Genomic DNA, 54,414 nt, shown 5'->3' with positions numbered 1-54,414 from the left:
AAAAAGGCCATGAGATCGGGCGCAAGCGTGTTCATGTACCCGGTCTCTCCATCGGTGCGCAGGTCGAAGGCGGCGATGGTGCCCAACGTGCGGCGGTTGTCGACCGGCGCTGCGCGGCAGAGCGCGTCCAGCCGGGCGGACTGGTCGAAGGCCAGGCTTCCGATCCGGTCGCGCACCGGCTCCTCGCGCCAGATACGCAGGTTGGCCGCAGCCGCCGCACAGGCGATCGGGTTCGCCGTGTAGCTGGAGGAGTGGAAGAACATCCGGGCGCGGTCACTCGACCAGTGAGCGGCGAAGATGGGCTCCGTCGCCATCGTCACCGCCAGCGGCAGCGCGCCCCCGGTCAGCCCCTTCGAGAGGCAGAGGACGTCAGGCACGATGCCCGCCTGTTCGCAGGCGAGAAGCGTCCCGGTGCGGCCCCAGCCGGTCATGACCTCGTCGGCGATGAACAGGACGCCGTGCTTCGCGCAGATCGCGTGCATCGCCCGGAGCGTCTCTGGGCTGTAGACCAGCATGCCGCCGGCGCCCAGGATGAGAGGCTCGATGATGAGGGCCGCCACGTCGCCGGCTGCGCAGAGCGCGTCGAGGGCATCGAGCGTGTCCTGTTCGGCGCCCTCGGCCGGGAAGGGGATGCGGCCCACATCGAACAGCAGCGGTTCGTAGGCGCGGTTGAACACGCCGCGTGCGCCGATGGACATCGCCCCGATGGTGTCCCCGTGGTAGGAATGCTCCATCACCACGATCCGGTGCCGCGCCTCTCCCCGTGCATGCCAGTAGCCCAGCGCCATCTTCAGCGCGACTTCCACCGCGGTTGAGCCGGAGTCAGAGAAGAACACGCGCGTCAGTTCGGGCGGCATGATAGCTGTCAGTTCGCGCGCTACGGTTTCGGCAGGCTCGTGCGTCCAGCCCGCGAAGATAAGCTGATCAAGGCGCTTCGCCTGCTCGGCGACGGCCGCCATGATGGGCGGATGGCAATGCCCATGCGTGGTTACCCACCAGGACGAGATCGCGTCGATGACGCTGCGGCCTTCAGCCGTATGGAGAAGCGCCCCCTCTGCGTGCGTGACGAGGGGGATCTGTTCGCGAAGGCCGTGCTGGGTGAAGGGATGCCAGACGGGGGAGGATGAGGTCGGGGATCCGGGCGGAATCATGCGAAGTCCGCCACGCGGAAGCGGGCGGCAAAGGCATCGCGCAGGGTCGCGGGCGTGAGCGGATCCAGGTGAGGCAAGCGGCCGAGGCGCCGCACTGCGCCCATCGTGCAGATCGTCGCCTCGCTGTCCTCCATGGCATCCCCTACGAACGCGACGCCGAGGATGGCCACACCGCGCGCGCGCAGCGCCTCGATCGACAGCAGGCTGTGGTTGATCGTGCCCAGCGACGTGCGCGCCACCAGCACCACCCGGGCGCCCCAGCGGGCGAACTGGTCGGCGTAGGTTTCCTGCCGGGAGATCGGCACGAGAACGCCGCCGGCGCCCTCCACGATAAGTGGCCCACCGACGTCCGGAAGCGCAAGGCGTGCGGGATCGATGGAAACCCCGTCGATCTCTGCGGCGCGGTGCGGGGAGCAGGGCGTGGCGAGGCTGTAGGCCTCCGGGAGCACGCGGTCGCGCGGGATGCCGGCCAGATGAGCCACGCGCTCGGCGTCGGAGCCTTCCTCCTCGATACCGGCCTGAACCGGCTTCCAGTAGTGCGATCCGAGGGCGCCCGTCAGGGCGGCGGCGAAGATGGTCTTGCCGATACCAGTGTCGGTGCCGGTGACGATGATCGGGCGGGTAGTCATGGCGCCATCACCTAGCGCGGTGCAGATGACAGGTCACCACCTCGTACGTCACTTCGCACCCGCTGCGGGCGAAACGGTCCATCACGCGGCGTAGTTGCGCGGGCGAGAGCGGCCGGTGGGACGGCGCTGCCGTTCCTGCGCCTATGGCCTTCACCGCGCGCAGAAAGGCGCGCGGGTCGGCGTGGCGCTCCCGGTGTTCCTCCACGATCAGCATTGCCGGGTCGAGGGCGGCAAAACGCTCCACCGGCAGGAAGGCGGGCGTTCCGGGCAGGGCGCCTTCCGCTTCATGGGCGGCGCGCCATTCGCGAAAGCTCCCGCTGCCCAGCGTCGCCACCACGAGGTGGCCGCCCGGCGCCAGCCAGCCGGTCATGCGGCACAGCGCGGCCGGGGGATCGTCAAACCACTGCGCGGCAAGGCTGGAACAGATGAGGTCGAAGGGGCCACCCTTCGGCGTACCGTGTTCGCCGTCAAGCGTCGCGAAGCGCAGCGTGCGCCGACCGTCGCCATCCTCCATCCGGGCCCGGCAGCGCGCGACCATCTCGTCAGCGATGTCGGTGACCAGCCATTCGCCCCCGATGCCTTCGGCCGCAAGGGCGCCGGTGAGGAAGCCGGTGCCGCAACCTACCTCAAGGACACGCGGACAGGAGGGCAGGTCGAGAGTGGCGATCCGCTTTGCCAGGGCTTGCGCGATGTCGCGCTGCACACGAGCCTTGCCGTCGTAGTCGGGAGCGGCGGCGAAGGCGTTGCGGATCTGGTCGCGCCGGCTCACGCCCCGATCATCCCGCGTATGGCGGTAGCGCAGAGCTGGGGGAACTGGAGCGGCAGGAGGTGGCCGGCTGCCCCATACTCGATGCGGCTGAGCTCGGCCCCGGCGAAGCCGGTCGCACGCGCTGCCGGGGGCAGGAGCGGGTCCTGTCCGCCGTGAAGCAGCAGCACCGGCACTTCCGGAAGCGGCGGCGCGGCATCCCGCAGGCGCAGCAGGTCGCCGTGGAGCGCTTGCGTGTCGAGCGTGGCCGCGTCCCCTTCGGTGAACCGCCGGGCGCTGCCGCAGTTGGCGTGGAAGTCGTTCAGCACGCCTATGGGATCGTTCTCGAAGCGCCGCAGCATCCGGTCCAGCACGCGGGTCGGGACACCCGCGCGTCCCGGCAGCGCCGTAAAGCGCTCGAAGCCGTTGATGGCGACAATCCCCACCAATCCCGCCGGGAGCGCGGCCAGAACGCGCATGGTTCCGAAGGAGTGCGTCACCGCAAGGCACGGCCCCTCGAGGAGAGGTTCGCACGGCTCGCCGAAGTACCCGCGGTCGTCGATGGCGTGGTCCCATTCCGGCAGCAGAGCGGCAAGCGGTGCCCAGAAGTGCCGATCGAAACCCCAGCCATGCGCAAAGAGCAGCTTCACGAATGCGCCTCGATCGCCGCGAGAAGGGCGTCCACGTCCTCTACCGAATGGCCGGCCCGCAAGGCGAGGCGCAGCCGGCTGGTTCCGGGTGGAACCGTCGGCGGCCGGATCGCCGCTGCCAGGAATCCGGCCTCCTCCAGCCGCGTGGACAGGGCCATGGCCTTCTCTTCGGGGCCGATCATGATCGGCACGATCTGGGTCGAGGAGGCGCCATGGTCATACCCCAGCCGCGAGAGCCCCGCGCGGAGGCGATTCGCCAGCCCGGCAAGGTGCGCGCGCTGCGCGTCCATGGCCGGCATCAGGTCCAGGGCGGCATCGATGGCCCCCAGCACGGCCGGCGGGGGCGCAGTGGTGAAGATGAAGCCGCTTGCCGCATTGACGAGGTAGTCGATCAGCACCTGCGATCCCGCGACGTAGGCGCCGAAGCCGCCCAGCGCCTTGCTGAAGGTGCCCATCACGATGTCGACCCGCCCAGGGACCAGCGCCGAGAGGCCGCGGCCCTGCGGGCCCAGCACGCCTGTTGCATGCGCCTCGTCGATGAAGAGAGCGGCGTCGTGCCGCTCGGCGATCGCGGCGAGGCGGGCGACATCGGCACGATCACCGTCCATTGAGAAGACGCTCTCTGTCAGGATCAGCCGTGACGACGCCCCGGCTCCTTTCTCCGCAAGCAGGGCTTCGAGGTGATCGAGATCGTTGTGCCGGAAGCGGTGCTGGCGGATGCCGGCCATGGCGACACCCGCGTGCATGCTGGCATGGATCAGGCGATCGGTGAAGACAGCCGCGCCGGGAAGGGCCGCCAGCAGGGCCGGGATGACGGCGGCGTTGGCCTGCCATCCGCTCGCGAAGAGGAGTGCGGCCTCGCAGTGCTTGAAGGCCGCGATGCGCCGTTCGAGCGCCAGGTGCCCTTCGCTCGTGCCGGTCACGAGGCGGGATGCGCCGGAGCCCGAACCATCCCGCGCCGCCCAATGCGCGGCGCGGTCGGCCAGCAGCGGGTGCCGCGCAAGGCCGAGATAGTCATTGCTGGAGAAGTCGAGCATGGTGCGCGCGCCCCGCTGCACACGGCCGCCGGGCAGCAGCGCGGTGGGCCGCAGGACGCGGCGCTGCCCGGCACGCTCTACACGCGCCAGTGCCGCCTCCAGGTGGGAATCGATCCTGCTCATGCCGGCCCGGTATGGCAAGCGGGCGCCCGGCACAATGGCGGGCAGCGCCCAACGCACGGCGTCGGGCGCAACTCAGCCGTGCCGCACGCAAGGCGCTCGACCCGCAGCGGCCGCAGCGGTAAGGCGGGCGCATGGACTTTGACATCGACATCGAGGAACCCTGGAACGGGCTGGGCACGGCAGGGACCGACTGGGCCGATCTGGCTGAAGCCGCGCTGGAGGCGCTGGGCCAGGTTGCGCCGGAACTGGACAATCCGCGCCTGACCGCAAGCCTGCTGTTCACCAGCGACGCCGAAGTCCACGTCCTGAACCGCGAATGGCGGGCGAAGGACAAGCCGACCAATGTGCTGTCCTTCCCCATGCTGCAGCGCGAGGACCTGCTGTCGCTGGCGCCGGACGGACCGCCGGAGATGCTCGGCGACCTGGCGCTCGCGGGGGAAACCTGCGCGCGCGAAGCCACGGAAAAGGGCGTGCCGGTGGAGCATCACGCCAGCCACCTCATCATTCATGGCCTGCTTCATCTGGCGGGGCATGACCATGAGATTTCGGATGACGATGCCGAGGCAATGGAGGCAATCGAAACGAAAGCCCTTGCGATTCTCGGCATTCCCGACCCATATGGGGACCGCACGTAGGCAGCAGGGATAACACCGAACGATGGCCGACAATGGCCGGCACGCCGACTCCGGGTCCGGAGAAGGGGACAGTACAAACACGCTTTGGCGTGCTTTCAAGCGGCTTTTTCATGCAGAGGGCGACCAGTCCCTGCGCGCCCAGCTTGAGGAAGTCATCAACGAACACGAGGGCGATGCCGAGGAAGGATCCGCGGCTAAGGGCGATCTCTCGCCGATAGAGCGGCAGATGCTGCGCAACCTCCTTCACTTCAGCGAGCATGATGCGGACGATGTCGCCATCCCGCGCAGCGAGATCGTGGCCATCCCGGCCTCGGCCAGCTGGGCGGAAGTGGTGGAGGCTTTCGCCGAGCATGGGCACAGCCGCATGCCCGTCTATGGCGAGACGCTGGACGCGATCAAGGGCATGATCCACATCAAGGACGTGTTCCCGCTGCTGGCGCGCGGCATGCCCGCTCCCGAGGACTGGACCGCGCTGCTGCGCCAGCCGCTCTACGTGCCGCAATCGCGCGGCGCGCTTGACGTGCTGGCGGACATGCGGGCACAGCGTACGCACCTCGCGGTCGTGATAGACGAATACACCGGCACCGATGGCATCATCACCATCGAGGATCTCGTCGAGGAAATCGTCGGCAGCATCGAGGACGAACACGACGATGCGCCGGAGGAATTGCTGGTTGCAATCGAAGAGGGGATGTGGGACGCCGATGCTCGAGCGGAACTCGACGAGGTGGCCGAGCGGATCGATCCGCGGCTTGCCGAGGTGGAGGAATCGGTCGACACTCTGGGCGGCCTCGCCTTCGTGCTGGCTGGGCAGGTGCCGGAAGTCGGCACGGTTCTGGATCACGGCAGCGGCTGGCGCATCGAGGTGACGGACGGCGATGAGCGGCGCGTGACCCGGTTGCGCCTGCATCCGCCGGTGGAAGAGTTGGAGGGAGAGGCGGAGTAATCCTCACCGCCGTTTCTCCGCAGCATCATTAGTGAGCGAAAAGAACGTCAATTGCCAGTACGCCGATTACCCCCCCTTCGTGCGCTCGAAGCGTTTGTGCGTGTCGTGCGCCTTGGTTCGGCCAAGGCGGCCGCGAACGAACTCGCCCTGAGCCCGTCAGCGCTGTCGCGCCGCGTTGCCGCGCTGGAGGACTTCACGGGCAAGCGGCTCTTCACCCGCCAGCACCAGGCCATGAAGCTGACGGAAGAGGGACAGGCGTTCTACACCGCGATCGCGCCCAAGTTGGAGGATCTCGCCGAAGCGGTGGAGGCGCAGATCGATCGCGGGCAGGTGCTGCGCCTGCATCTGGGCGTTCCTTCGCTGTTCGGTGGCCAGCGCCTGTTTCCGCGCTTGCCCGAACTGCGCAAGCTGCACCCGCGCCTGCACATCGACATCGACACGGGAACGCACCTGGAGGACCGGGTCGGGGACACGCTCGACGCGGCTATCATCCTCGCCAAGGAACCGGACCCGCAGTACTATCGCATCCAGCTTGACCACAACAAGGTCTACGCGATCACCTCCGTCGAGCTTGCGGAGGAACTGGGGCCGGTGCCTGACGAGGCGAAGCTTTCGCGGCAGACGTTCCTGATTCACCAGGACCTGCCGGACAGCCTCGATGCATGGAAAAAGGCGATCGATCTGCCCGATCTCGATCCCGCGTCGGTCGACCGGTTCGATTCCGGCCAGATTATCCTGGAAGCTGCCGCGCAGGGGCTGGGCATCGCCATCATGCACGATGACCACTTCCGCCGCGCGCACGACCCGCGGCTGGCGCGTCTCTACGACATCGATGTGGAAAGCCCGTACCGCTACTGGTTCGTCTGCCGCCCGAAGTCGCTGGAATCACGCCCGGTGCGCATCTTCCACGAGTGGCTTCTGCAAGCCGGGCTTTGACGGCCCGCTGCCCGTGTTGAGAACTTCGCGTAGCCGGTGATTGCCTGACGGGCCGCGACCAACCGTCATTTTCGTTTTTCCCATGCGGCGAACGGGATATGCCCCGTGGCGTCCCGCTCGTGCGACCCATGGGAGAATCCTGAAATGCGTTTCGTCCTCACCGCCTGCGCCGCTTTGCTGGCGTCCGCTTCGCCTGTCCTCGCGGCCGATCCTGCCCCCGCCAACGATCCGGCGCGCCTTGCTGCTGCGAAGCAGACGGTCGACTACGTGTTCCCGCTCGGCACTTACGGGCGGATCATGAACGGCACCATGGACAAGATGATGGATTCCGTCATGGATTCGATGATGCAGATGCCGCTCAAGGACCTTGCGGGGATCGGGGGCGTCGATACCTCCAAGCTGGGCAGCGGCACCATGGCGCAGATCATGGACATCTACGACCCCGCCTTCAAGCAGCGCATGCAACTTACCAACCGCACCATGATGACGGACATGATGGATCTGATGACCCAATTCGAGCCCGACATCCGCGAGGGTCTGGCCAGCGCCTATGCGGGACGGTTCGACACGAAGCAGCTGCAGGAGATGAACGCTTTCTTTGCTACGCCCACCGGCAGGGCCTATGCGGCGGATTCCTACATCGTCATGATGTCGCCCGAAGTCATGAGCAAGATGCAGGGGCTGGTGCCCCGGCTGATGAAGGAAATGCCCGCCGTCATCGAGAAGGTGAAGGCCGCCACCGCCAGTCTCCCGGAGCCGCGCAAGTACGCGGACCTGACGAACGCCGAGAGGGATAAGCTGGCCGCCCTGCTCGGCATTTCGCGCAAGGATCTGGAGGAGGGCGAGGCGAAGAAGGCGGCGGAGTAACGCTGGGCAGGGCGCGCCATCATCCTTCGACACGCAGGATGAGCGGGGAAGGCGTGATGTCGCCCGGTTTCCCGGAGGCCTTCGATCCGCTCACCCTGAGCGTGTCGAAGGCCCGGCGGCCGGGATCTTACTCTGTCGGCCCTTCGTAAGCCTCGACGATGCGTCCGACGATGGGGTGGCGCACCACGTCCGCCGCCGTGAAGCGGGTGACCGCTATGCCTTCCACGCCCTCCAGCCGCGAGACCGCGTCGGCGAGGCCTGAGTGGCGGTCGCCGCCGGGGATGTCCACCTGACGCGGGTCACCACAGACGACCATCCGGCTGTTCTGGCCAAAGCGAGTGAGGAACATCTTCATCTGTTCGCGCGTGGTGTTCTGCGCTTCGTCGAGGATGACGAAGGCGTCGGCCAGCGTGCGCCCTCGCATGAAGGCGATCGGCGCAATCTCGATTTCACCGTTCGCCAGCCTGCGCTCCACCTGCTCGGGCGGCATGCAATCGTACAGCGCGTCGTAGAGCGGGCGCAGGTAGGGATCGACCTTGTCCTTCATGTCGCCCGGCAGGAAGCCCAGCTTCTCCCCGGCTTCGACCGCCGGACGCGAGAGGATCAGGCGCTGGACGGACCCGGTCATGAGCTGGCTGACGGCCTGCGCCACCGCCACGTAGGTCTTGCCGGTGCCTGCAGGACCCAGCGCGAAGATCACGTCGGACTTCGCCAGTTGGCGCATGTAATCGATCTGCGTCGCGGAGCGCGGCACGATGGTCTTGCGGCGGGTGCGGATCATGATGGGGGGCGCGCCTGCATCCCCGGTGATGATGCCTTCCAGCGTGGGTTCGGAAGACATCGCGATCAGCGATTCGATGACGCCGGAGTCGAGATCCTGTCCCATTTCCAGGCGGTGATACATGCCTTTCAGCGTGTCGCGGGCGCGTGCCACGGCTTCATCCGGGCCTTCGATCTGGATCTTGTTGCCGCGTGCCGAGATGTAGACGCCCAGCCGGTTCTCGATCTGCACGAGATTGGCGTCGAACTGGCCGAAGACGGCCCCCAGCAGCACGGGTTCATCGAAATCCAGTTCGACACGCGCCCGACGTTGGTGTTCGGGGCGGAATTGCGCCGGATCTCCGGCACGGGCTGCTTTTCGGGCCATGCGCTCCTTTCGTGCGAGATGCTTTCTCGTCCTGATCCGAAGATGGCTCCGCGCGGGTGCGGCTGCAAGATGCCGAACGAAAGATTTCATGCGCTTCGCCGGGGATAAGCCGCCGATTTTGCTCTTGGTTCTTTCCTTGTCGGCAACTGTAACGGTGCCGCGACACTTATGACCGCTCCCTGCAAGCTATGTTCCTCACGCATTCAGGAGCGGGCGGGCAGTTTCAATTCAGAAGGCCCCAGTGGCTTTGCAACACGAAAGACAAGGAGAATGACGATGCGCAAGGTGTTTATGATTGCTCTGGCAGCAAGCGTCGCACTGCCCACGATCGCCGTTCCGACCATGGCCTCTGCCCAGAGCGCCCGCGAGGTGCGCGAAAGCTCGCGGGACGTGCGCCGCGACCAGCGCGATCTGCGTGAGGCACAGCGCTATGGCGATCGCCGCGACGTGCGCGACGCGCGCCGGGACCTGCGTGACTCCCGCCAGGAGCTGCGCGAGGACTGGCGCGACTACCGGCGTAGCAACCGCCAGGCGTTCAAGCGCTCGGCCTATGTAGGCCCGCGTGGCTATGCCTATCGTCCGGTCTCGGCCGGTTACCGCTTCGAGCCCGCTTACTATGGCGACCGCTACTGGGTGCGTGATTATGCGCGCTACAGGCTGCCCGCACCCCGCGCCGGCCACCGCTGGGTGCGCTACAACAACGACGTGGTGATGGTGAACCCGCGCAACGGCCGTGTGGTTCAGGTCTACAACGGCTTCTTCTGGTAAGAGATCGCCTTCCTTCCCGAACGGCCGATCGGCCCCGGAGCCCAGCGCTTCGGGGCCGTCTGGTGCTCAGGCAGCCAGCCAGTGGCGCAGCGCGGCGTTCACTTCCCCGGCGCGTTCCATCGTGGACATGTGGCCGCAGCAGGGGATGCATCGCAGGTCCGCGCCCGGTATCGCCGCCGCCAGGGCCTGGGCGTGGCGCGGCGGAGTGGTGCGGTCCTCGTCGCCGACAAGGACGAGCGTGGGAACGGTAATCGCGCACAGCGCCGGGCGCGGATCGCTCCTGCCGATGATGGCCGATTGCTGCCTCTCGAAGGCCTGAAGACCTACCCGCAGCGCCATCGCCACGACCGCTTCGCCGATCGCCGGATCCGCCTGCGGGTGGACCAGAAGCGGAAGGCTGCCGCGCAGCACCTTTTCAAAACCGCGCTCCCTTGCGGTGCTGACCGCAGCGCGGCGTACGGCGGCCTGCCCGGTATCGTCCACCGTCCCGCTCGTGCTCAGGAGGGCGAGCCGCGCGACCCGATGGGGCGCCCGCCTGACGGCCTCCATCGCCACGTAGCCCCCCATGGAAAACCCTGCCAGCGCGAAGCGATCGGGCGCCTCGTCAAGCAGTCGCTCGGCCATGGCGGCGATGGTGTCGTCCTCCAGCGTGTCGGCGACGGTCATGTCCGCCACGTCCGACAGCCCGGCGACCTGCCCGCGCCAGACTTCGGCGTCGCAGGTCAGGCCGGGGACGAGAACAAACGGCTGGCGGCGGCTCAAGAGACCAGGGCGTCGAGCGGAACGGCGCCGAGGCTGTTGGGACCGGCGCTGGTGATTTCGACCCGCACCAGTTGGCCGACCTGCGCGTCTCCCGTGAAGTGGACGGATTGCAGCCACGGTGACTTGCCCAGCCACTGGCCCGGGTGCTTGCCCTTGCGTTCGACCAGGACGTCGCAGACCTTGCCGACCGACGCCGTGTTGAACGCGTACTGATCGCGGTTGAGAGCCGCCTGCAGGCGCTGCAGCCGCTCGTCCATCACGGCGGCGGGAACCTGCCCATCCATCGTCGCGGCGGGGGTGCCGGGACGCGGCGAATACTTGAAGCTGAAGCACTGCGCGTAGCCGACCGCGTCGACCAGCTTCAGGGTGTCCTCGAACTCGGCGTCGGTTTCGCCCGGGAAGCCGACGATGAAATCTCCGGACAAAGCGATGTCGGGGCGGACCGCGCGCACGCTATCGAGAATGGCAAGGTAGCTTTCCACGGTGTGACTGCGGTTCATCGCCTTCAGCACGCGGTCGTTGCCGGCCTGCACGGGCAAGTGCAGGAAGGGCATGAGCTTCCCGATCTCGCCGTGGGCCTCGATCAGCGCCTGAGTCATGTCGTTGGGATGGCTGGTGGTGTAGCGGATCCGCGCCAGTTCAGGGATCGCGGCCAGTTCGCGCGCGAGCCCTTCAAGGCCGACGGTCTGTCCGCGGGCGTTCTCACCGGTCCAGGCGTTCACGTTCTGGCCCAGCAGCGTGATCTCCCGCGCACCCGCTTCGACGAGGCGCAGCGCCTCGTCGACAAGGGCGGCGTAAGGACGGGAAACCTCTGCACCGCGCGTATAGGGCACCACGCAGTAGGTGCAGAACTTGTCGCAGCCTTCCTGCACCGTCAGGAACGCGGTCGGGCCTGAACGCTTGCGGCGGGGAAGGGCGTCGAACTTGGTTTCGGCGGGCATGTCCGTGTCGGTGACGCGCTGGCCTGCGCTGGCAGCACGAACCATCTCGGGCAGCCGATGATAAGCCTGTGGTCCGACGACCATCTTCACGGCGGGCGCGCGGGCCATGATTTCCTCGCCCTCGGCCTGCGCGACGCAGCCGGCGACGGCGATCAGGGGCGACGATCCATCCTCGCGCTTGAGACGGCCGATATCGGAATAGACCTTCTCGGCGGCCTTTTCGCGGATGTGGCAGGTGTTGAGCACGACGAGATCGGCGTCCTCGCCTTCGGGTGCCGGGACGATGCCCTGCTCGTTGAGCAGTTCGGCCATGCGATCGCCATCGTAGACGTTCATCTGGCAGCCGAAGCTCTTGACCCGGTAGGTCTTCGGATTCGCGGAAGTTTGCATGCGCGCGCCGTTACCGGAAAAGGGCGCGCTTGGACAGGGGTGGCATGCGGGCCCGGCGCGTCGTTGACGCGTTTGCCCTCGGAGCAGCATCGGCGCCGCACCGGCGCTTTGTTACAGCGGTCGTCGTAGTCTTGTGCTTGCGTATTCGCCCCGCTTCGATCAGCATCCTGGAATACAGAGGCGGCTTGTACTCCCTGAGCAGAAGGTGACGGAATGATCGGACTTCTTCTTGTTGCGCTGGTCTCCGCGCAGAGCCACGACCTCCCGCCTGCCGGGCAGGCCCATGTTTCACAAGCGTCCGTAAAGGCCGAAGGCGCCCCGTCCAAACCGTCGGAGCGGGCGCGGGTGGATCCGGCCTCGGCGGCCCAGATGCAGGCCTTCGGCCGGTGCGTCGCGCAGCGCCAACCCGCGAGGGCTGCGGCCCTGCTGCAGATGGATTTCACCACCCCGCAGTTCAATGGCGCGCTGAAGAAGCTTGCCCTTTCGGAGGCAGGCTGTCTTGGCCTCAGTTCGAAAGCCCGGTTTGCGGGCGTGCTGTTCGCAGGCGCCCTCGCAGAACAGTTGCTGGCTGGGACGGAGGACCTGGCCGCCGCGCTCGCCTACGATCCGGCCGGGGTGCCGGTGAGGACCTTCAGCCTGAGCGACTACATCGCGGCCTGCGTGGCCCGCACCGCACCGGACGGGGTTGCCGGCCTTCTGGCAACATCCCCCGCAAGCGGCGCCGAAGAGACGGCGATGCGCCAACTCCTGCCTGTGGTGCAGCAATGCGTGCCCAAGGACCAGCAGGCGCAGTTCAACCGGGCAGGCCTGCGCGCGATCCTCGCGACGGCGTCGTACCGCATGGTCGAGGCGGCCAGGAACACGGGTGGGCGCGGGTAAAGCCGCGTTCCGACTTTGGCAGTGTCGCACCGCCCTTTGTGCCGCGCTGGCGATCTTTCAGAGGTGGCTGGCGGGGGCATTAGCTAAGCCGCCCGCGGGACTTTCCATCGCCGCTATGGCTGAGGCGGCTCTTGCCGCGCCTGCATCATCGCGATCGCGACCATGGCAAGTAATCCGATTGGAAACCACAGTCCCGGTTTGCCGAAGACAATACCGATGAACCAGCACAGAGCCAGTGCGCCAATAGGTGCGGGCTTCAGGGGATTGAATGTCTCCATGCTGAACACACTATGCCAGGCATGGTAAAGCTGCAATCCCACTCACACGAATCCGCAGTCTGCCGCGACCGTCTCCAAGTATTTCAGTAAAAAGGGCCGGTGAGTAGACGGTCTACCCTACCCCGATCGGAATGAAGGACGTGGTCAGCGGTTGCCATGCAACTGGACTGAAATGGGTGGCTTGGCGGACCGTCCACTTAGACCGGGCTAGACGGGCTAGATACGGCGCGCGACCCTCGCCGCCTCGGTAGAAGCCTTGTATTTTGGAGTGTGCTGAGGGAACGAGGAGCATGTTCCGCGTTTCTTGCCAACGGCGATTCAGCCGCGAAGGAGAGATAGCATGACAAAGGCATCAGCCATCTTCGACACCCATGCTGAGGCAGAGCGCGCAGTGTCCGAGCTGAGATCGTTGGGACTGAACGACAACGACCTTTCCGTTATCGCTCATCACGGGGGCACCACGACGGCTCGCTCCGGCGACGGCGAGATCACGGACGAGCACCACCGCAACGTCCTTCGAGGAATTCTGGGAGGAGGTGCGCTTGGGGCGGGCCTCGGCGTCGCTGCCCTTGCAATTCCGGGAGTGGGGCCGCTTGCCGCCGCCGGAGCTATCGCGGCCTCTGCAGTTCCAGAGGCGATTGGCATCGGCGCTGTGATAGGCGCTATCGGCGGGACGCTCAATGAAGCCCTTACCAAACATGGCGTCAGCGACGAAGATGCGACATACTACAGCGATCGCATCAAGAATGGCGGTGTCGTGGTCACGGTCGAGGACGCCGGCGTTGACGCTGGCAGAGTACGCGAAGTGCTTTATCGCAACGGCGGCCATAACTCCTCACAGGCGCGCAGTCTCTGAGTTGAGCAGAACCACATCGGTCCTGCGAGGGCGATAAAGCCTTCCATGGTAACAGATCGATGAAGAGGCAGCCGTTGGACAAGGCAGCGGCTGCCTTTTACCGATGTGCGCAACTCAGCCCGGTCCTGTACATTTCACCGATGGCTCTTTGTCCCCCTTCAAGCACCGCGAGATCTCTCGCAAGGTCAAACCTCTGCCCGACGAGGCGGGCCTGTCCTCTCTGGACCCTGTAAACCGTGTAAACCTGCCCCCGTTCGAGGACCTGTTCCCCTTTGCCCGGACTTCCGCTATCCGCGCGCGTCATGAGCACTACGCAGACCCTTTACGCCGCCTTCGCAGGCCACCTTTCCGCCGCGCTCGATGCGCTGGAAGCCGCGGGAACGCTGCCCGGCGGACTCAAGCGAGGCGCGATCACGGTTGAGCCGCCGCGCGATGCGTCGCACGGGGATCTTTCCACCAACGCCGCGATGGTGCTTGCCAAGCCCGCCGGCCTGAAGCCGCGCGATCTGGCCGAGGCGCTGGTGGCGGAACTGTCGAAGCTCGATTCGGTTACTTCGGCGGAGATCGCCGGACCCGGCTTCATCAACCTGCGTCTCTCGTCCGCGACCTGGCTTGCCGAACTGCGCGCCATCGCCGAACTGGGTGCGGACTATGGCCGGTCGAGCATGGGCGGCGGCACGACGGTGAACGTCGAGTACGTTTCCGCCAACCCGACCGGACCGATGCACATGGGCCACTGCCGCGGCGCGGTCGTGGGGGATGCACTGGCGACGCTGCTGGAATTCGCCGGGCACAAGGTCATCAAGGAATACTACGTCAACGACGCCGGCGCGCAGGTGCAGGTCCTCGCCCGCTCGGCGCACGTGCGCTATCGCGAGGCGCTGGGCGAGGACGTGGGCGCGATCCCCGAGGGGCTATACCCGGGCGACTACCTGATCCCGGTAGGCCAGCAGCTGGCGGCGGAATTCGGGGACAGGTACGCCGCCGCGCCTGAAGCGGAATGGCTGACGCTGTTCCGCGAAAAGGCCGTCGCCGCCATGCTGGTGATGATCAAGGAAGACCTCGCGCTCCTGGGCATCCACCACGACATCTTCTCGTCGGAGGCCGAGCTGCAGGCCAGCGGCAAACCTGACGAGGCGGAGGCCTGGCTGCGGTCGAAGGGTCTGGTCTACGACGGCGTTCTGGAGGCGCCCAAGGGCAAGACGCCGGAAGACTGGGAGCCGGTCGAGCTGCCGCTGTTCAAGTCCACCGCGTTCGGGGACGACCAGGATCGCCCGATCAAGAAGTCCGATGGCACCTGGACCTACTTCGGCGCGGATCTCGCCTACCATTTCCAGAAGGCACAGGGCGCCGACGCCCTCGTTGATATCTGGGGTGCGGATCATGCGGGCACCGTCAAGCGCATCAAGGCCGCTGTTGCCGCGATGACGGGCGCCGATGGAGAGCCTACGCCATTCGAGATCAAGCTGGTTCAGATGGTCCAGCTGCTGCGGGACGGCGAACCGGTGAAGATGTCCAAGCGCTCGGGCAATTTCGTGACCCTCGCCGAGGTCGTCACCGAAGTGGGCAAGGACGTGGTGCGCTTCACCATGCTGACCCGCAAGCCCGAGGCGCAGATGGACTTCGACTTCGCCAAGGTGGTGGAGGCGTCGAAGGACAACCCGGTGTTCTACGTGCAGTACGCCAATGCCCGCGTCCACTCGACGCTGCGCAAGGGCCTTGCCGAAGGCGGTTTCACGCCGTCGGGCGAGCATGTCGAGCTGCTGGGCGAAGAGGAGCTGGAGCTGGTCAAGCTGGCCGCGCAGTTCCCCCGCATCGTCGAGGCCGCCGCCGCCGCGCGTGAGCCGCACCGCATCGCCTTCTTCCTCGGCGACATGGCCGCCGCGTTCCACGGCTACTGGAATCTGGGCAACGACAGGGTAGAAAAGCGGTTTGTTAACGCTCAGGATGCCAAGTTGACCGGTGCCCGCCTTTTCCTGGCGGCGCAGATAGGGCAACTTGTCCGCAATGGCCTTGCTCTGCTGGGGGTTGAGGCGGTGGAGGAAATGTAAGGCATGGCAGGCGCGGACGACGGTTATTTCCCGAAGGCGGAGACGCGGAAGAACCCCGTCTTCGGTAACGGATCCCGTAGCAGCCCGTATTTCGAGGATGATGGTCCGGTTGCCGGCGGTTCCGGTGTGGACGCATCGCGTCAGCTGGACCTCGACGACGACGTGCGTCTCCCCTGGCTTGAGGGCAACGATGAGGATTTTCCCCCTCGCCGCTCAGGGGTGAGTCAGGGGCTCCTGCTCGGCGGGCTGGGGCTGGCCGCGCTGGCGGTGATCGGCGGCGGGGTGGCCTGGGCCCTTATGAGCCGGCCGGAGCAGCCGCTCGTCGCGGACGGCGGCGTTATCACCGCGCCCAAGGAGCCTTACAAGGTGCGCCCCGAGAACCCGGGTGGAGAGTTCGTCGCCGGGACCGGGGATACCAGCTTTGCCGTCGCGGAAGGCCAGTCCCGGCCGGTCCAGATCGACAAGAGCCATGAGGCCCTCGCCGCCGTGCAACCGGCCGCCCCAGCGGACGCCGCACAGGCCGAAGCCGGTGCGGCGGGCGCCGTCGCGGGCGTTGGCGTTCAGGTCGGCGCCTACGCCACGCGTGAACTCGCGGAAGCGGGCTGGAACACGCTCAAGACCCAGTACGAGCCGCTGGCGGCGATAAGCCACCGCATCGTGCAGGGCCGCGCCGATATCGGCACGGTTTACCGGCTCCAGGCCGTGCCGGGGGACCGGGCGGCGGCGCGCGCACTCTGCCAGGGCATGAAGGCGGCCGGGATGAGCTGCCAGGTCAAAGGCTGAGGGCGGCCGCCCCGAACCGCCTAGACGCCCTCGGAGGCGTCGGCCTGGGGCACCGCTTCGGCAGCGGGCTGCGTGTCCGGCGTGGGGGCGCTGCCCGGGGCGAGCGGGCTCGGCTGGTCCACCGTGTGACCGGCCGCGTCCTGCAGCTTGCGCGGCTCCAGCATAGCCGTCGTCTCCAGGAGATCGAGCGCCTTCTGCACCTCCTGGTAGCGGCGCGCGTCGGCGATCCACCTCTCCGCCGCTTCCGCCCCCGGCAGGCGTTCTACCTCGCCGATGGCCGATTCCATCCGCCGCGCCGTCAGCATCAGTCGGGCCCGCTCGATACGGGCGACAGGGCTGGCGAGAGCCGCCGAATCGCGCCGGACGACAAAGAGCGATCTGAATTCCCGCCGCGCCCGCTCCCACAGGCTCATGTCGATGTCGGTCACCGTAAGCTCGGGCGACAGCGCCTCAAGCCGGGCGCTCAGCCCGTCGATGGTCACGGGATTTGCGGCAAAATCGAGGACCGTCTGCACCGCACGCGGCTGCGCGTTCATGAACCGCAGCCTCAGCTGGTCCGCGACGTAGCCGAGCGGCTCCCCGCGATCCACCATCCGGCGGGCCGCGAAGGCGATCAGCAGCCCTTCCGCACGGCCGGCATTCCCGGCCGCCGCGTGCGTCTGGAAGTCAATGCGCGAGATCCGATCCTCGATCATGGCGAGGCGGCCTTCGACCGTCGCGAACTGCGAGAGTTGCGGCGGTGTCGGTGCGGTGGCTTCGGCGCCGCGGGACGGTGCCTCCACCTGCGCGGGTGCTTCGGGCGTGGGAAGGACGGAGGGTAGATAGCCGCGCGTGGCAAGCCATGCGACCAGGCCCGCGCCGATGACGAAGGCGAGCAGGGCGACGAGCAGGGTCACGCCTGCGGAACGCTTGCGAGGCACGGCTCCGGGTATGGCGGATGGGGCCGGCGGCGGGGTGTCCTGCATCAAGTCCTTGTCGTCACGCTTACTGTCCGGGACGGGCTTCTTGGCACATCTGCACGGTCAAGGCCAGTAATGCGGAATCTTCGGGATGCGCCGCGCTCCGGACCGATGCCCAACCGTCACCGGCACGGGCGGCCACACGCGGACCGATGGCCGCCAGGTGAATGCGCGAGCGATCGATCCGGTGCCCGGCGCAGATCTGAAGGAGCCGCGCGGCCGCTTCGCCGGAGTGGAGCAGGGCAAGGGCGGGGCGTTCCAGCGCCCGGAGGAGCGGGCCCGGCGGCGGCAGGGGCTCGCTTGCGTAGACTTCGCGTGTGACGATGGCGACGCCTTCGGGCGCGTTCAGCACCGTGCGCTCCCGTCCCGCTAGCCTGAGCAGGCGGTGGTGCTCGGCACGGCGTGCATCGAGCAAGGCCTGCAAACCGCCACGGCCGGCCGCAGCAACGTGGAGGCCGGCCTGAACAGCGGCGCGCGCGGTGGTCTCCCCGACGCAGTAGGCCGGCAACCCGCAGTATGCCTCAAGTTGAGAGCCACCATGACGCAGGGCATTGGCGCTGCCCAGCAGCAGGGCGTCCACCTCCGTTCGGGCGACGGGATCCCAGGCGAGCGGGCGCACCTCGAAGAGAGGGAAGGCGCTGGCGGTCAGCCCCTTGTCCCGAGCGAGGGCCAGAGTGGCCGATGCGCCCGGTTCGGGCCGGAGGACGAGTACCGGGAGAGCCACGTCAGGCCCCCGCGAAATGCACCGTGATGGCAGGAACGGCGCGGGAGAGGAGGTCGGCCGCCAAGCCGGCGGGACCGCGCTTGTCATCGGCGGCGAACCGGGCCACGCCGGTGACGTGTTCGGCTCCGTCCGGGCTGTAGATCGCCGCGCGCATGACGAGTTCATCGCCTTCCGTCTGTGTGAGCACCGCGATGGGCGAGTGGCAGCTGCCGCCGAGCCCGGCGAGCAGGGCGCGTTCGGCAAGGACCTGCGCGCGGCTCGGCGAATGGTCGACGGCGGCGAGGAAGTCGCGGGTGCGCTCGTCACCGGCCCGGCATTCCAGCATGATCGCGGCCTGCGCCGGTGCGGGGAGCCAGTCCTCCGCCGCAAGCGGATGGCCGGTGCCGCTCTCTCCCAGGCGCTTCAGGCCGGCAGCGGCAAGGAACGTGGCATTCGCTTCCCCCGCCGCAAGTTTGGCCAGGCGGGTGGCGACGTTGCCCCGGAATGTGATGACCGTGCAGTCCGGACGCGCATGGAGCAGCTGCGCGGCACGGCGCGGCGCGCTCGTCCCGACGATTGCACCCTGCGGCAGGGCGGCGATACTATCGGCCCCGATCAGGACGTCGCGCACGTCTTCACGGGGCAGAATGGCCCCGATGGTGAAGAGCTCCGGGCGCTGAGTCTCAACGTCCTTGGCCGAATGGACGGCGAAGTCGATCTCGCCGGCTTCAAGCCAGGCGTCGAGTTCCTTGGTCCACAGCGCCTTCCCGCCGATTTCCGCCAGCGCGCGGTCCTGGATGCGATCGCCGCTGGCGGTGACGGGAACGATCTCTATATGCGCGGGATCGATTCCATGCGCCTGGGCCAGCCGGTCGCGTGCTTCCTCGGCCTGCGCCATCGCCAGGGGCGAGCGGCGGGTTCCGAGGCGGAAGGTGTGAAGTTGTTTATCGTTGGTCATCGGCGGCTTGTGCTACCCCGCAATGTCGTTCAGGGGAAGGTCGGCCAGAAATTATGAAGACACGGACAGTTCTCGGCATTGAATCTTCCTGCGACGAGACTGCCGCGGCGCTGGTCACCGACGGCAGGGTGATCCTTGCCCAGCGCATCGCCTCGCAGGACGACGCCCACCGCCCCTACGGCGGCGTCGTGCCTGAGATTGCGGCCCGTGCGCATGCGGAACGCCTTGCCCCGATGATCGAAGCGACGCTTGCCGATGCGGGCATGACCCTGGACGAAGTCGACGCCATTGCCGCCACGGCGGGACCTGGGCTCATCGGCGGCGTCATGGTCGGGCTGGTGACGGCCAAGGCGCTGGCGATGGCGACGGGCAAGCCGCTCATCGCTGTCAATCACCTCGAAGGGCACGCGCTTTCGCCAAGGCTGGCGGATGCGAGCCTCGAATATCCTTACCTGCTGCTGCTGGTCTCCGGCGGGCACTGCCAGATCCTGCTGGTGGAAGGTGTCGGCCGCTTTCGCCGGCTCGGCACCACGATCGATGACGCATTGGGCGAGGCGTTCGACAAGTCGGCGAAGGTCCTGGGGCTCGGATATCCGGGCGGCCCGGCGCTGGAGCGGCTGGCGCTTGAGGGCGACGCGCGCAAGGTGCCCCTGCCGCGCCCGCTCAAGGGGTCGCAAGAGCCGCATTTCTCGTTTGCCGGTCTCAAGAGCGCAGTTCTGCGGGCCAAGCAATCGGGCGAGTATACCGATGCCGATATCGCCGCATCGTTCCAGCAGGCAGCGATCGACTGCCTGATCGACCGCATGCGCAGGGCTCTGGCAGGGGTGGGCCCTGTCAACGCGCTGGTCGTGGCGGGCGGCGTGGCCGCCAACAAGTCTATTCGCGGCGCGCTGGAGACGCTGGCGGCAGACCATTCCCTGCCGTTCATCGCTCCGCCGCTCGCATTGTGCACGGACAATGCGGCCATGATCGCCTGGGCGGGGCTGGAGAGACTGGCGGACGGGCAGTCCGACCCTCTCGATGTGGCGGCCCGGCCGCGCTGGCCTCTTGATCCGGAGGCCGAGGCAGTGCGTGGGGCAGGAGTGAAGGCATGAGTGCGAAACTGGGGGTCATCGGTGCCGGGGCATGGGGCACGGCGCTGGCGCAGGCGCTTGCGGGCGACGGCAGCGAGGTTCTGGTCTGGGCGCGTGAGCCGGAGCTGGTCGAGCAGATCAACCGGGACCATCGCAACGAACTCTACCTGCCGGACGCGCCGCTGGCCGCAGGCATTCGCGCGACTGGCGAACTTGCCGAGCTTGCAGGCCTGCCTGTGCTCCTGGTGGTTGTTCCCGCGCAGTTTCTGGCGGGGGTGATCGCCCAGCTGCCGGCGGGCCAGCGGGATCTGGTGCTTTGCGCCAAGGGCATCGAGGCGGGCACCGGCCGCTTGATGGCCGATGTTGCGGCAATCGTCTGCGCACCGGAGCAGCTCGCGGTGCTTTCCGGGCCGACCTTCGCGCATGAAGTGGCCGCCGGTCTGCCGACCGCTGTGACGCTGGCATGCGGCGGCGCGCAGGCGCAGTGGGACCGGCTGGCGCCGCTGCTCGCGCGGCCGGCGCTGCGGCCCTACTTCTCGGACGACGTCATCGGCGCGGAGATCGGCGGTGCCGTGAAAAACGTGCTCGCCATCGCCTGCGGCGTGGTTGAAGGACTGGACCTGGGACAGAACGCCCGGGCGGCCCTGATCGCGCGCGGCTATGCGGAGATGCTGCGCTTCGGCATCGCGCGCGGCGCCCGCGCCGAAACCCTTGCGGGCCTCTGCGGGCTGGGCGATCTCGTGCTGACCTGCTCGTCCACGTCGAGCCGCAACTTTTCGCTCGGGCTTGCGCTGGGCAGGGGCATGACCGCCGCTGAGGCGCTGTCAGGCAAGAACAGCGTAGCCGAGGGCGCGGCGACCGCCCCCGTGCTGGCGGAGCTTGCCCGACGCGAAGGCATCCAGATGCCCATCGTCGAGGCCGTGCATCGGCTTCTGATCGGCGAGATACCGGCGGACGCCGCGGTGAGCGACCTTCTTGCTCGTCCATTGCGCGCCGAGCAGGAGCTGGCTCTTTGAGCGCTGTCATAGCCGGGCCGCAGGGCGAGAAGGAGCGCGACGACATCGCCGCGCTTGCCAAGGGTGGGCGCACGAACCTTTTCGGATTCTTCCTGCGGCTGGCGGCGCGCATCCCCTTCCTGTTCATAGCTGGCCGCGCCTCCGTCTACGGACCGGCGGCGCTGGGCCGCTTCGCATCGGCCCTGGTGCTGATCGAACTGACGTCGATGCTCTGCACGATGGGCGAGAAACGGGGGCTGGCGCAACGTCTTTCAGAGTCCGAAGGGCAGGTCCATCCGGCCAACGTGATCGCCGACGGCACCATTCTTGCCGTGATCTCAAGCTGCCTTGCGGCGCTGTTCTTCTGGTGCGTGCCGGGGCTGCTGTTCCCGGGCGGGCATTATACCCAGATCGACCGCCTGATGGTCCTGGCCCTGCCCGCCATGACCATGACCGAGATATGGCTCGCCGCGCTGGCCTACCGCCTGCGGGTGGCGCCTACGGTATGGTCGCGCGCCATCGTCGAGCCATGGACGATTTCGATCATGGCCGGTGCGATGATCTGGATTGCACCGGCAAGCGGCCTTGCGATCGCCTACATAACCTCGGTCCTGGCAGCGGCGCTGACCGCGTTCATCCCCTTCTTCCGGGAGTATGGTGTGCCGCGCGGCTGGCGCCCACGCCCCAACGCGATGCGCAAGCTGGCCCTGCGGTCGCTGCCGATCGCCCTTGCCGACGCGATCGAGTGGGGCACGCGCCGCGTCGACATCTTCCTTCTGGGCTTTCTCGCGCCGCCATCGGCGGTGGGCATCTATTACGCCGCGCAGCAGGTGGCCAGTCTGCCGCAGAAGCTCAAGACCAGCTTCGAGCCGGTGCTTGGCCCTGTCATCACGCGCAATCTCAAGGAGCGGGACTACGCCGCAATCGCCCGGCAGGTCTGCCAGGTCGGATTCTGGATCACCGCCTCGCAGGCCGGTATCGCGCTCGCGCTCGGCATTCCGGGCACGGGAGTCATGGGCCTGGTCGGTCGGGAGTTCGTGGGTGGAACGGGCGCACTTGCGTTTCTCCTCGCGGCAGAAGTGGTGGCGGCGACCGCCGTGGTCAGCGAGGCGGCGCTCATCTACGTCGCACGGCTGCGCAACCTCTGGGTCTCGATCGGGACGATCGCGGTGCAGGCCCTGCTGACGCTGGGCGGCATTCTGCTGATGCAGAAGCTCGGCTTCAACACGCTGTACCAGGCCGCCGCCGCGGCGGCCGCGCTGATGATCGCGCTTGGTCTGTCGTCCATAGTGAAGTCGAGGATGCTCTCGCGCATCCTGCGTGAACCGGTAAACAACTGGCGCTGGGCCCTGGTCTGGGCGGCGGCGCCGGCGGTGGTCATCGGATTTCTGGCCGTACGCCTCCTGCCTGAGTGGGCGGCGATGGCCTTCGGCATCCCCGCGATCCTCGGCGCCTACTTCCTCGTCATCTGGAAGAAGGCCTTCGGGCCCGAGGACCGTCGCCTGTTCCAGACCGCCAAAAAGGTCGAAAGCGAAGTGCCCGGCTGACAGCCGGGCGCCTTTTCAATAGGCTGCCTGTCATGAATCCACGCAGCGCATCGATGATCGCAGCCGGCGCCGCGCTGTGCCTGGTCATGTCTTTCGGCGTGAACCGGGCGCGCGGCGACGCGTTCATCAACGATCTTCACACGAAGGCATCCGCCGCCCGTGACGCAGCGGGCGGGAAGGGTGTGGCCATCGCGTTTCGCGACCGCTACGGCTGGCTCACCCGTCATCCCGAGCTGTCCGGCGGCAAGGCTCTCTCGCCGGAAACCCGCAAGAGCGTAGCCGCCGCCGTGGCTGCCGTGCCGGGAATTGCGGGGGTCACATGGGCCCGCGAAGGGGATGCCCGGGCGGCCTCGATGCATTGCCAGGACGATGTGGAGCGCATTCTCGAAACCCGCACAATTCGCTTCGGTGAGGCGAGCACGCGGCTTGAACCTTCAAGCGAGCGATTGCTGGATGAGGTGGCGCGGGCGTTGCGGCCATGCGTGGGCAGCATCATCGCGGTGACAGGCCATACGGACGCGGGAGGCAACCGGCAGGTGAACGTCGCTCTTTCGCAGGCGCGGGCCGAGGCCGTCCGCTCGGCGCTCGTCCGTCGCGGCATCCCTTCTACCAATCTGCGCGCGGCAGGGGTCGGCTCGGCTCGCCCGGTGGAGGGACTGGATCCGCTCGATCCCGCCAATCGGCGCATCGAGTTTTCCGTGATCTACACGGCGCCGGCCAAGCCGACTCCGATCGACACGCCAGGTCCCGAATGAGCTTTACTCGGGCAAGAGACTAGGAAAGGACGAACCCTTGCCGCTATGGCTTGAAATGGCCGTCTCCGTGCTGCTGTCCTACGGGATCGGGTTCGGCATCGGCTGGCTCATATGGAACCCGAGGAAGGTGAACTGACGTGCTGGAAATGGTTCAGGCGAACTGGCTGGTCTTCATTGTCGCGCTGCTGGTGGGCATCGCGGTGGCTTACTGGGTGTTCGTGCATGGCTCGAAGCCTGTGCGTCGCCAGCATCGGCCCGATGTGCTGGATGAGGGCGCCGCGCCCGCCCAGCGCAACCAGGCCCTCATAGACGCACCACCGGCGGCGAAATTCGATGCGCCTGTCCACATCGATCCGCCGGCCATGGCCGGCACGATGGCCGGCATCGGCGAAGTCATCGCCGTAGCCGCGCAGGAAGAGGCTGAGGAAGCGATCGCCGCAAAGGAACCGCCGCAGACCATCGCGGCCGAGCCGGATCCTACGCCGGCGCCCGCGGCTCCGCCGATTGCGGAAACGGCCGGCGGTTCGGTAGCAGCTGACGATCTGCGCAGGATCAAGGGCCTCGGCCCCAAGATGCTGACGCTGCTGCACGCGCTGGGCATCACCAGCTATGCGCAGATCGCTGCCCTGACGGACGCCGACCTGGACGAGCTGGACACGAAGCTGGGTGCCTTCGCCGGGCGCCCGCGCCGCGACAACTGGGTCGAGCAGGCCCGCCTCCTCGCAGCGGGGGAAACCGCGGCGTACGAGGCGCAGTTTGGCAAGCTGTAACGCCGCGTCCCACGCAAGTCCCGCAGCCTATCAGCTGGAAAATCATCTACGATAATGATGGTGTGAAACGAATTGCCGGCTCAGGCATTCTTGCGAGGCGACCCGAAGGATCGGTTGAGTGCGATCCTTTTCGAACTTGCCCGGGATCCGCCTCGCCGGTCCCGGGCATCTTTTCCAGGCATCATGTGAAGCGCCGTCCCGCCCGCATCGGACGGCGGGACACCATCACGCAGCCGCTCCTCGACAGCATCCAAAAGCGGGGAATTGCGGCGGCGGCACGCCGCCTGAACCCCTGCCAGGTCAAGCCGTCGGCTGAGAAGCACGCCGAACGCATCCTCTCCCGCCCAGCGCACTTCCGCGTCCAGTTCGTGTTGTCCGGGCAGCCGGATCCGCAGCATTTCGCCGGTTCGGGGCCGCAGCACCCGCGAGGCGATGCCCATGCCGTTGAGAGAGATGTTGCGCACTATCACAGCCTGCGCCTCGAAGCCGTCCCGGATGACGAGAGCCTTTATCAGCGTGCGGATCCGCGCTGCCCGCTCAGGGTAGGAGGGCAGGGGAGATCCCTTTGTAGAGGATCGAGTGCCCCGGCGGGCAAGCGCCTCAAGCCAGTCAGGCCGCTCCACCACGGCAAAGTCCTGTTGATCTGTCATCTGGTTGTTCCCCCCGCCAGCCCTTTCCAAGCACCATGGCGCAAGCCGACGGTGCTCATAGCGCAAGGTCTCCCTCGCCCGTGCCACTGCCCCCGCCCTCGCTCCATCCGGCCAATGTGAGGCAGCAGGGTTCACGAAGCCTCACGAACGGCTTATGTATTTTGCCCTTGGCCTGTACGAAGGTGATCGTTGCAAAATCTGCATTTTGGCGATCGCCCCCTTGCCGCAGCGCAATAAAACCTGACATGACGCACTAACATGCTCCGCCAGTACGAACTCGTCGAACGCGTCAAGGAATACGCGCCAGAGGCCGATGAGGCCCTGCTCAACCGTGCCTACGTCTATACCGTGCAGAAGCACGGCACTCAGAAGCGGGCCAGCGGTGACCCTTATTTCAGCCACCCGGTCGAGGTGGCAGGCCTGATGACCGAGCTGAAGCTCGATCAGGAAACCATCATCACCGCGCTGCTCCACGACACAGTGGAAGACACGCTCGCCACCATCGACGAGGTGGAGAAGCTGTTCGGGCCGGAGGTCGCGCGGCTGGTCGACGGAGTGACGAAGCTCTCCAAGATCGAGGTCATGACCGAGAGCGAACGCGCGGCGGAAAACCTGCGCAAGTTCCTGCTCGCCATGAGCGAGGACCTGCGCGTGCTCCTCGTCAAACTGGCCGATCGCCTGCACAACATGCGCACTCTGCACTTCATCAAGAAGGAGGAGAAGCGCAGGCGCATCGCGCGCGAAACCATGGATATCTACGCCCCGCTTGCCGAACGGGTGGGGATGTATGAGTACATGCGCGAGATGCAACTTCTCGCTTTCGAGCAACTGGAGCCTGAAGCCTACGCCACGATCACCGGCCGCTTGGCGCAAATTCGCAGTGAGGAAGGCGGGCAGGTCGATGAGATCGCGCTGTCAATCAAGCAGGTGCTGGCGGAGGCGGGCCTCAACGTGGAGGTGTCCGGGCGGGAAAAGCACCCGTATTCGATCTGGCGCAAGATGGCCGAACGCCATGTGAACTTCGAGCAGATAACCGATATCATGGCCTTCCGCGTCCTGACGGACAATGTGGACGACTGCTATCGTGCGCTGGGCGTGCTGCATCAGGGATGGCAGATGATTCCCGGCCGCTTCAAGGATTATATCTCGACGCCGAAGTCGAACGGCTATCAGTCCTTGCACACCGCATTGATATTCCAGCGTTCGATGCGCATCGAAGTGCAGATCCGCACGCGTGAGATGCACCGCCTGAACGAATTCGGCCTTGCCGCTCACTGGGCCTACAAGCAGGGTGGATCGCGACCCGACGGTCAGGTCGGCTGGCTGCGCGACCTCATCGAGATCGTCGATGCCAGCCATGACGCCGAGGAACTGCTCGAGAATACCAAGATGGCGATCTATCAGGATCGCATCTTCGCCTTCACTCCAAAGGGCGCTTTGTTCCAGTTGCCCAAGGGGTCGACGGCGGTGGACTTCGCCTTCGCGGTTCACACCAAGCTCGGCAATGCGGCGGTCGGTGTGAAGATCAACGGCCGCCACGTGCCGTTGCGCACCCAGCTGGCCAACGGCGACGTGGTGGAAATCATCAAGAGCACCACTTCCGAGCCGCAGCTTTCGTGGCTCGGCTTCGTCGTCACCGGCAAGGCGCGGGCCGCCATCCGCCGCGCCGTCCGCGCCAAGGAGCGCGCCGAAGTGGCCGAGATCGGCTCCAAGCTCTACGACGAGATCGCGAGCCGCCTGCCGCAGAAAGTCGGCAAGAAGGCGCTCGCCCATGCGGTGGAACGTCTGGACCTGCGTGATGAGGAAGACCTGATGTTCGCAATCGGCTCAGGCCGTTTGTCGGACCGCCAGGTCATGGAAGCCCTGGTTCCCGGCAGCACGGCTGAACTGCCCGAGGATCCCGAGTGGACCCGCACCGAGCGCGCGATCTCGATCCGGGGGCTTACCGCCGGGGTCGGTTTCGAGCTGGCGGAATGCTGCCATCCGGTCCCCGGCGACCGCATCGTCGGTCTGCGCCGCCCCGATCACAAGGTGGAAGTCCACGCGATCGACTGCATGACGCTGGCCAGCGGGGTCGATGCCGACTGGCTCGATCTTTCATGGGGCGAGCGGACCACCGGCGCGGTCGGGCGCTTGCAGCTGATCCTCTACAACCGCCCCGGTACACTTGCCGAAGTGACGCAGATCCTCGCGAGCAACCGCGCCAATGTCACCAACCTGCAGATGACTCAGCGCGATGAGCCTTTCGGCACTTACGAGGTGGACCTTGAAGTCTCCGATCTCGCGCACCTTACCCGCATCATCGGTGCCCTGCGCGCCAGCGATGCGGTGGCAGACGCCGAGCGGATCTAGTTCCTCCCCGCGTGCGCCGCGGAAGGGAGCATCCTCAGAAGGTCAGCGAAACCTCCACGGCATCGCCTTCGCCGATATCCTCGGCCTTGCGCACGGCGGCCTTCACCGGCAGCAGCCAGCCACCGTCGGATGTGCTGGGGAACACTGAAGTCGCGAACTCCGTCTCCCCGATCCGCGCCTTGACCTTTAGCGACCCGAACCCGCGCGCGCTGCCCTCCAGCTTGCGCATGATCGCGGTGCCCGAAAGCGTCTCGCCTGCCGCGCCGTCGATGGTAAGGAAATGCCAGGTGCCGTTGTTCGCACCACCGGTCCAGCGCCACAGGCGGCCGGTGTAGCGCAGGTGCTCTTCATGAAGGGTCACGGCGTCACCACCCGGACCGGCACCGGCGCGTTGCAGATATCCACGCCGCCTGCAGGCTGGATGTAGAAGCTGTCCTTCCGGTTGGCGCGCTTGTCGACATAAGCGGCGAAGCTGGCGCTTTCGGTGGAGAGGTATTCGTAGGCGGCCAAATCGGCGACGTCATTGCCCATCCGCACCGAGACGATCCGCGTGCGTTCCGCCGGCGTTGCATAGAAGCCCAGTGGTCCCGTGCCGCGTGGCAGCGAGGACATGTGCTCCATCCCCGCGATGATCCGACCGACGAGCGCGATATTGCGGTCGAGCTGGCGCGGCGCCTGCCCGATCACGGTATAAAGCTCCGCTCCGGTGCCCGTATCAGGCGAGAGATTGCGGCCGACGCCGACCATGCCGTAGCAGTGGACAGGCCAACCGACACGACCATCGGCGGCAAGGGGCCAGCCTCGATCGAAAAGACTGAGGCCGTTGGGCAGATAGGAATCGGGATTGGTCGGCAGCGCCGCGGTTCGGCCGGCTTCCTTTGCGCTGCGCTGCACGAACGTCGAGCGCAGCCTTTCATCCAGTTGCGCCACGTAGTCCTTTTCAGTCGGCCCCGCCAATCCTGCCGGCAGCGCCTTTGCCTTTCCCGGCGTTTCGCCATCGGGATCGCCCCATTGCACGACGTAGTTGTCCTGCACCCGCACCACCGCGATCCCGTCGAACCAGTGCGCGGCCACGAGCTTGCGGATGTTTCCCACCCATCCTTGCGAAAACGGCGCGGGCATGAGCTGGATCACCACTCGGCGCGGCTTGCCTCTGGTGTCGGGAGCCAGATCCATGACCATCAGATCGTTTGGCGCGATCCGCAGCCAGTCCGATTCAGGGGCGGCGTCGACGACCTCGTTGGGCGTCACGAATTTATCCGTGGCTGCCCGCGACGGCACGGTGCCGATGGCAGGGAAGAGGGCCACAAGCGACAGAGCGGAAAGGAATTTGCGCATAAGGCTTCATGCCATCACCACACCGCTTGCGAAACCCTCCGCGACTCGCTAGTGGCCGCCTCCTAACCAGTGCATGCGGAGCGGTGGCCGAGTGGTCGAAGGCGCTCGCCTGGAAAGTGAGTATACGTCAAAAGCGTATCGAGGGTTCGAATCCCTCCCGCTCCGCCAGCAGCTAGTCTGCAAACATCCCTAAACGTCTGATTTCAGCCATTTTCGGGCGCTTCGGCGTACGCGCTGTGTCTGCTATTGTCCTCGTTTGTTCTCATACATCGGCTCTGCCATATGGCATGATCTATGGTACGCGATTCGGGGGATATGGTATGGGCTCGCTGAGCGACGCGAAGGTTCGCAATGCCAAGGGCACTGGCGAAGCTTACAAGCTTTCGGACGGTGAGCAGCTATATCTTCACGTCTCCCCCGTTGGCGGGCGGGCGTGGCGCATGAATTACCAGTTCGGCCGCAATGCTAAAGGAAAGCCTGTCCAGAAGACGCTGACTATTGGCCGCTATCCGGCGATCTCCTTGAAAGATGCACGGGAGGCCAGGGACCGCGCCAAGGAATTGTTGGCGAAGGGCATAGAGCCTCGGCCAATCGACCTATTCGACAGGGCTCCTCCGGAGGCGGACACGCGTCCGACTTTCAAGGACGTCGGCGAAGCGTGGCATAAACTGCAAAAAGGGCGCTGGTCCAAGGTTCACGCACAGGATGTGGCCGATTGCCTGGAGAAGGCGGTGTACCCGCATCTGGGGCACAAGGCGATCGAGGATATCGAGGCCCCCGAGGTACTGGCACTGCTGCAGGCGATCGTGGACGGGGGAGCGATCGAGACGGCGCATCGAACGCGGCAGCGGATCAGCGCCATCTTCGTGTATGCCATTGCCAAGGGACAGGCACAGCGTGATCCTGCTGCGAGCCTCGCAATTGCGTTGCCGAGGAAGCCGAAGGCCAAGCCGCAGCCAGCCATCACCGATCTGGATGCCTTACGACAGATGCTGGTATGTGCAGAAGCGGAGCGGTGTCGGGCGTCGACCAAGCTGGCCCTAAGGCTGCTGGCGCTTACGGCAGTGCGGCCGAATGAATTGCATGCTGCCCGCTGGTGCGAGTTCGAGGATTTGGACGGGACGATGCCGCTGTGGCGCATACCGGCCCAACGCATGAAGGGTGATGCTGACAGGAAAGGTGAGGAGAACGGAGATCACCTCGTCCCACTGGCGCCGCAGGCCGTGGAAGTGCTGCATGCGATGATGCCTTTGACTGGCGATATTGACCTTGTCTTTCCGTCGGATCGCCATGCCCATCGACCCATGAGCGAAAACACCTTGCGGGCCTTGCTGATCCGGGCGGGATATTACCAGCGGCACGTTCCGCACGGTTTCCGATCCGCCTTCTCGACGATCATGAATGAAAGGGTCGAGCGAGAATGGAAGGCGGCGGGGCACACCGGCGCGTCACCGGATCGAGCGATCATAGATCTGATGCTGGCGCATGTTCCAACGAACAAGGTGGAGGGCGCCTATAACCGAGCGGCCTATATGCCGCGCCGACGTGAGATCGCAGAGCAATGGGCGAACCTCCTGCTCGCGGATATGTGGCCAGCGGGTATGCACATAGGTCAGCCGATGAGGTTCGCGGCGACCGGGCCGGGGAAGCCCGGTCGCTGAGGGATCATGCAGTGACGCGCCGCGTCCAGGCATCCACTTCGCTTTCGACCCATCGTGCGCAGCGGTGTCCGAGTTTGCGTTGCGCCGGGAAATCGCCACGCGCGATGAGGGTGTAGATGTGAGCGCGGGATAGCGAGGTTCGATCCATAACTTCGCTGATCTTCAGTAGCCTCTCAGGCGGTTGTGCAGTCACGCCGCCATTTTCCTTTCTGCCTTGGTCGCGATCTTGTCGCGGGGTGGTATCCAGAATGTTGGCGCGAACGGCGTACCTCGGGAATCACGCGCTGCCTCGCGCTGCTTGTCCCACACGACCCACATGTAATCTATCTTGCCGTGATCGTAGGCGTTGTCGCCCAGCTGCTCGATCATGTCTCCCGGTGGCATGGACGGCCGCTCGCAGAGGATCCACACGCCGACGGGCGTCTCGTCCGTGAACAGGCGGTAGCGTCCTTCGCTCGCAAGCCACTTGAGCGGCAGTAGGGCGCAAACCTTGTGCGTTGCGATGGATAACGCCTGCCGGATGATCTTTTCCGCCAAGCCCCGGACCAATTTGCCGTTCTGATAGGAGAACGGCGGGTTCATGATGATCGAGAGCCGGTTTGACGCTTCCAGCAGATGCCGCTGTTCGCCCAGGAAGTTATGCTCGCCTAGGAAGAGACGGTGCGCAGGATTCCGCGCGAAGATGTCCGTCCCATAGACCTGCGGGAACCCGCGATCAGCAAGTGCCTGCGGAATGTGCAGCTGGCCACAGCAAGGATCGAGGTACGTGACGTCCGGTTCCAGATCGAGCACGTCCACCAGGCGGTGCGTGACCCACTGTTCCTCGACGTACCAATCCCAGGGGTGGCGCTTGCTGTCCTTTGGACGCGCGGTGAGTTCGCCGCTCATGATCGTGTCCAGTGCCAGAACCGCTGCGCTCCAGATTCCGGCGCCGGCTGGGTCCAGCGCTGCACATCGAGCATGGGCCAAGCCCAGAGATCCTGTTCGCCCTCTGCCAGTGGCAGGCCGGGAGCATCCGCCACCTCCTGAGCCGGAATGGGTTGACCGATGATCACGGTGCCCAGCCCGGCGGACAGGGGCAGGGGTTCACCGGCAGGCTCCCAGGCACGGGCAAGAACGGGAAGCGCCTTGGCGGGATCGAGCGTGGCGGTGACGATCGAGGATAGTGCCTGGTCGCGGACGGCTACGAACAGATCGGCCGCGAGGGGCTTGCTGATCTTCCTGCTGCTGGCATGAATGACGACGCGCTGCCCGATCATCGCAGCATGGGGGCGCCACGAGCGGAACTCGTAGGGCTTGGCACCCGCCATGATCAGCGAGGCGAAGGGCTGGTGGACGGTGAGCGCCTTCATGCCGCACCGCCTTTCGCGCGGGCACGACTGAAGGCGGCGAGCGCCTCGGCGACGTCCTGAACATCGTCCTCTGACAGGGGGGCGAGATGCCGCCAGTTGCGGCAGGCATGCTCAAGAAACTTCACGGCATCGTCGCGGGATACCTCGACTTCGTGCGTTCGCTGATCGTGCGGGGCGGCTGCATGGTCGCAGGGATCCATGGCAAAGCCAGCGTAGTCCTTGGCCCCGGTGCCGGCGCACAGGGCGCACTGTTTCGCGCTCATGCCGCACCGGCCTGGCGCACGGCCACGTCAATGCGGTTGCGGGCGCGAATGCCGCGCTGCCGGTCGGCGCGCTTGCGGATTTCGGTTGTCGTCTGGTTGTAGCGGCGGCTGTTCATCAGGTTTTGCGTGAAGAGGATCTCGGCCGCGAGGATGAGGCGTTCCTCCACGGACTGGTCCAGCCAGTCGGCGGCGGGTTCGAGGTAGGGCAGGATCAACGGTTGTCTCCCTTGGCGCTGGCAAGCGCGTGGGCAATGATGAAGGGGATGGCGATCATGGCGGCGATCAGGAACAGGACGCGCGTTGCGGCCCTGATCGCGAGATCGATACGCCGGGCACGGCAGGTCTGCGGGGCGCATGCGCGGCAGGCGCAGCCAATCGGGTGAACGGCGGGCGAGGGGCGGCGGCGCATGGTCAGTCGATCCCCAGCGCGTTCTTGTAGGTGTCTACGATCATGTCCATTTCGCGGCGATCGTCGGGCTGCATCCGGCGAAGCTTCACGATGACCTTCATGACCTTGACGTCGTATCCAACTGCCTTGGCTTCGGCGTAGACGTCGTTGATATCGGACGCGATGCCGCGCTTCTCTTCCTCCAAGCGCTCGACCCGCTCGATGAGCAGGCGAAGGCGGTCTTCGGTTGCATTCGTTTCGGCCATGGGAATGTCTTTCGATCAGGCAGCGCGCTGAGCGGCGCTGCGGGTGTGAGCATGAGTCTGGGTGTTGGCCGGTCGCGGCCGGAATTTCGGGCGACGGGTCTGTTCGCACAGAGTGCAGATTTCAGGGTCGAGGGCGGACCAAGCGCAGTCGAAGCCGTCGTTATCCAGTTGATCGGACCACTCGTCCCATCCGCAGGCCCGGCATAGGCGCGGATGCTGATCCGGCGGCGTGTCGCACAGCTGGCGATAGATGGTCAGGTTGAGGCGGAAAGCCCGCGACATGTCCCACAGGCGCTTTACGCGAAAGCCGACGGCCTCGATCTGAGCCATGTTGCGTTCAACGTCAGCGCGGTGCTCGGGGCGATGCCAGAACGGCTTCGAAGCTTCCTCGATCGACAGTCCTGCTGCCTCGCGGCGCATCCTGACGTAATCCCAGGGCATGACGGGGGCAGGAAGCGGTGCAGGGGGTGCGGCGTCAGGATCGTCCAGCATGGACAGCAGCGAAGGTACGGTGCGCATAGGCATCCTTTCGATTTTCAGGATTTGCGTTCGGAGGCGGCGCGGCTGCTGTCCTTGAAGACCCAGCAGCGGACGGCGCCGACGTTGTCGTTTCGGGAGTTGACGGTGCAGACTTCGATGAAACGGCGGTTTTTCGAGGTTTTCAGCGCCCGGATCAGTTCGGCATGGGTCGGCAGCGCGAGGCGCTTGTCCGCGCAGCGGGCCTCCATCTCGTTCAGGCGAACGGCGATCATGCCTTCGTCGTGGCGACGATGGTGGTTGATGTGCCCGGAGAGTGCGGAGGGATCCTCGTTTTCTTCGAGGTAATCGAAGCGTTCCCAGAACAAGCTGACGACGGGGTCTTCGCTGTTGACCGCCATCTGCCGGGTCGTGGCCATCTCGACGATGAAGCGGCCGGTGGCGGCCTGCTGTTCGTCTGTAAGCGGCACGATGGTGCGCATGGCGTCGAGGAAGGCGAGCAACTGGCCGTGCGTCTTGGCGAGGCGGTTGGTGCGGATCGCCGGCATCGCCAGCAATTCGGCTTCGTACTGCGCGAAAGCCTGCCGGAAGCGAGCCATGATCTCGCCCTCGCGCTTCGCCGCGTGAACGATGAAGCCGGACACCTTCTCGATCGGCCATTGCTCCAGGCGCTCGGCCGAACTTTTCGTTTCGGCCGACCAGCCCGACATGTCGAAGCCGAGCGACATGATACGCTCCAGCACGGCGCGTGAGGCGTTTACCGGCTCGTTCTGCTCGATAACGATCGCGCCCCGGAACGGTGGCTCGAATGTTTCCATCCCGCCATTCTTCACGCCGCGCGAGCGAACGGAGCGGCCATTGTAGGCGGTTTTCAATTCCTCCCACTCGAACCGCTTGGAATGTGATGCTTCCTCGCGGCGGTCGCCTTCGATCAGGACGACGGGAAGGTTGCCGACCTTGCCGAGGTTGCGCGCCATGGCGGCGGGCGTAGCCTTGGCCGGGTCGAAGCCTTCGTAGTTTTCGCGGCCCAGCAGCTTCCACAGGAACTCGACGAGCGTGGTTTTGCCGGTACCGGGAAGTCCGTGCATTTCGAGGAACGGGAAGCTCTTCATCTCCGCGCGGATCTGTTCGGCGAACAGGGAGGCGAAGTAGAAGGTCAGGCAGACGATGCCTTTGGGGCCGTAGGCGACCCACAGATCCTTGAGCCAGCTGACGTCCAGCTGATCGGCATCATAGTCGATGTCGAGCAGCTTCTCCGATGTGCCCAGCTTCAGGGCCTTCTTACCGATCTGGAAGAATTCATTCTCGTTGGGTTTGTAGACCCGGCCACCGGAGACAGCGATCGGCCCGAATATGTAAGCCTGTGAATCGCGGCAGTAGCCGGTGAAGCCAAGCGGGCGCACGTCGGGCAGGTCGGGCGTCTGCTGTTGCAGGATCCGCGTCAGCTGCAAGCCGCTCCCTGTCCAAACGCCCCCAAAGGCGAACAGGCGGTCTTCGAAGTTCGACGCCTTGCGCAGCTGGGCTGCGGTGAAATCGCCCTTCACGGACGGCCGCTTGCCGCTGGGATAGCTGATGTTGAGAAAGAACTTGGTTTCGTCCGTGGCTTCGTCCCGCTGGCGGTAGAGGACGCGGAAGGCGCAGTTGGCGATCTCTTCGACCGTCAGCGCCTCGCGCGATGCATCCTGCCGGATCTTGGTCTCTTCCTCCTGGTCGATTTCCTTCAACTCACGGGTGCGGCCCTTGCGGTATTCGTCGATCTTCTCCTGAACGACGGAGATGTCGATCGAGCACCAGTACGTGCGGTTACCGAAGACGAAGTGGAAGCTGTTCCAGCGGTGCTTTTCCCACAGCAGAAACGCCTTTTCCTGCGCAGACGCCGCGAGCAGCACCTTTCCGTGCCACAGGTATTCCGCGCGATCGGTCTCACCCAGCTTGTCGAAACCGAGCAGGTCGTTCCAATCAAGTTCATTGCCGTTCTCGTCCTCGCCCATGGGCTGGGCGGCGGTGGCGTCCCAGCCTTCCTTCTTCGCCCTTTCGACGAATTCACGGCTCGCCTTGGTGCCGGCGGCGCCGACGTCGAAGGCGAAAACGATCGTGGGCTTGCGGAACGGGTGCTCGGATGCAGCGATGTGAGTGCGAAGCTGCTTGAGGAACTCGGCCGGGTAGTTGTTGCTCGACATGGTCGAGGCGGCGCGTTGCCCAGCCTGCTCCAGTGCCCAGGCATTGAAGATGCCTTCGGCAAACCAGATGCTGGGCGCGTTCGCCATGTCGTCGATCGACACATCGGGACGCTGCCATGCCTGGCCCTTGTAGGACTTGCCGGGCGCAAAACGCGCCTTGCGATCGAAGCGACCGGGCTGGTCGATCAGGCGTTCCCACCAGCTGCCGCCCGGCAAGGGGAAGCGTACCGTCGCGGAGCCGATCTTGCGGGCCTCGTCGCGGTAGTACTCTTGCGAGTAGGCATCGCGCATGCCGCGCAGGTCCAGCCTGCGGGCATCGGTCAGGTACGCGTCAGCGGCGGCGTGGGGGTTCTGCGGCGTGGCCTTGTAGCGGTTCGACCACGTATCGAAGATCTCGGGATAGAGATCGCGAACGGAGCCCATCCACCCGCACTTGTTCGTGCGGCCGCATTTCAGCACCCACGGGTTCTTGCCGTGAGCGAAGACGCTGTGCTCGCTGCAGTCGGGGCACTTACCCCCTTGGAGGTACTCGCCCCCTTCTCTTTTCCATTTGAAGTCGCCCTTGAGCAGCGGCATCAAGGAGCGGCGGATGTCGTCCCGCATGTCCATGTATCAGGCTCCGGCTTGCAGGAGGCGGGAAACCGCGGCGCGAGCTTGATGGGCATCGTGGCGGCCCTGACGATTGCGATCAGCAGCGCGGTTCATGCCGGGAGCATCCCCCAGGCAGCTGCGAAGAGTGCAGCAGCGACCAGGACAAGTGCGGTGCCGGCGACGGTATCCCGGCGGACGGCGCGGGGAGCGCACCGCCACAGTTCGCGCCATGCGCCAAACAGAGCCGATGTTGAGGCCGGTTGCCGGCGTGGTTGCTGGAGCACCACGATGAACTGGCTATGGTTGGGGAGATGCATGGAGAGGGCTCCGGTGAGTAGGCAAAGCTGGGGCATTCCCGGAAGCGAGCCGGGTTCGAAGGCATCAGGTTCGGAAGGTCAGGTCAGCGCGGCCGTCGTGTCAGGTGACGGTCGCGCTGGATTCCGGTTCGGTGGGGGGACCATCATCGTTGGCCGCGCGATCGTTCGCCGCTTCGCGCCACTGCGTCATCGGCAGCGTGTGCTTGGGCTGCGGAAAGCGGCTTGCGGCCACGGTCCTGACCGCCGTCATTTCCACCACGAACCTGTGCCCGCAGGCGTCAGGATTGCGGCAGTGATAGTAGATTTCGCGAAAGAGCAGGCTGACCAAACCTGTTGAACGGGCAAACGCTCGGCCCCCGCAGGCCGGGCAATTTACGTGTGGAAGCTGTACCGGACGACCCGACATCGTGCTCACTTTCCCCCAAGGGCTTCAGGCCGGGCACCATTGCCGGGCAGAAGGGCTTTCAGATGACCGAGGAGGCGCGGGACGACCGCGTCAGCTTCTTCGATCTCAAGGATGGCGGCCTGTAGCACTGCCGGTGAAGCGCCGGGCGTGAGGGCCTGGATGCAGCGGCTGACGGCATCGCCCGCCTCTTTGGAAAAATTGGCGACATCGTTGGCCAGGGCAGCGCGGCAAGCCACGGCATCGACCATCGCGATATCCAGTTGGAGCCCATAGCTGGCGAGGATCGGGCCATGATCGCCTCCGGCCTCCACGAAAGCACGATCGAGGGCGAGGGCCTGATCGAGTGTCGGCGTGCCGTGCCGGTCGCTCTCGCTCCAGTGGCGGACAGTTCGGACGGAACGGCCTGTCACCTTGGCGGCGGCCTCCCAGCCAATCTGGCCGCAGACCGTAGTGATGGCGCGGGAGAAGGAGAGGGGCGCACGGACCTTGGTCATGCGTGATCCTTCCGTTGCGCTTTGCTCTCATGATCGCAAGCGACGCTATCATTCGTAGCTGCTACAGCGCGCTCATGCCTATGGTTATAGGTGGCAGAGGGGGCGAAATGAGGGCTGGGGTAGATGTCCGGGCGCAGGTCGTGGCGCGAGACGCCAGTTGCAGCCTCCATAGCCAACACACACTCCGCAGGCAGTAGCTTCCCCTTATTCAGCCACTTCCAGACGGCGGCCTGAGACCGCTGACAAATGCGAGCGGTCGCGGATTGTCCGCCTGCAAGGTTTACCGCCTGACGAAGGGCATCCGATGGAGTTAGAGCGTTGGGCATGACGTAGACCTATAACCATAGATATAGATCGGTCAATGCACATTTTTTGATCGCAGGCGACAACCAAGGTTGTAGGTAAGGGCATGATCAAAAGCGAGCGTGTTGCTGAGCGAATGAAACTGCTGGGCTGGTCCCAGTCGTCGCTGGCGCGCGAAATTGGCGTTAGCCAGCCCACAATCGGCAAGGTCGTTACAGGACAGTCTGCCGGGTCTAGTCACCTGCACAAGATTGCCCGAGCGCTTCAGACCACGCCTGCATATCTGACCGGCGAGGTTGACGATCCAGCGGAAGATGCCTTCATCCCGCCTACGCCTGCGGAAATTGCCGAGCAGATGGGCCTCATCAAGATCGAGGAAATTGACCTGTCGCTCGGTATGGGCGCGGGTTTCCTCGATCAGCATGTCGAGGCGGTGGATCGTTGGATGCCGGAAGAGTGGGTCCGCCTGTTCACCGATTCCCCGGCCGTACACCTGTCGATCGCCAAGCCGATCGGGGACAGCATGTATCCCACAATCAATGATCGGGATCTTGTGCTCATCGACCGTTCGCAGCGCTCCATCGATCGGCAGGAAGGTATTTGGGCCATGGTCTACGGCGGTTTCGGCACGATCAAGCGCGTCCGGGCGCTGCCGGATGGGTCTTACAAGATGATGGGGGACAATCCGCAGGTGCGAGAGGAAATCGCCTCAGCCGATGAGGTCCACGTTATCGGGCGCGTAGCCGGCGTCTTCCGGCGCACCTGAAGCAGCCGGTGACTTCGATTCCTGCCATGTCGCTCGCCGTCGTGGGCGCGCCTTATCTTAACGCTGACGGGTCGAACCGCCAGTTCGAGATCCTGCTTTGCCAGGCGGGCGAGCCGGTGACGCTGATTCCTGAGCCGAAGAACAAGCACGATCGGCGTGCGGTTGCGGTCTATTCCGCTCGCGATGTCCAGATCGGCTATGTGAACGCAGAGCGCGCAGGCTGGATCGGGGCCTTGCTTGCCGAGCGGGAGGTGCAGGCGGTGTTTCAGCGCAAGGCTGAGTTCGGTGCCTGGATACGGGTCGCCTTCGACGGGGAGCGGCCAACGCTCTCGCCAGCCATGGTGGCAGAGCCAGAGGCAGACGTTGAGGCGCCGTATGTGGAGCCGGATTTCTATCCAGACGAGATTTGGCCGGACGATTGAGGCCAAGGACACGGTGTGCATGGGGCGCGCTGAAATAGGGGGCGATGCAAGTGAGTGAAGGAACACCGAAGAAGAGCTTGGGCAAGAAGCTGGGTATGGGGTGCCTCATCCTAATTGGAGGGTTCGTGGCGCTGGGGGTGCTGGGCGCTATTGTCGGCGGCGATAGCCAGACAACAGAAGGCCAAGTTGCGTCTTCGACTCAGAAGGCAGACGCTGTCCAATCCGGGGTGGCTGCGGAAGAACCGGCAGACACTCTGACCGGTCCTCAACGTAACGCCGCAAGGTCAGCAAAGCAGTATCTCGACATGACCGGCTTCTCCCGAGAGGGCCTGATAGATCAACTGTCATCAGATGCTGGGAACGGTTACGAGGTTGCCGATGCGACGGTGGCCGTCGACAGTCTGAACGTCGATTGGAATGAGCAGGCTGTCAGATCTGCCAAGCAGTATCTCGATATGTCTGGCTTCTCCTGCAAGGGTCTTATCGACCAGTTGTCGTCCAGCGCGGGAAGCCAGTACACGGAAAGCGAAGCTACCTACGGGGCAAAGCAGGCAGGGGCATGCTGAAACGGGGAGCCTGTTTATTTGGCGGATAGGTCGATGGAGTGCGGTAGGACCTGAGCTAGGTAGACCAAGAACGCCGTTTGGCACCGCACCGAAGAGGTAATCGAATGAAAGCGCTGATACCGCTGCACTTCGAGAAGACCAACGTCCGCATGATCATGCGAGATCATGTGCCGTGGTGGGTGCTGAACGACGTTTGCAGCGAGTTCGGCATCGCCAACCCCCGTGACGCCGCCAGCAGGTTGTGGGACTGGCAAAAAGATTACGTCGGCATTACCGACGCAATCGGCCGAAGTCGTCGGACGTTGGTAATCAATGAGGCAGGAATCTACGGACTGGCCTTCAATAGCCGGAAACCCGAGGTCGAGCGCTTCGTGCGCTGGCTTTTTTCCGAAGTCCTTCCTTCGATACGCCAGCACGGTTGCTATCCGCCACCCGCGAACGAGCTTGCGCCGCAGATCGATGATCAATCGCCCTGGGACGGAACGGAAAGCACGGTGGGGCAACGGTTCCGCGAAGAGCGCGAGCGCTGGGAGGCGGAGACTGGGTACAAGCTGGCTGACACGATACCGGGGTTCAGCAACTCCGTTGCCCGTGCGATTGAGGAGGATCTTGGCGGCATCCGAAAGGGCGCGCGCATGGAGATGCTGCTCTATGCCGAAATCGACGTGCTCTACGTGATGACGGGCAGACGAACCCTGACCAACGCCGAGCGAGCGCTGCGCAATGCGTATCGGGTCGCGGATCCCGCACAGCGTACCAGCATCCTCAGTTCTGCCCTTGCACTGCCTCCCGCCAGCGATCGCGACTAACAAACCGGCGCAGGATTGGCAGGCCCTACAGCGCTGTTTCCATCCTGACATCGGTGCGGAAACCACCTGACTTGTCCAGCCGGTGTGAAACCTCTGCGATAAGCCAGGTGGCGCCGTCGATCTCAGGCTTGAAGCCGCTCACCTTAACTCGTGCTTCAGGCATGGCATCGGGGCGGCCCAAGGCAAGACGGATATCGAGAGTGGCTGACGCGCGCTGCATGCGGGCGCGCTCGGCTGCCACGGCACGCTTTGCGGAGGCTTCATCAGCGTAGACCTTGCGCAGCTGCTTCGCGCCCTTTGCGTCACCGTCCGTGACCTTATCCTTCTTGGCGGCCTTCCTGTCGTGCCAGCGAGCAGTAACGCCCTGCTGAGCCTCCCGCTTTTGACGCTGCCAGGAGTGACCATCACCGTCGCGGCGCGTGAGCGTGAGGGACGGCAGCGGCTGTCCGGATGTCGTCTTGCCAGCGCCCTTGCGGGCGAAGATCAGGTGCTTGTCCTTGATAGTGGCAACCGCATCGTTCTCCCGGCCGAGCCGGCGCATGAAGGCAACGTCGCTTTCGCGGCTCTGGCTGATCGAGGGCAGCGCGATGGCAGCGAGATCCGGAGCGATCCGGGCGCTCAGGCCATTGCGGCCGGCCACTTCTTTAAGGACGCCGCCGAGGGTCGTGTTCTTCCAGCTGTGTGAGCGGCGGTTGCGGATCTCGCTGGTGAAGTCTGCGGCGCGGGCGCGTAGCGTGATCTGATCGGGAGGTCCGCTGTGCGTCACGTCATCGACCTTGAAGCTCCCCTTGTCGATGAGACCGGGCGTCACGTCCCGCCCTTGCTTCCAGCCAAGGAAGACGCGCAGGACAGCGCCCTCCTTCGGAATGGCGAGCATGCCGTCTGTATCGCTCAAGACGATGTCCAACTGGTCTGCCTCATCCCCGCGCTTTTCCGACACGGTGAGGGAGATCAGGCGGGGGCGCATACGATCCGTCAGGTCCACGCCGTCCAGCGTAACGCGCCAATCCGCGATGTTGTTGACCGCCTGGTTCATGCGCCGCCTTCCGGATCGGTGACCGTGGCTGGATCATCGACGCCCAACAGATCGATACCAAAGTCTATGCGGCGCGGGGAGCCATCGGCCATCAGGTACGCATGGCGTTCGTCAATCGCGGTGATGACGAAGTTGCCGTAGACCCGGCCATTGCCGGAGACGAGCGGCCACGCTTCGCCCTGGTCGGCCATGGCGCGCAGATCCGCCAGCGAAACGATACCGTCCGAAAGCTCGGTATAGACCGCGCCGGATAGGCTGATCGTCTCGTCCCCCGGACCGACAAACTGCGTGGCATCGCGCGCGCCGATGCGCGGGGCACGGGCATGGCGCCAGTCCGTTTTGTGCTGGAGTTCATCGAACGGCAGCGTTCCGATTTCGAAGAGGAACATGCCAAGGGCCATCAGGTGCATCGGTGGAATCCTCAGGTATCGCCGAAGCCTCGGCCTTCGCGCTCACGCTCGATCGCCTCGATCGCCTTGCGCACTTCGTCGGAAATGTCGGTTGCGCCCGCGCCGCCGCTGACTTCGATCTTGATGTGGTAGGTGTTGCCTGTCGCCATGCGGGAAGTGGCAGCGCTCACGGGCCCTTGCGCTGCGGCGGGTGCGATGCCGGTTGCGGCTATAGCTCCTGCCCCCGCTCCCACCGCAAGCGCCCGCGTCATCTGCCCTGACAGGTCTGTGATGCGCGAAAGTGGCGTAGAGGTGTTCGCGGCAAGGCCCTGGTCGAGGCCTGCCATGACAAAGCCGCCGAGGCTGGCGAAAACGCGGGACGGTGAATGGATGCCGAGCTTGGATGCGAACCAGTTCGCGACAGCGCTTGCCGTGTTCAACACGGTGGACTTCAGCCTTCCCAGCATGCTGGTAATTCCGTTGATCAGCCCCTGTATGAGGTTGCGACCGATCTCGGCGAAGTTCAGCGAGCGCAGGTAGCCAAGCATCGGAGCAAAGGCCTGGGTCATCAGGCCAAGTGGAGTGAAGTTCAGGAACGCCTGAACGAGGTAGTCCAGCGCGCCCGAGAACAACCCTTTGATGGTTTCCCACAAAGACGCGAACCAGGCACTGATCGCTCCCCAGTTGTCGTAGATAAGGTATGCGGCAGCGGCAACGGCTGCGATAGCCGCAACGATTGCGAGCAACGGCAGGAGGGAGATGCCGAGCGGGGCAGCGGCCGCCGTGAGCGCGGCGAAGGCAAGAGCCAACCCGCCAAGCAGGACGAGAAGCCCCGCACCGACGCCGAGGAATATCATGATGGCCTTTGCCAGCTTGGGGTTCTCCTGTGCCCATCCCCGCACCGCGCCGGACGCGTCCTTCACGTACCCCGCCACCTTGACCACGGTCGGAAGCAGAGCCTTTCCCATCGTGATGTTCAGGCCGGAAAGCCCGTTGGTGGCGAGGCCGACAGCGCCCTCGGTGGTAGCGATGCGGTTGAGGAACTCGCCATGCATGGAGCCGGCGGTGGAGCCTTCGTCCGCCACCAACTTCAGGCGCTGCTTCAACCCGTCGAGATTGGTCAGCATTGGCGCAATCGCGGCTACGCTCTCCGAGCCGAACAGCTGGGTCATGATGCCCGACTGCTTGTCTGCATCCAGCCTGCCGATGCGCTCCATCACGTCCGTGATGGCACCGGCTGCGTCCGTCTGCATGCGCTTGCCAACGTCGGTCGCGTCAAGCCCGAGCGCCTTGAACGCTTCTTGCTGGCTCTTCGTGGCAGCCGCGCCCTTCGTCAGGGCAAGCATCGTGTTCTTGATGCCGGTAGCCGCAACCTCGCTGGGGATGCCAATGGAATCGAGCGTCGAGCCCAGCGCCGCAATCTCGGGCGCGGCAAGGCCCGCCACCTTACCCAAGGGACCGATGCGCGTGATGATGTCGGTGACATTCGCCGCCTTGCCGCCAAAGCGGTTGGTGAGCGCGTTCACGCCATCGCCTAAGGCGCGTACACCGGCCTGCGGCAGTTCGAAGGCGGTGCGCCATTTCGCCATCGTCTCGCCCGCCTGATCGGCGGTCATGTCGAAGGCAACGCCCATCTCGGCGGCATCGTTGGTGAACTCGAGCAGCTGCTGGCGCTGGTTGGTCATGGGCTTGCCGAACTTGTCCATGCCGACGCCCGCCGCGCCCGCAGCAGCGGCAATGGTGGCCAGTTCGTTGGCCGCCATCGGGATCTTCTCGCTCATGTCGATGAAGTCGTTCGACATGCGCTCGATCTGCGGCCGGGTCATGTTGGTGACCTTGGACACATCGGCCATGGCGCTTTCGAGCGTGGCTGCTTGTTTGATCGCTCCCAGGACCGGCGCGCCAGTGGCGGCACCGGCCGCGATCATGCCAAGGCCCATCCCGGTCGCCTTGGTGCTCATCTCGTTCAGCTTGTCCGAGTTGCGCTTTGCCCGGCTGACCTTCTCCAGCTGCGCGGTCTGTTGGCGAAGCGCGCGGTTTGCCTGCTCCGTTCGCTCCGACAGACGGTCCTCATGGCGAGCGAGGTCGGAGACATCGACACCGGCCGCCGACAGCTTCGCAGACAGCTGCTGGAGTTCGGCACCGCCTTTGTCCAGGCGCGTGGTCAGGGCGGCGGCTTGCCGTTCAGCCTGCTCAAACTCCTTGGCCAGCTTCTTGGTGGGTTTCTCCGTCGCATCGATCTGGGCACGCAATTCGGCCATGCGCGCGTTCGTTTCCTGCAGCTTGCGGGTGTCTGCTCCGAAAGCGGACTCCTTGGCCTTGTAGCTGCCGATCTGCTTTTGCAGTTTGTCCAGGTGCTGGAGTTCTTCAGCCGTGCGGGCGAGATCCCGGCGCGCGGCGGACGACGCGCCGGTTATCGACTTCAAGGGCGCGGTGAGCTTGTCGAGCCCTTCAAGTATGACCTGAAGCCGAAGATTCCTGTCCGCCATTACTTCTTTCCGGGTTTATCGGGAGGCTGGGAGCGACGGGCCGCCTGTGCGCGCCAGCCCATCAATTCGGACAGGGACATCCCGTCCATAGCAGCGGGCGACCAGTGGAAGACGATCGCAAGATCCGCCATCGCGTCATCGACTAGGCGAGGGCATCCGTACGCTGCGACTTCTGCAGCAAAAAACTTCCGATCTCCGCACCGCATGCGAGAAGATCGGCCGGGTGCAGGCCGGCGGCTTCGACTTCGGTGATGGTGGGCACCGTGATGCGCGGCAGGACTTTGATGAGAGCATCCGTCTTCAATTGGCCCAGATCGACAAGGGAGAGGCCGCGAAGTTCGCCCGAGTTCGGGCGGCGCAGCTGAAGGGTGTCGAACGTCTGATCGCCGCGCGTGATGGGCTGGTCGAGGGCAACAGTGCGAAGTTCGGCGGGTGCGGACATGATGGTCTCCGAAAATCAGGAAAAGGAAGGAAGGCCCGGCGCGTGGCCGAGGCGAAGGGCTCAGATGAAGACGCCGAGGAGGGCGCGGCGCTCGGCCAGGCGATCGATGCCGTCCACGACTTCGATCATGTTGAGCGGATCGATCTCCAACTCGGTGCGGCCGTTCCAGACGAGCTTGTAGTAGGCAACGGCCATGGTGGTGGTGAACTCGCTCGCCTCCCCCGTTTCCTGATCGCCCATTTCGATCTCGCTGAAGCGGCCGCGCATGATCACTTCGATGTGATCGATGGCGGCGCTGTCATCGGCCTGGTAGTTGCCGGCGAAGCGGATGTAGACGCCGTCAACCGTCGGCGTGCCCCACTGGCGCAGCACCTGACGCATCGGGCCGCCGCAGACGAAGGAGGCTTCCATAGCCTCCTGTCCCATGTCCATCTGCAGTTCGCCGCTCATGCCGGCACCGCGATGGCCCTCCATCTTGCGGGTGAGAGTGGGCAGGGTCACAGTCTTCGCATCGCCCTGGTAGGCGAAGCCTTCGTTGAACATCATCATGTCCTTGAGGGTGCGTGGCATTCCCATGGCGGGCTCCTAAAATTAGGGGAAGAGAAAGGGCGGCGAGGCCGGGTTCAGACGTCCTGCGCCAGCTGGGCCGAGAAGTCGGCGAAGTAGGTGTCAGTAATGCGCTGGTTGAAGCCGAGGTCTTCAAGCGGCGGCGGCACGGTGTAATCGTAGTCGATCCGCAGCTTGCCCGCCTTCAGGGCTGAGACGTCGTTGTTCGCCTCATCGTACCAGGCCTTGGCGCCGAGGATCACACCGGCGGCCTTCAGCTGACGGAAGAGGCCGTTGATCGTCTCGATGATGTCCTTGGCAAGGCTCGGCGTCAGCGGCTTGTCCATCGCCCACAGCATGCCGCTGACGACGGTGTCGGCGAGCAGCTGGGCAACGCGCGTGGTGCTTTCGAAAACGAACTGGCTTTCCGCCTCGGCCGTGGTGCGGTTGCCCCAGAAGCGATAGCCGCTGTCGGTGCGGACAAGGGCAGTGACTTCGGACGCGTTGAGGACGCCCGCTTCGCTGGACTGATCCTCGATATCCCATCGGATGTCCTTGGTGAGCCCGAGGACGCCGTTCACCGTGACGTTGGAGAGGGTCTTGTGCGGACCCGTCTGCTCATCGATCAGGGCGCGCAGGCCCATGGCATGGGCGGCAGCGTAGCTCGGCACAGCCGCGTTGGTGGCCGTGTCCCAGGCCAGGAAGTCAGGCATCAGCAGCATGAGTTCGCGCTGATCGAAGTTGGCGCGGTATGCGGTGGCAGCAGTGACGGTGTCGCCAAGCGCACGGGCATAGGCAAAGCCGCGCAGCTTCTTGGCGACGACGGCCAGCGCCGTGGTGACCGCCTGGGTTTCAAGGCCGGGCGTACCGAGGATCTTGGGCCTCACACCCAGCTGCGCCTGCGCCGCGAGCAACGCCTGCATGCCGGTCTTCATGCCATCGGCCGTGGTGGTGCCGATGACGTTGCTGGCGGTTTCGGCCGCGTCCTCGCCTTCTTCCACCCGCACCACGACCAGTAAGGGGCGCGTCTGGTCGGCAATGGCGCGCAGGGATTTGGCGAGCGTGCCCTCGGTGCCGGCACTGCCGATGGCGGCTTCGATGTCGGTGATGAGGACGGGACGGTTCAGCGGGAAGACGGCGGCGCTGGCAGCGGAGGCCGTGGCGACGAGGCCGATGATCGAGGTGGAGACCGCCGTCAGCGTGCGCGCGCCTTCGACGATCTCGGTGACGGTGATTCCATGCTTGAAGGCCATAGGAGGATCCTTGGGGCTAGAGAGACAGAGCGAAGCGGGTGCGGGCCGACGCGGGGGGAAGCCCCTTCACGTCCGCGTCGAGGTTGAGCGTTGCCGCACCAGCGCGCGCGCCGGGCGCAAGGGACACACGGCGAAGGCGCACGCGGTTCTCCCAGCGGGAGACGGCAAGCGCGCTGGCGGCGTAAAGGCGCAGGGTGTTCGCGGCGTTCAGGGGCTGGTCGATGAGATCGGGGACCAGCGAGCCGTAATCGCGGCGCCCGACACGCGTACCGATCTTCGTTCCGAGGATGTCGCCCAGGGACTGCCGGATATCCTCGACGCCATCGATCGCAGCGCCCGTAGTGCGGGACATGCCGGCCATCAGACCGGCGTTCCGGACTGCGCGCCGCCGGCAGTAACGCCGGTGTGCTTGTGGTTCTTGAGGCTGATGCCGCCACCCACGACGTCTTCGGTCACGTCAAGCTTGCCGTTGACCCGGACGTTGCCGTTGATGGTGAGATCGTCAGCGGTAACCGTTGCGGCGCTGCCTCCCGGCAACGTCACATCCAGCGCATGCGTGGCGAGGTTGTACGAGAGGGCTGCACCATCGTCGAATTCGATCACGACCGCATCGGGATCGCTGGATGGGGATGGGCGGGCGTCGGAGTAGATGCCGAGAAGGACGACTCCACCGGCAAGGTCGCCTTCAGGCGCGAGTACCGCGCATTGCTCGCCGATCGTCGGGGGAGACCAGATGCGAACACGCCCGGCACGGCCGGCCAGCCATGGCAGATCACCCGTGATCAGGTCACCCAGATCGACAGTGCAGGTGTCGCCCGAGACGGATGCCACGGTGCCCAGCTGGATCAATTCGCCGGTAAGCTGTTCGGGATCTGCAGTACGCGCCATGATGCGACCATGGCGCAAGGATCAGCGGCTTTCGCGCCCCTGCATTTGGTAGGGTGGCCGTCCAAATGCAGGGGGTTTGGAATCAGTTGTCGTTCGCGGGGAGAGCGAAGTTGCTGATCAGCACTTCGCCTGCGGGCCGTGCCTTGGCACCAATCGTGTATGTCGTGCCGATCGCGTTCATCGAGAACCGGGCGAAGGTATCGCGCACGCCCTGATTGTCGTTGAGGGACATGAGGAATTTGCCCTTGATGCCGGCCAGCTGCTTGGCCAGTGCAGCAAAGTCTGCGCGGGTGAAGACGTCCGGGCCGTAGTCCTTCTCGCAGGCCCAATAGGGAGGGTCGAGGTAGAACAGCGCGCCTTCGTGATCGTAGCGGCGGATGAACTCGGCGTAGGGCAGGCGCTCGATCACGACCGACTGCAGGCGATCATGAATATCCGCGAGCAGGGGTTCGAGCTTGCCGACGTCGAAGCGGGCGGGGGATCGCGCATCGACGCCGAAGTTGCGGCCCGAGACTTTGCCGCCGAATGCCAGGCGCTGGAGATACAGGAATCGTACGGCGCGCTGGAGATCGGTGAGGCGTTCAGGATCCTGCCCGAGCAACCGCTCGAACTCGGCCCGGCTTGTCACGCGAAAGCGCAGCATGTCGACAAGGTAGGGGTAGTGCTCGGCAAGGCAGCGGAACAGGCCGATCACATCACCGGAAATGTCATTTATTGCCTCGGCCTTTGGCTTGCTCCTGCGGCGCAGGAAGATGCCGCCCATGCCCACGAAAGGCTCGGCGTAGCTGGTATGCGGTGTGCGCTCGATGATGGCGCAGACGCGCCTGGCGAGGTTGCGCTTGCCACCGATGTAACCGGCGGCCGGAGAGGTTGGGGAAACGAGAACAAAAGGGGTAGACATGTTGGACTTCCTGCATGATGCCCCTTTCCGCGCCTGGACGCGGAAAGGGTGCTTTATGGGGCAGGCGCGCTGCCCATAGAGTGCGAGTGCAGGCTCGCTGGTTTCGGGATGTGGGGACATCCGGAGCCCCCTTTCCGTAGGGGCAAATCGGAAAAAGACAAAGGCGGGACGAAAGCAATTAAGTGTCTTGTATTTGCTGCACGGTTGGCAGCGACAGAGGCAGGTGGTGGGGCATCATTGCATTATGCGGGACTGCCCTCGCTCCACGGACTCGCGTTCGCGTCGACGGGCGAGTATTCTCGCATGAAGATCGCGGGGGTGACCACGCGGAAGACACGCCCATCATTGACGAGCCAGTCGCCGAGGGTCATCCATCGGCCCCCACGCGCTGTCTGAACTTCACCGACCGCGCCCCAGCGGCGGGGTATGACCTTCACCCCATCAATAGGCTGCCCCTCCCACAGCGTAGCAGTGACAACCCGGCCCTCGTGCAAGTAGTTCATCAGAAGTATCCCATGACGTTGAGGGTAAACGCGAGGTCTGCGGCTGCCCCGTCCGCATTGAAGGTGCGAACCTCCAGGTACGCTGAGGTTCGATCAGACACCGTGACTGTTCCGGAGCCGCTGGCGACGGTGGCTGACGGGGTCACGCCGCCGGCGTTTCGCGGGGGATCGCGGTAGAACACCCGGTAGACGCCCGACCCCACGAGATGCTCCACCTTCAACACGTTGATGTTGGTTCGGAAGTTTGGGGTGTAAGTCCCGTCCGCAAAGATGCTTGCCGACATCACGTTGTAGGTCATGCCGACTGCCGGGAACCCGTTTGTCTCGGGCCTTTCATTGTCGCTCGGATAGCGGTTACCTGCATGCTCGATGAGCGTAATGCCCGGCGTCTGGATGCGAATTGCGGAACGGCTTGGATGTGACGTGTAGGTCCCGACGTTGCGATACCGCTGGGGACCATGGTCGATGATCAGCGACGACCCCGCGCTCGCCGCCGCGCCAAACATAGCCGCATCGATGTGGTGGTCAACATAGCGGTCCTGCTGGCGGTGACAGGTGTTCATGTGCCACTTCACCAGGGCGTCATACGGATGGCCGTGGGCGAGCTGGAGGTCCGAAGCCCCCATGTTGTTCTCGAAGTAGCAATTCTCGACCAATAGCGAAGCGCCGCCCTCGGGGGTGCCCAGCTCGCACAGGATCGTCGTGAAATCCCGGTCAAAACCGTTACCTTCGAAGCGGACGCTATCGAGCTTGGCGTTAGCAGGCCGCACAAGATGGATACCCTGTACACGCGCGCCAGACACACCCCCCCCTCGCATGACGAACACGTTCGGATTGGTGAAGTCCGATAAGGTTGCCCGAAGGCCGATCACGCAATCCTTCAGGTAGAGCGCACTGCTGAAGAACTCCAAGATGTCGGTCGCGTAGATGCCAACCTCGAACCCGTCGATCACGACGTCGTCCAGGTGGACACCTTCGGCATGCTGGAGACGCAGCCCGATGCCGCTTTGCGATTTGATCGGGAAGCGCCGGAGGCGGATGCCTTCAATGCGGGTGCGGAGGTTCACGCCATCGTGCACATCCGTTCCGCGATGGCCTGCGATGTTAAGCGCAGGGGAGCCATAAGGTCCGGTATAGAAGATCGAAGTGTTGTTGGACCCGTCGCCGCGAAGGTTCATGCGACGAAGGTCTCCGTCATCGACGATCTTCTTGTCGGCTCGAAATGTGTTGTTCAGGGGCACTGAGGTAAAATAGCGGCCTCCCTTAACGTACAGCGTGGTGCCCCCCGTAGCGTCTCCTTGGCTCTCTCCCCCATTGGCGAAGTGCATGATCGCGCTAACGGCCGGGCCGATGTCCATGAGGGTGCCGCCTTTGACGGCCGAGCGCATTGCAGGAGTGAGCGCATCGAACAGGTCGACGGTTTGCTCATTCTTCTCGGCCTGCGTCTGGGGAACTGCTGCCGTTGCAGGTAGCGCGTAGATGATACCGCCACTGTCGGAGAGAGAATCAAGCTTTTCCTTGACGTTGTTCCCGTCGCCGTAGCCGATCTTCTCCGCACCTTCAGGAGAGGCAAGCACGTCCTTGCGGGCGAGGCCCAGATCGTCTGCCCCTTCTGAAGAGGCGATGTAATCCGTAGTCGCCATCGTGCGAGGCGATTTCGCAGTGCCGTCAGGATCATGAAACCAAATTGTAGTTGTGCCGTTGCCATTGTTGACCGCAAACGACTGGCCTGGGTCCGTATCAGCTATGCCGTCTGAAGAGGTGGCGTATGGCTTACCGACGAGGGCTTCAGCGGCAGCAGCAGATACGGTGACTCGCTCGATGAATGGCAGCGCAGCTGCGCTGACAAGTTCCGATGAAACTACCTGATGCGTTTTTCCGTTGCGAACGACAGGGATGAGTTCCGAACCGTCCAAGTTTTCGGCCACCGGAAGAGCGGATATCTTTGCCATGTTAAATGATCTCCTCGCTGACGGGCCAGCGCGGGTTTTCAACCACCGCGTAATCAGCCAGGTCTTGAGCGGACAGTGCCGCAATCTCAGCTTCCATTGCGTCGGAGGCCGCGCGGATCGCATCGATCATCTGGAAGCGCTCCGTGGCTTCGGGCGAGAGCTCGCGCACATCGTTCAACTGCCGCCACACAGGGCTGACAGCGAGGATGCGCCGCTCGGCCTCACGCTTGACCGCAGCGACGATGCGGGCTTCGAGGGCAGCGGCGCTTTCGCTCGGAGCCTCGATCACGGGAAGACCGGTCTCAGGCGATGGCACGATGCGCCCCCCTGCTGCCTGCGCTTCCATCAAGGCGGCATGGGCGGCGCGCGGCACGAACACCGCGTCATCCGGAATCTGGGAATGGACCTGCGTTTCATAGAAGCCGCCGGTGGACGCCGAATAGCGTAGGCTCATGGGTCAGTACCCCAATGCGATGTACGAGGTGGAGGAACTGGTGTCGTCGGCGCTGAAGACCGAGAAGCCGATTGCCGTGATGGTGGACGTGACGACGGCGGGCGGATTGTCCTGCGAATCCGCGCCACCCGCGACCACGCCACTCGCCACGACCGAGAAGCACGCGTTGCTGAAAGCGATCGGGAAGGTGACGGGTGTGGAGCCGTTCGGCGAGGCTGTGAAACGCCCCCAGACGATCTGCAGGCCGAAGAAGCGGAAGTAGCCGTTCTGCGCGAGCGAGATCGAGATCGGCCCCAATCGGCGCGGCGTGATGACGGTTGACGCGCTGGTCCCGGCGGCAACTTCGGCCGCGCTCGCCTCGGCCACGGTGATGGTGCGCGAAGCCGTAAGCGCCCCGCCGCCTGATGCAAGCCCCGCCCCGGTAATCGAGATTGCCTTGAGCGCGTTTATGGCCGTGTCGGTGCTGTTGCGAAGAGCATCAATCGTGCCGTTGATTGTGTTGCTGAGCGCCTCGAGGCTGGCAGTAAGGAGCGTCTTGAGCTTGCGCGGCGTGACGAAGCGTTGATCGTCCGTCCCCGCATCCACTTCCTCCTGCGTCGCGATCTCGGCTACACCGCGCGTCGTGCTGGTAGCAGGCGGGTACACGAAGAGCGCGTTGCCGAAAGCGATGTTTGAGGCGAAGTCCGCCGTGAAGGCTATGTCGAAGGCGATGAGGGCGAAGGCCAGCCCCGCCTTGCTCAGGACTGTTTCGACAGCGCTGAAGGTGCCGAACAGCGTTCCATCCTCAAGGAAGAGACCGAAGCCAGTGGCGTTCCAGACATCGGCCGAGGTGTCATAGGCGGTGAGGTGCGCCATGTTCGGTGCCGCTGCAGTGCCGGACTGGATTTCGAGCCGCTTGAACTCGCCGGGAAGCGCGGTGAGCGTCGGTGCGGCCACGAAGGTCTGGTCGCTGAGCCCGAGATGCGAGATGACGGTAAGATCGGTGCCCGACGCGCCCTGAACGGCGGCAAGCCCCGCGTCCGTCAGCTGGAGGACAAGAACGCTCATCAGGATGCCTCAAGGAAATCGGCGGTATCGCCATCAAAGAGCGGCTCGCCATCCTCGGTCTGGAGAAGGCTGGCCCAATCGCGGCTTTCGTCCCTAACAGCGGTGTAATCGGCACGGGCGAAGCTGCCGCTCATGCCGCCGCTGGCGAGGTAGAGCCCCGCCTTCAGGTCCATGTTCTGGACGAAGTCGAAGTGTGAGCGCAGCGGCTTGGCGGCCGCCACGTCCCGTATGATGGCCTCCGTGGTCTCGACGTTCAGGAAGCTGGCAGGGATGACGTTGGCCGGGGCGCGGACCTCGAACGTGTGCGGCGCGCGCTGAGGGTTCGCCTCATGCCATTCCACGATCGTAAGATCGGGATGGTACCAGCTGAGAACCTCCTCGACAGCCCCGCGCGTGCCCTTGCGCTTGTGGAAGGGGATAGCGTCCGCCACGGCATCGCGCTTGCGGGGCTCGCTCCATTCCGGCTTCCAGTGGCTTATAGCCAAACCCCAAGCGAGCCAGGGCAGATGCGAGGATGGGCACACCTGAGGGGACCATATGTCCCGGATCGGAGCGGGAAGGTCGGTCAGATGCGCGGCAACCTGCTCCAGCGACTTCTCCAACGGAGACGAACGCGGCGGGAGAACAGAAGGATAGGTCACTCGCTGACCCCGGCGGTTTGCGCCGTAATTCCGGTGCAGTACGGGGCCTGTTCGAGGCTGATCGCGATGTCCGCTTGCGGCGCATTCAGGATGACGTTCTGCACGCCCTCAACGTGCGCAGCAGCGTAGAGGCCCGAGAGGGTGATATCGCGGCCGAGGCGGTGGCTCTCGCGCGTGTAAGCCTCAACTTTTGCGCGGGAGGCGGCAAGGATCACGTCCTGATCCGGGCCGTTGTACATGCGCAGGGCGTAATCAACCGCGTAGTTGACGATCCCGGCCGACTGGACGGTGACGTAGTCCGTAAGCGGTCGGCGCGTGCTGTCCGTCACATACTGCTCGACAGCGGAAATCAGCCGCTGCGAGGCCGCGCCGTTGCCGGTGCGGGACAGGATCGAGATGACGATGCGGCCGGGCGAAGGGCTGATCGGGCGCGCGTCCAGAACTTCGGGGTCGGCGTTGAGCGCGTGGGAGATGTAAGCGCCGATGGGGCCGGCGACGGAAAAGCCCTCGGGCGCCAAGACCATTCGACGGCGAAACTCGGCATCGGTCTCCATCACAGCCGGGATCCCGAGCGCCTCATCGGCGGGCGTGATGCTCTTGCGCATGATGCCGAACAGCGCGGCTATGTTGTCCAGGTCCGCGCCATTGGCATAGGCGGGCATAACCGCGCGGGCGGCATCGTTCACGCGCTGGCGCAGCAGTTGGGAGAAGTAGGAGAAGGTCTGCAGCAGCTTGACCGCTGGATCGCTGTCGCGGTTGGCGAAGCTGATGCCGACCGCTGCCATCTCGGCGCGGAAGCGATCCACCGCTTCGGCGAGGATCGTCTCGTAATCGAGCGTTTCGATCAGATCGGGCGCGGGCAGGCGCGAGAGATCGACAGCAGTGAAGGTGAGATCGGCCATAGCGGCCATCTGTGGTGAGCGAGTGCGTTGACGCTACGCCGGGCATTTGGACAGGCGGCCAGCCAAATGATGCCGGTGCGGGAACGAAAGGGCGGACATCTGCGTACAATGGGTAGCCCGCTTGCAAGAGCAGGCATCAGCCCGGCCGTCGCATCCCCCACCCCCCGCTTCGACGGCCGGGCTCATTCCTTCCTCAGAGATCAGACGGCCGAGGCCAGATGTTCGTAGAGGGCATCCAGCAGCTTATCCCGATCGGCGGTAGTGGCCCCGAGCAGTTCACGCTTTGCATAAGGAACGGCTTTGGCGCGGAGCGAGGGCTTGTCGCGCAGGCCGTACTGGTGAACGGTCGCCATCTGCGAGACCTTGCCGGTGAAGCCGACCCAGAAACTCTGATCGTCCGTCCCCGTCTTCAGGAATCGGGAGGATGCCAGACGGCGGAACATGGCCCTCCGGCGCAGGCCGCCGCGCCGACGTAGTTTCCCGGCGCTGGCGTTGCGGTGCTCCTCCGGCACGGGAAGATGTTTGACGATCTTGTCGAACTCGAAGGAGCGGATGGCCCCGGCCTCGATGTCGAAGCCGGTCATCATGCGTCCAGCGCTCCAAGTGAAGCTCTTCATGATGACGCGGCGCGGTTCGCCGCTGCCGCCTGAAGGGTAGAGGAAGCACGCCGTCCCCCGTCCGGTGATGGGCGGCTGCTTTGCCTTGCGGGCTGCGAAAGCCGAGCCGTCGGGTTCACGCTGGGCGGTGATGCGCTCGCGCTGGCTGATCGCAAGGGCGCGGGCCATCTTGCGCATCACGGCGCGGCGCTCGCCCGAGGAGAGGCTTTTCAGGAGGCCGCCCGCGATCCGCTCCAGTTCTGCGAGATCCTCAGTCATTGTTGCCTGCAATCAGCAACGGATCGTTCCCGATTGTCAACGCCGGGATAAAATTGGGCCAGGCACCGGTTTAAAAAGGGGCCAGTTGGTTTGAATAAAAAGCCTCATGGTTGAGGCTGGACGCTCTCGGCAGCGGGGAAGCGGCTGTAGCGGAGCGGAAG

General features: G+C 65.0%; 63 protein-coding genes, 1 tRNA gene and 1 pseudogene (1 of these 65 only partly in view). 21 read left to right on the top strand and 44 right to left on the bottom strand.

Annotated elements, in window-relative coordinates; translation table 11 throughout:
• The 5 genes in view from C2R25_RS19135 to bioF are tightly spaced (at most 7 nt apart) and all read right to left on the bottom strand, a layout consistent with a single transcriptional unit that may run on beyond the window.
• On the bottom strand, positions 1-1,151 hold the 5' portion of the coding sequence (locus C2R25_RS19135) for an adenosylmethionine--8-amino-7-oxononanoate transaminase (RefSeq protein WP_103730707.1). It extends 127 nt beyond the left edge of the window; only the first 1,151 of its 1,278 coding nucleotides appear in the window; its start codon is at positions 1,149-1,151; its stop codon lies off the left edge, out of view.
• Positions 1,148-1,780: a dethiobiotin synthase gene (bioD, locus tag C2R25_RS19130; RefSeq protein WP_103730706.1), complete on the bottom strand. Its 633-nt coding sequence runs from the start codon at positions 1,778-1,780 to the stop codon at positions 1,148-1,150. Before bioD ends, C2R25_RS19135 begins: the two co-directional genes overlap by 4 nt.
• A 7-nt stretch (positions 1,781-1,787) precedes the next feature.
• On the bottom strand, positions 1,788-2,549 hold the full coding sequence (locus tag C2R25_RS19125; protein WP_103730705.1) for a methyltransferase domain-containing protein: 762 nt from the start codon (positions 2,547-2,549) through the stop codon (positions 1,788-1,790).
• A complete protein-coding gene (locus C2R25_RS19120) occupies positions 2,546-3,175 on the bottom strand; it encodes an alpha/beta fold hydrolase (protein ID WP_103730704.1) in 630 nt (209 codons plus the stop codon). Before C2R25_RS19120 ends, C2R25_RS19125 begins: the two co-directional genes overlap by 4 nt.
• Entirely contained in the window at positions 3,172-4,335 is a 1,164-nt protein-coding gene (bioF, locus tag C2R25_RS19115; protein WP_103730703.1) for an 8-amino-7-oxononanoate synthase, read from the bottom strand. The genes C2R25_RS19120 and bioF overlap by 4 nt, the downstream gene beginning before the upstream one ends.
• A gap of 131 nt (positions 4,336-4,466) precedes the next feature.
• On the opposite strand from bioF, the gene ybeY reads away from it, so the two are divergent.
• The 4 genes from ybeY to C2R25_RS19095 all read left to right on the top strand — a co-directional run bounded on the left by ybeY (position 4,467) and on the right by C2R25_RS19095 (position 7,719).
• Positions 4,467-4,970, top strand: a complete 504-nt coding sequence (ybeY, locus tag C2R25_RS19110) for an rRNA maturation RNase YbeY (RefSeq protein WP_103730702.1) — start codon at positions 4,467-4,469, stop codon at positions 4,968-4,970.
• Positions 4,971-4,992: 22 nt separating this feature from the next.
• The gene (locus C2R25_RS19105; protein WP_103730701.1) at positions 4,993-5,916 is read left to right on the top strand and encodes a hemolysin family protein; all 924 of its coding nucleotides are present in this window, start codon (positions 4,993-4,995) and stop codon (positions 5,914-5,916) included.
• Between the two features lie 51 nt (positions 5,917-5,967).
• Complete coding sequence (locus C2R25_RS19100; protein ID WP_103730700.1) at positions 5,968-6,852, top strand: LysR substrate-binding domain-containing protein; 885 nt, start codon at positions 5,968-5,970, stop codon at positions 6,850-6,852.
• Between the two features lie 144 nt (positions 6,853-6,996).
• Positions 6,997-7,719 (top strand): DUF2059 domain-containing protein, encoded by a 723-nt coding sequence (locus C2R25_RS19095; protein ID WP_103730699.1) that lies wholly within the window; start codon positions 6,997-6,999, stop codon positions 7,717-7,719.
• Between the two features lie 127 nt (positions 7,720-7,846).
• On the opposite strand, the gene C2R25_RS19090 is transcribed toward C2R25_RS19095, so the two are convergent.
• On the bottom strand, positions 7,847-8,866 hold the full coding sequence (locus C2R25_RS19090) for a PhoH family protein (protein ID WP_103730698.1): 1,020 nt from the start codon (positions 8,864-8,866) through the stop codon (positions 7,847-7,849).
• A 276-nt stretch (positions 8,867-9,142) separates the two neighbouring features.
• Between C2R25_RS19090 and C2R25_RS19085 the strand changes: the two genes are divergently transcribed.
• Positions 9,143-9,634, top strand: coding sequence for an RcnB family protein (locus C2R25_RS19085; protein ID WP_103730697.1), 492 nt, complete (start codon positions 9,143-9,145; stop codon positions 9,632-9,634).
• Between the two features lie 66 nt (positions 9,635-9,700).
• Here C2R25_RS19085 and C2R25_RS19080 read toward each other — a convergent pair whose 3' ends face one another.
• Complete coding sequence (locus C2R25_RS19080; protein ID WP_103730696.1) at positions 9,701-10,396, bottom strand: alpha/beta fold hydrolase; 696 nt, start codon at positions 10,394-10,396, stop codon at positions 9,701-9,703.
• Positions 10,393-11,727: a tRNA (N6-isopentenyl adenosine(37)-C2)-methylthiotransferase MiaB gene (gene miaB / locus C2R25_RS19075; RefSeq protein ID WP_103730695.1), complete on the bottom strand. Its 1,335-nt coding sequence runs from the start codon at positions 11,725-11,727 to the stop codon at positions 10,393-10,395. The genes C2R25_RS19080 and miaB overlap by 4 nt, the downstream gene beginning before the upstream one ends.
• Positions 11,728-11,940: 213 nt before the next feature.
• Between miaB and C2R25_RS19070 the strand changes: the two genes are divergently transcribed.
• Positions 11,941-12,606: a hypothetical protein gene (locus tag C2R25_RS19070; protein WP_103730694.1), complete on the top strand. Its 666-nt coding sequence runs from the start codon at positions 11,941-11,943 to the stop codon at positions 12,604-12,606.
• 113 nt (positions 12,607-12,719) lie between these two features.
• Here the strand turns inward: C2R25_RS19070 and C2R25_RS20755 are convergent, their stop codons facing one another.
• Positions 12,720-12,884: a hypothetical protein gene (locus C2R25_RS20755; protein ID WP_199183877.1), complete on the bottom strand. Its 165-nt coding sequence runs from the start codon at positions 12,882-12,884 to the stop codon at positions 12,720-12,722.
• Positions 12,885-13,224: 340 nt separating this feature from the next.
• On the opposite strand from C2R25_RS20755, the gene C2R25_RS19060 reads away from it, so the two are divergent.
• The 3 genes from C2R25_RS19060 (at position 13,225) to C2R25_RS19045 (ending at position 16,574) form a co-directional block, all read left to right on the top strand.
• Positions 13,225-13,740 carry a hypothetical protein gene (locus C2R25_RS19060; protein ID WP_103730692.1) on the top strand — a complete coding sequence of 172 codons (516 nt, stop codon included), beginning with the start codon at positions 13,225-13,227 and terminating at the stop codon, positions 13,738-13,740.
• A gap of 302 nt (positions 13,741-14,042) precedes the next feature.
• Positions 14,043-15,791: an arginine--tRNA ligase gene (gene argS, locus C2R25_RS19050; RefSeq protein WP_103730690.1), complete on the top strand. Its 1,749-nt coding sequence runs from the start codon at positions 14,043-14,045 to the stop codon at positions 15,789-15,791.
• Between the two features lie 3 nt (positions 15,792-15,794).
• A complete protein-coding gene (locus tag C2R25_RS19045) occupies positions 15,795-16,574 on the top strand; it encodes an SPOR domain-containing protein (protein WP_103730689.1) in 780 nt (259 codons plus the stop codon).
• 20 nt (positions 16,575-16,594) lie between these two features.
• Here the strand turns inward: C2R25_RS19045 and C2R25_RS19040 are convergent, their stop codons facing one another.
• The 3 genes from C2R25_RS19040 to hemC are packed head-to-tail and all read right to left on the bottom strand — an operon-like array spanning position 16,595 to position 19,194.
• Positions 16,595-17,539: an MICOS complex subunit MIC60 gene (locus C2R25_RS19040; protein ID WP_233204147.1), complete on the bottom strand. Its 945-nt coding sequence runs from the start codon at positions 17,537-17,539 to the stop codon at positions 16,595-16,597.
• 19 nt (positions 17,540-17,558) lie between these two features.
• Positions 17,559-18,257 (bottom strand): uroporphyrinogen-III synthase, encoded by a 699-nt coding sequence (locus C2R25_RS19035; RefSeq protein WP_233204145.1) that lies wholly within the window; start codon positions 18,255-18,257, stop codon positions 17,559-17,561.
• 1 nt (position 18,258) lies between these two features.
• The gene (gene hemC / locus C2R25_RS19030) at positions 18,259-19,194 is read right to left on the bottom strand and encodes a hydroxymethylbilane synthase (RefSeq protein WP_103730687.1); all 936 of its coding nucleotides are present in this window, start codon (positions 19,192-19,194) and stop codon (positions 18,259-18,261) included.
• A gap of 53 nt (positions 19,195-19,247) precedes the next feature.
• Here hemC and tsaD point away from each other — a divergent pair, with 53 nt between their 5' ends.
• From tsaD to C2R25_RS19005, 5 genes are all read left to right on the top strand, one after another.
• Positions 19,248-20,288, top strand: a complete 1,041-nt coding sequence (gene tsaD, locus C2R25_RS19025) for a tRNA (adenosine(37)-N6)-threonylcarbamoyltransferase complex transferase subunit TsaD (RefSeq protein ID WP_103730686.1) — start codon at positions 19,248-19,250, stop codon at positions 20,286-20,288.
• Complete coding sequence (locus C2R25_RS19020; RefSeq protein WP_103730685.1) at positions 20,285-21,283, top strand: NAD(P)H-dependent glycerol-3-phosphate dehydrogenase; 999 nt, start codon at positions 20,285-20,287, stop codon at positions 21,281-21,283. The genes tsaD and C2R25_RS19020 overlap by 4 nt, the downstream gene beginning before the upstream one ends.
• A complete protein-coding gene (locus tag C2R25_RS19015) occupies positions 21,280-22,809 on the top strand; it encodes a lipopolysaccharide biosynthesis protein (protein WP_103730684.1) in 1,530 nt (509 codons plus the stop codon). Before C2R25_RS19020 ends, C2R25_RS19015 begins: the two co-directional genes overlap by 4 nt.
• 32 nt (positions 22,810-22,841) lie before the next feature.
• Entirely contained in the window at positions 22,842-23,564 is a 723-nt protein-coding gene (locus C2R25_RS19010; protein WP_103730683.1) for an OmpA family protein, read from the top strand.
• Positions 23,565-23,710: 146 nt separating this feature from the next.
• Positions 23,711-24,334: a hypothetical protein gene (locus C2R25_RS19005; RefSeq protein ID WP_103730781.1), complete on the top strand. Its 624-nt coding sequence runs from the start codon at positions 23,711-23,713 to the stop codon at positions 24,332-24,334.
• Between the two features lie 80 nt (positions 24,335-24,414).
• Here the strand turns inward: C2R25_RS19005 and C2R25_RS19000 are convergent, their stop codons facing one another.
• Positions 24,415-24,984, bottom strand: coding sequence for a PilZ domain-containing protein (locus C2R25_RS19000; protein WP_103730682.1), 570 nt, complete (start codon positions 24,982-24,984; stop codon positions 24,415-24,417).
• Positions 24,985-25,242: 258 nt separating this feature from the next.
• On the opposite strand from C2R25_RS19000, the gene C2R25_RS18995 reads away from it, so the two are divergent.
• The gene (locus C2R25_RS18995; protein ID WP_103730681.1) at positions 25,243-27,336 is read left to right on the top strand and encodes a bifunctional (p)ppGpp synthetase/guanosine-3',5'-bis(diphosphate) 3'-pyrophosphohydrolase; all 2,094 of its coding nucleotides are present in this window, start codon (positions 25,243-25,245) and stop codon (positions 27,334-27,336) included.
• 34 nt (positions 27,337-27,370) lie between these two features.
• Here the strand turns inward: C2R25_RS18995 and C2R25_RS18990 are convergent, their stop codons facing one another.
• Complete coding sequence (locus tag C2R25_RS18990; protein ID WP_103730680.1) at positions 27,371-27,697, bottom strand: DUF1905 domain-containing protein; 327 nt, start codon at positions 27,695-27,697, stop codon at positions 27,371-27,373.
• Entirely contained in the window at positions 27,694-28,674 is a 981-nt protein-coding gene (locus C2R25_RS18985; RefSeq protein WP_103730679.1) for a peptidylprolyl isomerase, read from the bottom strand. The genes C2R25_RS18990 and C2R25_RS18985 overlap by 4 nt, the downstream gene beginning before the upstream one ends.
• A gap of 77 nt (positions 28,675-28,751) precedes the next feature.
• On the opposite strand from C2R25_RS18985, the gene C2R25_RS18980 reads away from it, so the two are divergent.
• A tRNA-Ser gene (locus C2R25_RS18980) sits at positions 28,752-28,842 on the top strand.
• 152 nt (positions 28,843-28,994) lie between these two features.
• A complete protein-coding gene (locus C2R25_RS18975; protein ID WP_103730678.1) occupies positions 28,995-30,335 on the top strand; it encodes an integrase arm-type DNA-binding domain-containing protein in 1,341 nt (446 codons plus the stop codon).
• Positions 30,336-30,339: 4 nt separating this feature from the next.
• Here C2R25_RS18975 and C2R25_RS18970 read toward each other — a convergent pair whose 3' ends face one another.
• From C2R25_RS18970 to C2R25_RS21370, 12 genes and pseudogenes are all read right to left on the bottom strand, one after another.
• Positions 30,340-30,528 (bottom strand): AlpA family transcriptional regulator, encoded by a 189-nt coding sequence (locus C2R25_RS18970; protein ID WP_199183876.1) that lies wholly within the window; start codon positions 30,526-30,528, stop codon positions 30,340-30,342.
• Positions 30,525-31,223: a hypothetical protein gene (locus C2R25_RS18965; RefSeq protein WP_103730676.1), complete on the bottom strand. Its 699-nt coding sequence runs from the start codon at positions 31,221-31,223 to the stop codon at positions 30,525-30,527. The genes C2R25_RS18970 and C2R25_RS18965 overlap by 4 nt, the downstream gene beginning before the upstream one ends.
• Positions 31,220-31,687 carry an ASCH domain-containing protein gene (locus C2R25_RS18960; protein ID WP_103730675.1) on the bottom strand — a complete coding sequence of 156 codons (468 nt, stop codon included), beginning with the start codon at positions 31,685-31,687 and terminating at the stop codon, positions 31,220-31,222. Before C2R25_RS18960 ends, C2R25_RS18965 begins: the two co-directional genes overlap by 4 nt.
• Positions 31,684-31,950, bottom strand: a complete 267-nt coding sequence (locus C2R25_RS18955) for a hypothetical protein (protein WP_103730674.1) — start codon at positions 31,948-31,950, stop codon at positions 31,684-31,686. Before C2R25_RS18955 ends, C2R25_RS18960 begins: the two co-directional genes overlap by 4 nt.
• Positions 31,947-32,165, bottom strand: coding sequence for a hypothetical protein (locus C2R25_RS18950; RefSeq protein WP_103730673.1), 219 nt, complete (start codon positions 32,163-32,165; stop codon positions 31,947-31,949). Before C2R25_RS18950 ends, C2R25_RS18955 begins: the two co-directional genes overlap by 4 nt.
• The gene (locus C2R25_RS18945) at positions 32,162-32,359 is read right to left on the bottom strand and encodes a hypothetical protein (protein WP_103730672.1); all 198 of its coding nucleotides are present in this window, start codon (positions 32,357-32,359) and stop codon (positions 32,162-32,164) included. Before C2R25_RS18945 ends, C2R25_RS18950 begins: the two co-directional genes overlap by 4 nt.
• Before the next feature lie 2 nt (positions 32,360-32,361).
• The gene (locus C2R25_RS18940) at positions 32,362-32,604 is read right to left on the bottom strand and encodes a DUF2312 domain-containing protein (RefSeq protein WP_103730671.1); all 243 of its coding nucleotides are present in this window, start codon (positions 32,602-32,604) and stop codon (positions 32,362-32,364) included.
• 15 nt (positions 32,605-32,619) lie between these two features.
• Positions 32,620-33,123 (bottom strand): hypothetical protein, encoded by a 504-nt coding sequence (locus tag C2R25_RS18935; RefSeq protein ID WP_103730670.1) that lies wholly within the window; start codon positions 33,121-33,123, stop codon positions 32,620-32,622.
• 17 nt (positions 33,124-33,140) lie between these two features.
• The gene (locus C2R25_RS18930) at positions 33,141-35,870 is read right to left on the bottom strand and encodes a toprim domain-containing protein (RefSeq protein ID WP_103730669.1); all 2,730 of its coding nucleotides are present in this window, start codon (positions 35,868-35,870) and stop codon (positions 33,141-33,143) included.
• A 399-nt stretch (positions 35,871-36,269) separates the two neighbouring features.
• Positions 36,270-36,575 (bottom strand): ogr/Delta-like zinc finger family protein, encoded by a 306-nt coding sequence (locus C2R25_RS18925; RefSeq protein ID WP_103730668.1) that lies wholly within the window; start codon positions 36,573-36,575, stop codon positions 36,270-36,272.
• A 5-nt stretch (positions 36,576-36,580) separates the two neighbouring features.
• Positions 36,581-37,069 (bottom strand): hypothetical protein, encoded by a 489-nt coding sequence (locus C2R25_RS18920; protein ID WP_103730667.1) that lies wholly within the window; start codon positions 37,067-37,069, stop codon positions 36,581-36,583.
• Positions 37,070-37,185: 116 nt separating this feature from the next.
• A pseudogene (locus C2R25_RS21370) lies at positions 37,186-37,395 on the bottom strand (transcriptional regulator); the annotation flags it as partial.
• Between the two features lie 113 nt (positions 37,396-37,508).
• On the opposite strand from C2R25_RS21370, the gene C2R25_RS18910 reads away from it, so the two are divergent.
• From C2R25_RS18910 to C2R25_RS18895, 4 genes are all read left to right on the top strand, one after another.
• The gene (locus C2R25_RS18910; RefSeq protein ID WP_158250721.1) at positions 37,509-38,138 is read left to right on the top strand and encodes a S24 family peptidase; all 630 of its coding nucleotides are present in this window, start codon (positions 37,509-37,511) and stop codon (positions 38,136-38,138) included.
• Between the two features lie 8 nt (positions 38,139-38,146).
• Complete coding sequence (locus tag C2R25_RS18905) at positions 38,147-38,560, top strand: HIRAN domain-containing protein (RefSeq protein ID WP_233204142.1); 414 nt, start codon at positions 38,147-38,149, stop codon at positions 38,558-38,560.
• Between the two features lie 77 nt (positions 38,561-38,637).
• On the top strand, positions 38,638-39,126 hold the full coding sequence (locus C2R25_RS18900) for an Ltp family lipoprotein (RefSeq protein ID WP_199183875.1): 489 nt from the start codon (positions 38,638-38,640) through the stop codon (positions 39,124-39,126).
• Positions 39,127-39,230: 104 nt separating this feature from the next.
• A complete protein-coding gene (locus tag C2R25_RS18895) occupies positions 39,231-39,935 on the top strand; it encodes a BRO family protein (protein WP_103730663.1) in 705 nt (234 codons plus the stop codon).
• A gap of 25 nt (positions 39,936-39,960) precedes the next feature.
• Here the strand turns inward: C2R25_RS18895 and C2R25_RS18890 are convergent, their stop codons facing one another.
• From C2R25_RS18890 to C2R25_RS18810, 17 genes are all read right to left on the bottom strand, one after another.
• Positions 39,961-40,971, bottom strand: coding sequence for a contractile injection system protein, VgrG/Pvc8 family (locus C2R25_RS18890; protein WP_103730662.1), 1,011 nt, complete (start codon positions 40,969-40,971; stop codon positions 39,961-39,963).
• Positions 40,968-41,381: a phage tail protein gene (locus C2R25_RS18885; protein WP_103730661.1), complete on the bottom strand. Its 414-nt coding sequence runs from the start codon at positions 41,379-41,381 to the stop codon at positions 40,968-40,970. Before C2R25_RS18885 ends, C2R25_RS18890 begins: the two co-directional genes overlap by 4 nt.
• Before the next feature lie 11 nt (positions 41,382-41,392).
• The gene (locus tag C2R25_RS18880; RefSeq protein WP_103730660.1) at positions 41,393-43,849 is read right to left on the bottom strand and encodes a phage tail tape measure protein; all 2,457 of its coding nucleotides are present in this window, start codon (positions 43,847-43,849) and stop codon (positions 41,393-41,395) included.
• Entirely contained in the window at positions 43,849-43,980 is a 132-nt protein-coding gene (locus C2R25_RS18875; RefSeq protein ID WP_103730659.1) for a GpE family phage tail protein, read from the bottom strand. Before C2R25_RS18875 ends, C2R25_RS18880 begins: the two co-directional genes overlap by 1 nt.
• An 11-nt stretch (positions 43,981-43,991) precedes the next feature.
• Positions 43,992-44,291, bottom strand: coding sequence for a phage tail assembly protein (locus C2R25_RS18870; RefSeq protein ID WP_103730658.1), 300 nt, complete (start codon positions 44,289-44,291; stop codon positions 43,992-43,994).
• Between the two features lie 60 nt (positions 44,292-44,351).
• Positions 44,352-44,867 carry a phage major tail tube protein gene (locus C2R25_RS18865; RefSeq protein ID WP_103730657.1) on the bottom strand — a complete coding sequence of 172 codons (516 nt, stop codon included), beginning with the start codon at positions 44,865-44,867 and terminating at the stop codon, positions 44,352-44,354.
• Between the two features lie 47 nt (positions 44,868-44,914).
• Positions 44,915-46,090, bottom strand: coding sequence for a phage tail sheath subtilisin-like domain-containing protein (locus C2R25_RS18860; RefSeq protein WP_103730656.1), 1,176 nt, complete (start codon positions 46,088-46,090; stop codon positions 44,915-44,917).
• 16 nt (positions 46,091-46,106) lie between these two features.
• Positions 46,107-46,451, bottom strand: coding sequence for a GPW/gp25 family protein (locus tag C2R25_RS18855; RefSeq protein ID WP_103730655.1), 345 nt, complete (start codon positions 46,449-46,451; stop codon positions 46,107-46,109).
• The gene (locus tag C2R25_RS18850; RefSeq protein ID WP_103730654.1) at positions 46,451-46,978 is read right to left on the bottom strand and encodes a phage baseplate assembly protein V; all 528 of its coding nucleotides are present in this window, start codon (positions 46,976-46,978) and stop codon (positions 46,451-46,453) included. Before C2R25_RS18850 ends, C2R25_RS18855 begins: the two co-directional genes overlap by 1 nt.
• Positions 46,979-47,060: 82 nt before the next feature.
• Positions 47,061-47,879, bottom strand: coding sequence for a DNA adenine methylase (locus C2R25_RS18845; protein WP_103730653.1), 819 nt, complete (start codon positions 47,877-47,879; stop codon positions 47,061-47,063).
• A gap of 242 nt (positions 47,880-48,121) precedes the next feature.
• Entirely contained in the window at positions 48,122-48,382 is a 261-nt protein-coding gene (locus C2R25_RS18840) for a hypothetical protein (protein WP_103730652.1), read from the bottom strand.
• Entirely contained in the window at positions 48,382-50,376 is a 1,995-nt protein-coding gene (locus tag C2R25_RS18835; RefSeq protein ID WP_146049698.1) for a hypothetical protein, read from the bottom strand. Before C2R25_RS18835 ends, C2R25_RS18840 begins: the two co-directional genes overlap by 1 nt.
• A complete protein-coding gene (locus C2R25_RS18830) occupies positions 50,336-50,788 on the bottom strand; it encodes a hypothetical protein (protein ID WP_103730650.1) in 453 nt (150 codons plus the stop codon). Before C2R25_RS18830 ends, C2R25_RS18835 begins: the two co-directional genes overlap by 41 nt.
• Positions 50,789-50,791: 3 nt before the next feature.
• A complete protein-coding gene (locus C2R25_RS18825) occupies positions 50,792-51,835 on the bottom strand; it encodes a hypothetical protein (RefSeq protein ID WP_103730649.1) in 1,044 nt (347 codons plus the stop codon).
• A complete protein-coding gene (locus tag C2R25_RS18820) occupies positions 51,835-52,476 on the bottom strand; it encodes a phage tail protein I (RefSeq protein ID WP_158250720.1) in 642 nt (213 codons plus the stop codon). The genes C2R25_RS18825 and C2R25_RS18820 overlap by 1 nt, the downstream gene beginning before the upstream one ends.
• Positions 52,473-53,378 carry a baseplate J/gp47 family protein gene (locus C2R25_RS18815; protein WP_103730779.1) on the bottom strand — a complete coding sequence of 302 codons (906 nt, stop codon included), beginning with the start codon at positions 53,376-53,378 and terminating at the stop codon, positions 52,473-52,475. The genes C2R25_RS18820 and C2R25_RS18815 overlap by 4 nt, the downstream gene beginning before the upstream one ends.
• A gap of 200 nt (positions 53,379-53,578) precedes the next feature.
• Positions 53,579-54,253, bottom strand: a complete 675-nt coding sequence (locus tag C2R25_RS18810; protein ID WP_103730647.1) for a phage virion morphogenesis protein — start codon at positions 54,251-54,253, stop codon at positions 53,579-53,581.
• Between the last annotated feature and the right edge of the window lie 161 nt (positions 54,254-54,414).

The organism is Novosphingobium sp. HII-3 (genome assembly GCF_002916655.1).
In the GTDB taxonomy this organism is placed as follows: Bacteria; Pseudomonadota; Alphaproteobacteria; order Sphingomonadales; family Sphingomonadaceae; genus Novosphingobium; species Novosphingobium panipatense.
The sequence above is the reverse complement of the archived record's forward strand: the minus strand, read 5'-3'. Positions and strand labels throughout refer to the sequence as shown.

Coding starts and splice junctions, on each gene's coding strand:
- C2R25_RS18965 (WP_103730676.1), bottom strand. CDS start 31,223: ATGAGCGGCGAACTCACCGCGCGTCCAAAGGACAGCAAGCGCCACCCC.
- C2R25_RS18865 (WP_103730657.1), bottom strand. CDS start 44,867: ATGGGAATGCCACGCACCCTCAAGGACATGATGATGTTCAACGAAGGC.
- C2R25_RS18850 (WP_103730654.1), bottom strand. CDS start 46,978: ATGGCGCGTACTGCAGATCCCGAACAGCTTACCGGCGAATTGATCCAG.
- C2R25_RS19000 (WP_103730682.1), bottom strand. CDS start 24,984: ATGACAGATCAACAGGACTTTGCCGTGGTGGAGCGGCCTGACTGGCTT.
- C2R25_RS19010 (WP_103730683.1), top strand. CDS start 22,842: ATGAATCCACGCAGCGCATCGATGATCGCAGCCGGCGCCGCGCTGTGC.
- C2R25_RS18890 (WP_103730662.1), bottom strand. CDS start 40,971: ATGAACCAGGCGGTCAACAACATCGCGGATTGGCGCGTTACGCTGGAC.
- C2R25_RS20755 (WP_199183877.1), bottom strand. CDS start 12,884: ATGGAGACATTCAATCCCCTGAAGCCCGCACCTATTGGCGCACTGGCT.
- C2R25_RS18830 (WP_103730650.1), bottom strand. CDS start 50,788: ATGAGCCTACGCTATTCGGCGTCCACCGGCGGCTTCTATGAAACGCAG.
- C2R25_RS19095 (WP_103730699.1), top strand. CDS start 6,997: ATGCGTTTCGTCCTCACCGCCTGCGCCGCTTTGCTGGCGTCCGCTTCG.
- C2R25_RS19090 (WP_103730698.1), bottom strand. CDS start 8,866: ATGGCCCGAAAAGCAGCCCGTGCCGGAGATCCGGCGCAATTCCGCCCC.
- C2R25_RS18925 (WP_103730668.1), bottom strand. CDS start 36,575: ATGTCGGGTCGTCCGGTACAGCTTCCACACGTAAATTGCCCGGCCTGC.
- C2R25_RS18930 (WP_103730669.1), bottom strand. CDS start 35,870: ATGGACATGCGGGACGACATCCGCCGCTCCTTGATGCCGCTGCTCAAG.
- C2R25_RS18985 (WP_103730679.1), bottom strand. CDS start 28,674: ATGCGCAAATTCCTTTCCGCTCTGTCGCTTGTGGCCCTCTTCCCTGCC.
- C2R25_RS18815 (WP_103730779.1), bottom strand. CDS start 53,378: ATGGCCGATCTCACCTTCACTGCTGTCGATCTCTCGCGCCTGCCCGCG.
- C2R25_RS19105 (WP_103730701.1), top strand. CDS start 4,993: ATGGCCGACAATGGCCGGCACGCCGACTCCGGGTCCGGAGAAGGGGAC.
- argS (WP_103730690.1), top strand. CDS start 14,043: ATGAGCACTACGCAGACCCTTTACGCCGCCTTCGCAGGCCACCTTTCC.
- C2R25_RS18995 (WP_103730681.1), top strand. CDS start 25,243: ATGCTCCGCCAGTACGAACTCGTCGAACGCGTCAAGGAATACGCGCCA.
- ybeY (WP_103730702.1), top strand. CDS start 4,467: ATGGACTTTGACATCGACATCGAGGAACCCTGGAACGGGCTGGGCACG.
- C2R25_RS18825 (WP_103730649.1), bottom strand. CDS start 51,835: ATGAGCGTTCTTGTCCTCCAGCTGACGGACGCGGGGCTTGCCGCCGTT.
- C2R25_RS18840 (WP_103730652.1), bottom strand. CDS start 48,382: ATGAACTACTTGCACGAGGGCCGGGTTGTCACTGCTACGCTGTGGGAG.
- C2R25_RS18910 (WP_158250721.1), top strand. CDS start 37,509: ATGAAACTGCTGGGCTGGTCCCAGTCGTCGCTGGCGCGCGAAATTGGC.
- C2R25_RS19070 (WP_103730694.1), top strand. CDS start 11,941: ATGATCGGACTTCTTCTTGTTGCGCTGGTCTCCGCGCAGAGCCACGAC.
- C2R25_RS18880 (WP_103730660.1), bottom strand. CDS start 43,849: ATGGCGGACAGGAATCTTCGGCTTCAGGTCATACTTGAAGGGCTCGAC.
- C2R25_RS19005 (WP_103730781.1), top strand. CDS start 23,711: ATGGTTCAGGCGAACTGGCTGGTCTTCATTGTCGCGCTGCTGGTGGGC.
- C2R25_RS18960 (WP_103730675.1), bottom strand. CDS start 31,687: ATGAAGGCGCTCACCGTCCACCAGCCCTTCGCCTCGCTGATCATGGCG.
- bioF (WP_103730703.1), bottom strand. CDS start 4,335: ATGAGCAGGATCGATTCCCACCTGGAGGCGGCACTGGCGCGTGTAGAG.
- C2R25_RS18975 (WP_103730678.1), top strand. CDS start 28,995: ATGGGCTCGCTGAGCGACGCGAAGGTTCGCAATGCCAAGGGCACTGGC.
- C2R25_RS18810 (WP_103730647.1), bottom strand. CDS start 54,253: ATGACTGAGGATCTCGCAGAACTGGAGCGGATCGCGGGCGGCCTCCTG.
- C2R25_RS18940 (WP_103730671.1), bottom strand. CDS start 32,604: ATGGCCGAAACGAATGCAACCGAAGACCGCCTTCGCCTGCTCATCGAG.
- C2R25_RS18855 (WP_103730655.1), bottom strand. CDS start 46,451: ATGGCCGGCATGTCCCGCACTACGGGCGCTGCGATCGATGGCGTCGAG.
- C2R25_RS19040 (WP_233204147.1), bottom strand. CDS start 17,539: ATGCAGGACACCCCGCCGCCGGCCCCATCCGCCATACCCGGAGCCGTG.
- C2R25_RS18945 (WP_103730672.1), bottom strand. CDS start 32,359: ATGCGCCGCCGCCCCTCGCCCGCCGTTCACCCGATTGGCTGCGCCTGC.
- C2R25_RS18860 (WP_103730656.1), bottom strand. CDS start 46,090: ATGGCCTTCAAGCATGGAATCACCGTCACCGAGATCGTCGAAGGCGCG.
- C2R25_RS19020 (WP_103730685.1), top strand. CDS start 20,285: ATGAGTGCGAAACTGGGGGTCATCGGTGCCGGGGCATGGGGCACGGCG.
- C2R25_RS19085 (WP_103730697.1), top strand. CDS start 9,143: ATGCGCAAGGTGTTTATGATTGCTCTGGCAGCAAGCGTCGCACTGCCC.
- bioD (WP_103730706.1), bottom strand. CDS start 1,780: ATGACTACCCGCCCGATCATCGTCACCGGCACCGACACTGGTATCGGC.
- C2R25_RS18870 (WP_103730658.1), bottom strand. CDS start 44,291: ATGTCCGCACCCGCCGAACTTCGCACTGTTGCCCTCGACCAGCCCATC.
- hemC (WP_103730687.1), bottom strand. CDS start 19,194: ATGACCAACGATAAACAACTTCACACCTTCCGCCTCGGAACCCGCCGC.
- tsaD (WP_103730686.1), top strand. CDS start 19,248: ATGAAGACACGGACAGTTCTCGGCATTGAATCTTCCTGCGACGAGACT.
- C2R25_RS19060 (WP_103730692.1), top strand. CDS start 13,225: ATGACAAAGGCATCAGCCATCTTCGACACCCATGCTGAGGCAGAGCGC.
- C2R25_RS18875 (WP_103730659.1), bottom strand. CDS start 43,980: ATGGCGGATCTTGCGATCGTCTTCCACTGGTCGCCCGCTGCTATGGAC.
- C2R25_RS18845 (WP_103730653.1), bottom strand. CDS start 47,879: ATGTCTACCCCTTTTGTTCTCGTTTCCCCAACCTCTCCGGCCGCCGGT.
- C2R25_RS19045 (WP_103730689.1), top strand. CDS start 15,795: ATGGCAGGCGCGGACGACGGTTATTTCCCGAAGGCGGAGACGCGGAAG.
- C2R25_RS18920 (WP_103730667.1), bottom strand. CDS start 37,069: ATGACCAAGGTCCGTGCGCCCCTCTCCTTCTCCCGCGCCATCACTACG.
- C2R25_RS18895 (WP_103730663.1), top strand. CDS start 39,231: ATGAAAGCGCTGATACCGCTGCACTTCGAGAAGACCAACGTCCGCATG.
- C2R25_RS18935 (WP_103730670.1), bottom strand. CDS start 33,123: ATGCGCACCGTACCTTCGCTGCTGTCCATGCTGGACGATCCTGACGCC.
- miaB (WP_103730695.1), bottom strand. CDS start 11,727: ATGCAAACTTCCGCGAATCCGAAGACCTACCGGGTCAAGAGCTTCGGC.
- C2R25_RS18955 (WP_103730674.1), bottom strand. CDS start 31,950: ATGAGCGCGAAACAGTGCGCCCTGTGCGCCGGCACCGGGGCCAAGGAC.
- C2R25_RS18885 (WP_103730661.1), bottom strand. CDS start 41,381: ATGCACCTGATGGCCCTTGGCATGTTCCTCTTCGAAATCGGAACGCTG.